Origin of the sequence: Streptomyces sp. M2CJ-2 (assembly GCF_016757295.1) — a bacterium.
Classification (GTDB): Bacteria; Actinomycetota; Actinomycetes; order Streptomycetales; family Streptomycetaceae; genus Streptomyces.
Map to the genome: position 1 here is coordinate 1 of NZ_JAESIF010000036.1, position 52,343 is coordinate 52,343.

The 52,343-nt window shown below is 71.6% G+C and carries 76 protein-coding genes and 1 tRNA gene; 7 read left to right on the forward strand and 70 right to left on the reverse strand.

Annotated features, from left to right (window positions below; all coding sequences use genetic code 11):
• The coding region (locus JL475_RS24170) for a UTRA domain-containing protein (RefSeq protein ID WP_202280021.1) at positions 1–525 on the forward strand (525 nt) is incomplete at its 5' end.
• A gap of 750 nt (positions 526–1,275) precedes the next feature.
• On the opposite strand, the gene JL475_RS41260 is transcribed toward JL475_RS24170, so the two are convergent.
• From JL475_RS41260 to JL475_RS24330, 31 genes are all read right to left on the reverse strand, one after another.
• Entirely contained in the window at positions 1,276–1,410 is a 135-nt protein-coding gene (locus JL475_RS41260; protein WP_272932967.1) for a hypothetical protein, read from the reverse strand.
• A 163-nt stretch (positions 1,411–1,573) separates the two neighbouring features.
• Positions 1,574–1,807, reverse strand: a complete 234-nt coding sequence (locus JL475_RS24185) for a hypothetical protein (RefSeq protein ID WP_202280024.1) — start codon at positions 1,805–1,807, stop codon at positions 1,574–1,576.
• 6 nt (positions 1,808–1,813) lie between these two features.
• Positions 1,814–2,740 carry an N-acetylmuramoyl-L-alanine amidase gene (locus tag JL475_RS24190; RefSeq protein WP_202280025.1) on the reverse strand — a complete coding sequence of 309 codons (927 nt, stop codon included), beginning with the start codon at positions 2,738–2,740 and terminating at the stop codon, positions 1,814–1,816.
• Positions 2,733–2,984, reverse strand: coding sequence for a hypothetical protein (locus JL475_RS24195; protein ID WP_202280026.1), 252 nt, complete (start codon positions 2,982–2,984; stop codon positions 2,733–2,735). Before JL475_RS24195 ends, JL475_RS24190 begins: the two co-directional genes overlap by 8 nt.
• Before the next feature lie 65 nt (positions 2,985–3,049).
• The gene (locus JL475_RS24200; RefSeq protein ID WP_202280027.1) at positions 3,050–3,853 is read right to left on the reverse strand and encodes a hypothetical protein; all 804 of its coding nucleotides are present in this window, start codon (positions 3,851–3,853) and stop codon (positions 3,050–3,052) included.
• A 13-nt stretch (positions 3,854–3,866) separates the two neighbouring features.
• Complete coding sequence (locus JL475_RS24205) at positions 3,867–5,378, reverse strand: glycosyl hydrolase family 28-related protein (RefSeq protein WP_202280028.1); 1,512 nt, start codon at positions 5,376–5,378, stop codon at positions 3,867–3,869.
• Position 5,379: 1 nt separating this feature from the next.
• Positions 5,380–6,315 carry a hypothetical protein gene (locus JL475_RS24210; protein ID WP_202280029.1) on the reverse strand — a complete coding sequence of 312 codons (936 nt, stop codon included), beginning with the start codon at positions 6,313–6,315 and terminating at the stop codon, positions 5,380–5,382.
• 4 nt (positions 6,316–6,319) lie between these two features.
• On the reverse strand, positions 6,320–7,492 hold the full coding sequence (locus JL475_RS24215) for a siphovirus ReqiPepy6 Gp37-like family protein (protein ID WP_202280030.1): 1,173 nt from the start codon (positions 7,490–7,492) through the stop codon (positions 6,320–6,322).
• 11 nt (positions 7,493–7,503) lie between these two features.
• Positions 7,504–8,487 (reverse strand): phage tail protein, encoded by a 984-nt coding sequence (locus JL475_RS24220; protein WP_202280031.1) that lies wholly within the window; start codon positions 8,485–8,487, stop codon positions 7,504–7,506.
• Entirely contained in the window at positions 8,488–12,348 is a 3,861-nt protein-coding gene (locus JL475_RS24225; protein ID WP_202280032.1) for a hypothetical protein, read from the reverse strand.
• A gap of 131 nt (positions 12,349–12,479) precedes the next feature.
• Complete coding sequence (locus tag JL475_RS24230; RefSeq protein WP_202280033.1) at positions 12,480–12,926, reverse strand: hypothetical protein; 447 nt, start codon at positions 12,924–12,926, stop codon at positions 12,480–12,482.
• A gap of 15 nt (positions 12,927–12,941) precedes the next feature.
• A complete protein-coding gene (locus tag JL475_RS24235) occupies positions 12,942–13,469 on the reverse strand; it encodes a hypothetical protein (protein WP_202280034.1) in 528 nt (175 codons plus the stop codon).
• Between the two features lie 3 nt (positions 13,470–13,472).
• Positions 13,473–13,967 carry a hypothetical protein gene (locus JL475_RS24240; protein ID WP_202280035.1) on the reverse strand — a complete coding sequence of 165 codons (495 nt, stop codon included), beginning with the start codon at positions 13,965–13,967 and terminating at the stop codon, positions 13,473–13,475.
• A 1-nt stretch (position 13,968) separates the two neighbouring features.
• The gene (locus JL475_RS24245; RefSeq protein WP_202280036.1) at positions 13,969–14,172 is read right to left on the reverse strand and encodes a hypothetical protein; all 204 of its coding nucleotides are present in this window, start codon (positions 14,170–14,172) and stop codon (positions 13,969–13,971) included.
• A 14-nt stretch (positions 14,173–14,186) separates the two neighbouring features.
• Entirely contained in the window at positions 14,187–14,639 is a 453-nt protein-coding gene (locus JL475_RS24250; RefSeq protein ID WP_202280037.1) for a hypothetical protein, read from the reverse strand.
• Entirely contained in the window at positions 14,640–15,467 is an 828-nt protein-coding gene (locus tag JL475_RS24255) for a hypothetical protein (RefSeq protein WP_202280038.1), read from the reverse strand.
• 10 nt (positions 15,468–15,477) lie between these two features.
• The gene (locus JL475_RS24260; protein ID WP_202280039.1) at positions 15,478–16,143 is read right to left on the reverse strand and encodes a hypothetical protein; all 666 of its coding nucleotides are present in this window, start codon (positions 16,141–16,143) and stop codon (positions 15,478–15,480) included.
• Positions 16,144–16,220: 77 nt separating this feature from the next.
• Entirely contained in the window at positions 16,221–17,468 is a 1,248-nt protein-coding gene (locus JL475_RS24265; protein WP_202280040.1) for a phage major capsid protein, read from the reverse strand.
• Positions 17,469–17,536: 68 nt separating this feature from the next.
• Positions 17,537–18,784, reverse strand: coding sequence for an HK97 family phage prohead protease (locus JL475_RS24270; RefSeq protein ID WP_202280041.1), 1,248 nt, complete (start codon positions 18,782–18,784; stop codon positions 17,537–17,539).
• Positions 18,784–20,100 (reverse strand): phage portal protein, encoded by a 1,317-nt coding sequence (locus JL475_RS24275; protein ID WP_202280042.1) that lies wholly within the window; start codon positions 20,098–20,100, stop codon positions 18,784–18,786. The genes JL475_RS24270 and JL475_RS24275 overlap by 1 nt, the downstream gene beginning before the upstream one ends.
• Positions 20,097–20,321 (reverse strand): hypothetical protein, encoded by a 225-nt coding sequence (locus tag JL475_RS24280; protein WP_202280043.1) that lies wholly within the window; start codon positions 20,319–20,321, stop codon positions 20,097–20,099. The genes JL475_RS24275 and JL475_RS24280 overlap by 4 nt, the downstream gene beginning before the upstream one ends.
• Complete coding sequence (locus tag JL475_RS24285) at positions 20,318–21,904, reverse strand: terminase (RefSeq protein WP_237408117.1); 1,587 nt, start codon at positions 21,902–21,904, stop codon at positions 20,318–20,320. Before JL475_RS24285 ends, JL475_RS24280 begins: the two co-directional genes overlap by 4 nt.
• Positions 21,867–22,157: a hypothetical protein gene (locus JL475_RS24290; protein ID WP_202280044.1), complete on the reverse strand. Its 291-nt coding sequence runs from the start codon at positions 22,155–22,157 to the stop codon at positions 21,867–21,869. Before JL475_RS24290 ends, JL475_RS24285 begins: the two co-directional genes overlap by 38 nt.
• A 283-nt stretch (positions 22,158–22,440) precedes the next feature.
• A complete protein-coding gene (locus tag JL475_RS24295; RefSeq protein WP_202280045.1) occupies positions 22,441–22,893 on the reverse strand; it encodes a hypothetical protein in 453 nt (150 codons plus the stop codon).
• A gap of 6 nt (positions 22,894–22,899) precedes the next feature.
• Positions 22,900–23,247: a hypothetical protein gene (locus tag JL475_RS24300; protein ID WP_202280046.1), complete on the reverse strand. Its 348-nt coding sequence runs from the start codon at positions 23,245–23,247 to the stop codon at positions 22,900–22,902.
• Entirely contained in the window at positions 23,244–23,597 is a 354-nt protein-coding gene (locus JL475_RS24305; protein ID WP_202280047.1) for a hypothetical protein, read from the reverse strand. Before JL475_RS24305 ends, JL475_RS24300 begins: the two co-directional genes overlap by 4 nt.
• A 2-nt stretch (positions 23,598–23,599) precedes the next feature.
• The gene (locus tag JL475_RS24310) at positions 23,600–23,851 is read right to left on the reverse strand and encodes a hypothetical protein (protein WP_202280048.1); all 252 of its coding nucleotides are present in this window, start codon (positions 23,849–23,851) and stop codon (positions 23,600–23,602) included.
• Positions 23,845–24,102, reverse strand: a complete 258-nt coding sequence (locus tag JL475_RS24315; RefSeq protein ID WP_202280049.1) for a hypothetical protein — start codon at positions 24,100–24,102, stop codon at positions 23,845–23,847. Before JL475_RS24315 ends, JL475_RS24310 begins: the two co-directional genes overlap by 7 nt.
• Positions 24,096–24,380: an HNH endonuclease gene (locus JL475_RS24320; RefSeq protein ID WP_202280050.1), complete on the reverse strand. Its 285-nt coding sequence runs from the start codon at positions 24,378–24,380 to the stop codon at positions 24,096–24,098. Before JL475_RS24320 ends, JL475_RS24315 begins: the two co-directional genes overlap by 7 nt.
• 19 nt (positions 24,381–24,399) lie before the next feature.
• Complete coding sequence (locus JL475_RS24325; RefSeq protein WP_202280051.1) at positions 24,400–24,762, reverse strand: hypothetical protein; 363 nt, start codon at positions 24,760–24,762, stop codon at positions 24,400–24,402.
• Between the two features lie 90 nt (positions 24,763–24,852).
• On the reverse strand, positions 24,853–25,113 hold the full coding sequence (locus tag JL475_RS24330) for a MerR family transcriptional regulator (protein WP_202280052.1): 261 nt from the start codon (positions 25,111–25,113) through the stop codon (positions 24,853–24,855).
• Between the two features lie 154 nt (positions 25,114–25,267).
• On the opposite strand from JL475_RS24330, the gene JL475_RS24335 reads away from it, so the two are divergent.
• Positions 25,268–25,897 (forward strand): hypothetical protein, encoded by a 630-nt coding sequence (locus JL475_RS24335; protein WP_202280053.1) that lies wholly within the window; start codon positions 25,268–25,270, stop codon positions 25,895–25,897.
• A gap of 60 nt (positions 25,898–25,957) precedes the next feature.
• Here JL475_RS24335 and JL475_RS24340 read toward each other — a convergent pair whose 3' ends face one another.
• From JL475_RS24340 to JL475_RS24400, 13 genes are all read right to left on the reverse strand, one after another.
• A complete protein-coding gene (locus JL475_RS24340) occupies positions 25,958–26,116 on the reverse strand; it encodes a hypothetical protein (RefSeq protein ID WP_202280054.1) in 159 nt (52 codons plus the stop codon).
• Between the two features lie 88 nt (positions 26,117–26,204).
• On the reverse strand, positions 26,205–27,026 hold the full coding sequence (locus tag JL475_RS24345) for a hypothetical protein (RefSeq protein ID WP_202280055.1): 822 nt from the start codon (positions 27,024–27,026) through the stop codon (positions 26,205–26,207).
• The gene (locus JL475_RS24350) at positions 27,023–27,604 is read right to left on the reverse strand and encodes a hypothetical protein (RefSeq protein WP_202280056.1); all 582 of its coding nucleotides are present in this window, start codon (positions 27,602–27,604) and stop codon (positions 27,023–27,025) included. The genes JL475_RS24345 and JL475_RS24350 overlap by 4 nt, the downstream gene beginning before the upstream one ends.
• The gene (locus tag JL475_RS24355) at positions 27,601–27,993 is read right to left on the reverse strand and encodes a hypothetical protein (protein WP_202280057.1); all 393 of its coding nucleotides are present in this window, start codon (positions 27,991–27,993) and stop codon (positions 27,601–27,603) included. The genes JL475_RS24350 and JL475_RS24355 overlap by 4 nt, the downstream gene beginning before the upstream one ends.
• Before the next feature lie 179 nt (positions 27,994–28,172).
• Positions 28,173–28,610, reverse strand: coding sequence for a hypothetical protein (locus JL475_RS24360; RefSeq protein WP_237408119.1), 438 nt, complete (start codon positions 28,608–28,610; stop codon positions 28,173–28,175).
• Entirely contained in the window at positions 28,607–30,145 is a 1,539-nt protein-coding gene (locus JL475_RS24365; RefSeq protein WP_202280058.1) for a DUF2637 domain-containing protein, read from the reverse strand. The genes JL475_RS24360 and JL475_RS24365 overlap by 4 nt, the downstream gene beginning before the upstream one ends.
• Before the next feature lie 75 nt (positions 30,146–30,220).
• A complete protein-coding gene (locus JL475_RS24370; protein ID WP_202280059.1) occupies positions 30,221–30,358 on the reverse strand; it encodes a hypothetical protein in 138 nt (45 codons plus the stop codon).
• Complete coding sequence (locus tag JL475_RS24375; RefSeq protein WP_202280060.1) at positions 30,355–31,833, reverse strand: glycosyltransferase family 2 protein; 1,479 nt, start codon at positions 31,831–31,833, stop codon at positions 30,355–30,357. Before JL475_RS24375 ends, JL475_RS24370 begins: the two co-directional genes overlap by 4 nt.
• On the reverse strand, positions 31,830–32,000 hold the full coding sequence (locus tag JL475_RS24380) for a peptidase (protein ID WP_202280061.1): 171 nt from the start codon (positions 31,998–32,000) through the stop codon (positions 31,830–31,832). Before JL475_RS24380 ends, JL475_RS24375 begins: the two co-directional genes overlap by 4 nt.
• 82 nt (positions 32,001–32,082) lie before the next feature.
• Positions 32,083–32,265 carry a hypothetical protein gene (locus JL475_RS24385; protein ID WP_202280062.1) on the reverse strand — a complete coding sequence of 61 codons (183 nt, stop codon included), beginning with the start codon at positions 32,263–32,265 and terminating at the stop codon, positions 32,083–32,085.
• 5 nt (positions 32,266–32,270) lie between these two features.
• Positions 32,271–32,441 carry a hypothetical protein gene (locus JL475_RS24390; protein WP_202280063.1) on the reverse strand — a complete coding sequence of 57 codons (171 nt, stop codon included), beginning with the start codon at positions 32,439–32,441 and terminating at the stop codon, positions 32,271–32,273.
• Positions 32,438–32,989 carry a hypothetical protein gene (locus tag JL475_RS24395; protein ID WP_202280064.1) on the reverse strand — a complete coding sequence of 184 codons (552 nt, stop codon included), beginning with the start codon at positions 32,987–32,989 and terminating at the stop codon, positions 32,438–32,440. The genes JL475_RS24390 and JL475_RS24395 overlap by 4 nt, the downstream gene beginning before the upstream one ends.
• The gene (locus JL475_RS24400) at positions 32,989–33,297 is read right to left on the reverse strand and encodes a hypothetical protein (protein ID WP_202280065.1); all 309 of its coding nucleotides are present in this window, start codon (positions 33,295–33,297) and stop codon (positions 32,989–32,991) included. Before JL475_RS24400 ends, JL475_RS24395 begins: the two co-directional genes overlap by 1 nt.
• A gap of 164 nt (positions 33,298–33,461) precedes the next feature.
• On the opposite strand from JL475_RS24400, the gene JL475_RS24405 reads away from it, so the two are divergent.
• Positions 33,462–33,758 (forward strand): helix-turn-helix domain-containing protein, encoded by a 297-nt coding sequence (locus tag JL475_RS24405; protein WP_237408121.1) that lies wholly within the window; start codon positions 33,462–33,464, stop codon positions 33,756–33,758.
• A 249-nt stretch (positions 33,759–34,007) separates the two neighbouring features.
• Here JL475_RS24405 and JL475_RS24410 read toward each other — a convergent pair whose 3' ends face one another.
• From JL475_RS24410 to JL475_RS41740, 24 genes are all read right to left on the reverse strand, one after another.
• Complete coding sequence (locus JL475_RS24410) at positions 34,008–34,727, reverse strand: hypothetical protein (protein ID WP_202280067.1); 720 nt, start codon at positions 34,725–34,727, stop codon at positions 34,008–34,010.
• Positions 34,724–34,960, reverse strand: a complete 237-nt coding sequence (locus tag JL475_RS24415) for a hypothetical protein (protein WP_202280068.1) — start codon at positions 34,958–34,960, stop codon at positions 34,724–34,726. Before JL475_RS24415 ends, JL475_RS24410 begins: the two co-directional genes overlap by 4 nt.
• Positions 34,957–35,187: a hypothetical protein gene (locus JL475_RS24420; protein ID WP_202280069.1), complete on the reverse strand. Its 231-nt coding sequence runs from the start codon at positions 35,185–35,187 to the stop codon at positions 34,957–34,959. The genes JL475_RS24415 and JL475_RS24420 overlap by 4 nt, the downstream gene beginning before the upstream one ends.
• Positions 35,175–35,600 (reverse strand): hypothetical protein, encoded by a 426-nt coding sequence (locus JL475_RS24425; protein ID WP_202280070.1) that lies wholly within the window; start codon positions 35,598–35,600, stop codon positions 35,175–35,177. Before JL475_RS24425 ends, JL475_RS24420 begins: the two co-directional genes overlap by 13 nt.
• Positions 35,597–35,950, reverse strand: coding sequence for a hypothetical protein (locus tag JL475_RS24430; RefSeq protein ID WP_202280071.1), 354 nt, complete (start codon positions 35,948–35,950; stop codon positions 35,597–35,599). Before JL475_RS24430 ends, JL475_RS24425 begins: the two co-directional genes overlap by 4 nt.
• Before the next feature lie 9 nt (positions 35,951–35,959).
• Complete coding sequence (locus JL475_RS24435) at positions 35,960–36,229, reverse strand: hypothetical protein (protein ID WP_202280072.1); 270 nt, start codon at positions 36,227–36,229, stop codon at positions 35,960–35,962.
• A complete protein-coding gene (locus JL475_RS24440; RefSeq protein WP_202280073.1) occupies positions 36,229–36,486 on the reverse strand; it encodes a hypothetical protein in 258 nt (85 codons plus the stop codon). The genes JL475_RS24435 and JL475_RS24440 overlap by 1 nt, the downstream gene beginning before the upstream one ends.
• Positions 36,483–36,695 carry a hypothetical protein gene (locus JL475_RS24445; protein WP_202280074.1) on the reverse strand — a complete coding sequence of 71 codons (213 nt, stop codon included), beginning with the start codon at positions 36,693–36,695 and terminating at the stop codon, positions 36,483–36,485. The genes JL475_RS24440 and JL475_RS24445 overlap by 4 nt, the downstream gene beginning before the upstream one ends.
• On the reverse strand, positions 36,692–37,369 hold the full coding sequence (locus tag JL475_RS24450) for a histone-like nucleoid-structuring protein Lsr2 (protein WP_202280075.1): 678 nt from the start codon (positions 37,367–37,369) through the stop codon (positions 36,692–36,694). The genes JL475_RS24445 and JL475_RS24450 overlap by 4 nt, the downstream gene beginning before the upstream one ends.
• A complete protein-coding gene (locus JL475_RS24455; RefSeq protein ID WP_202280076.1) occupies positions 37,366–37,950 on the reverse strand; it encodes a hypothetical protein in 585 nt (194 codons plus the stop codon). The genes JL475_RS24450 and JL475_RS24455 overlap by 4 nt, the downstream gene beginning before the upstream one ends.
• Positions 37,947–38,264, reverse strand: a complete 318-nt coding sequence (locus tag JL475_RS24460) for a hypothetical protein (RefSeq protein ID WP_202280077.1) — start codon at positions 38,262–38,264, stop codon at positions 37,947–37,949. The genes JL475_RS24455 and JL475_RS24460 overlap by 4 nt, the downstream gene beginning before the upstream one ends.
• Positions 38,254–39,906: a hypothetical protein gene (locus JL475_RS24465; RefSeq protein WP_202280078.1), complete on the reverse strand. Its 1,653-nt coding sequence runs from the start codon at positions 39,904–39,906 to the stop codon at positions 38,254–38,256. Before JL475_RS24465 ends, JL475_RS24460 begins: the two co-directional genes overlap by 11 nt.
• Positions 39,907–39,993: 87 nt before the next feature.
• A complete protein-coding gene (locus JL475_RS24470; protein ID WP_202280079.1) occupies positions 39,994–40,530 on the reverse strand; it encodes a hypothetical protein in 537 nt (178 codons plus the stop codon).
• Positions 40,527–40,769: a hypothetical protein gene (locus JL475_RS24475; RefSeq protein ID WP_237408123.1), complete on the reverse strand. Its 243-nt coding sequence runs from the start codon at positions 40,767–40,769 to the stop codon at positions 40,527–40,529. The genes JL475_RS24470 and JL475_RS24475 overlap by 4 nt, the downstream gene beginning before the upstream one ends.
• Positions 40,766–41,437 carry a hypothetical protein gene (locus tag JL475_RS24480; protein WP_237408125.1) on the reverse strand — a complete coding sequence of 224 codons (672 nt, stop codon included), beginning with the start codon at positions 41,435–41,437 and terminating at the stop codon, positions 40,766–40,768. Before JL475_RS24480 ends, JL475_RS24475 begins: the two co-directional genes overlap by 4 nt.
• Positions 41,434–41,964, reverse strand: coding sequence for a hypothetical protein (locus tag JL475_RS24485; protein ID WP_202280080.1), 531 nt, complete (start codon positions 41,962–41,964; stop codon positions 41,434–41,436). Before JL475_RS24485 ends, JL475_RS24480 begins: the two co-directional genes overlap by 4 nt.
• Entirely contained in the window at positions 41,961–42,284 is a 324-nt protein-coding gene (locus JL475_RS24490) for a hypothetical protein (protein WP_202280081.1), read from the reverse strand. The genes JL475_RS24485 and JL475_RS24490 overlap by 4 nt, the downstream gene beginning before the upstream one ends.
• On the reverse strand, positions 42,284–42,691 hold the full coding sequence (locus JL475_RS24495; RefSeq protein ID WP_202280082.1) for a hypothetical protein: 408 nt from the start codon (positions 42,689–42,691) through the stop codon (positions 42,284–42,286). Before JL475_RS24495 ends, JL475_RS24490 begins: the two co-directional genes overlap by 1 nt.
• Positions 42,691–43,299, reverse strand: coding sequence for a hypothetical protein (locus JL475_RS24500; protein WP_202280083.1), 609 nt, complete (start codon positions 43,297–43,299; stop codon positions 42,691–42,693). The genes JL475_RS24495 and JL475_RS24500 overlap by 1 nt, the downstream gene beginning before the upstream one ends.
• Entirely contained in the window at positions 43,290–43,604 is a 315-nt protein-coding gene (locus JL475_RS24505; protein ID WP_202280084.1) for a hypothetical protein, read from the reverse strand. The genes JL475_RS24500 and JL475_RS24505 overlap by 10 nt, the downstream gene beginning before the upstream one ends.
• Positions 43,601–44,176, reverse strand: coding sequence for a hypothetical protein (locus JL475_RS24510; protein WP_202280085.1), 576 nt, complete (start codon positions 44,174–44,176; stop codon positions 43,601–43,603). Before JL475_RS24510 ends, JL475_RS24505 begins: the two co-directional genes overlap by 4 nt.
• Entirely contained in the window at positions 44,173–44,715 is a 543-nt protein-coding gene (locus JL475_RS24515; RefSeq protein WP_202280086.1) for a hypothetical protein, read from the reverse strand. The genes JL475_RS24510 and JL475_RS24515 overlap by 4 nt, the downstream gene beginning before the upstream one ends.
• A gap of 115 nt (positions 44,716–44,830) precedes the next feature.
• Complete coding sequence (locus JL475_RS24520) at positions 44,831–45,154, reverse strand: hypothetical protein (RefSeq protein WP_307825143.1); 324 nt, start codon at positions 45,152–45,154, stop codon at positions 44,831–44,833.
• A complete protein-coding gene (locus JL475_RS41740) occupies positions 45,051–45,521 on the reverse strand; it encodes a helix-turn-helix domain-containing protein (RefSeq protein ID WP_368860240.1) in 471 nt (156 codons plus the stop codon). The genes JL475_RS24520 and JL475_RS41740 overlap by 104 nt, the downstream gene beginning before the upstream one ends.
• A 161-nt stretch (positions 45,522–45,682) precedes the next feature.
• Here JL475_RS41740 and JL475_RS24530 point away from each other — a divergent pair, with 161 nt between their 5' ends.
• A complete protein-coding gene (locus JL475_RS24530) occupies positions 45,683–46,057 on the forward strand; it encodes a hypothetical protein (RefSeq protein WP_237408128.1) in 375 nt (124 codons plus the stop codon).
• Between the two features lie 457 nt (positions 46,058–46,514).
• Here JL475_RS24530 and JL475_RS24535 read toward each other — a convergent pair whose 3' ends face one another.
• Both JL475_RS24535 and JL475_RS24540 read right to left on the reverse strand, forming a co-directional pair.
• Positions 46,515–47,489: a tyrosine-type recombinase/integrase gene (locus JL475_RS24535; protein WP_237408130.1), complete on the reverse strand. Its 975-nt coding sequence runs from the start codon at positions 47,487–47,489 to the stop codon at positions 46,515–46,517.
• A gap of 113 nt (positions 47,490–47,602) precedes the next feature.
• A tRNA-Arg gene (locus JL475_RS24540) sits at positions 47,603–47,675 on the reverse strand.
• Positions 47,676–47,996: 321 nt separating this feature from the next.
• Between JL475_RS24540 and JL475_RS24545 the strand changes: the two genes are divergently transcribed.
• The 3 genes from JL475_RS24545 to JL475_RS24555 all read left to right on the forward strand — a co-directional run bounded on the left by JL475_RS24545 (position 47,997) and on the right by JL475_RS24555 (position 52,240).
• Positions 47,997–49,601, forward strand: coding sequence for a dynamin family protein (locus JL475_RS24545; RefSeq protein WP_202280088.1), 1,605 nt, complete (start codon positions 47,997–47,999; stop codon positions 49,599–49,601).
• Between the two features lie 3 nt (positions 49,602–49,604).
• A complete protein-coding gene (locus JL475_RS24550) occupies positions 49,605–51,512 on the forward strand; it encodes a YfjP family GTPase (protein WP_202280089.1) in 1,908 nt (635 codons plus the stop codon).
• A 200-nt stretch (positions 51,513–51,712) separates the two neighbouring features.
• Positions 51,713–52,240 (forward strand): single-stranded DNA-binding protein, encoded by a 528-nt coding sequence (locus JL475_RS24555; protein ID WP_202280090.1) that lies wholly within the window; start codon positions 51,713–51,715, stop codon positions 52,238–52,240.
• Positions 52,241–52,343: the final 103 nt, after the last annotated feature.

Genomic DNA, 52,343 nt, shown 5'->3' on the forward strand with positions numbered 1-52,343 from the left:
AAGAGGTCCTGCTCGTCCGGACGGCTTCACCGATTCCGCTCCGCCGCCCTGACGATCAGTTCATGGACAGGCACTGAGTACCGACTCGATAAGCGGTTCGAGCGGGTCCAGGCGGACGCCAAACTTGCCGAACTGTTCGAGGACGAACCGGGCCTGCCGCTCCTTGCCCGACACTTCGTGTTCCACGCCGATGATGAACCCACCCAGATGAGCACGTCCTATGTCCGCTGGTCCGACGTCGCAGGGACACCGGTCGCCGACCCGATCCACGAGCCGTGGCCGGGCGGCACTCGAGCGCAGATGGCGAGCCTGGGTATCCGCGTCACCACCATCACCGAGTCGTTCACTGCGGGCATGCCGAGCGAGCATGAGGCGGCGACGCTCCGCATAGGCTCCGGCGTCCCGGTCCTGCGCTACACCCGCCGGCACATCGCAGATACGGGCCGCGTCGTTGAGGTCGCCCACCCGATCGTGCGCCGTGGCGACACCACCGTCGTCGACTTCCGTATCGAGTTGGACGACTGACCCAGGCACGATGAAGCGGCCCCCTCCCGCCTGAAGGCGGGAGGGGGCCACAGTGCTTCACGGCTCAGGGGTACTGCCGGCGCTGCGGATCGAGCGCCATGACGGCCGGGCTCGCCGGCGCGTTCGGGGTCTGGTCGTCGCTGGGCGGGGCCCCCGCGCGTCGGCAGATGAGGGCGGCCTCGTCCCAGCTCGGCTGCTGCAGGCTGTACCCGCTCGGGCATGACGGTCCGGCTGGCCCCCGCTCACCGGCCGGTCCCCGCGGCCCGGCCGGTCCCGGTTCACCTTGCGTCCCGGGCGGTCCGGGCGGTCCGGGAGGACCGGGTGGTCCGGACAGTCCGGGTGGCCCGGTCACTGTGGCGCCCGGCTCGCCTTGCGGCCCAGGCGGGCCCGGCGACGGCGTCATCGTCGGCGCGTCCTTGCCCGGTTCGCCCCGCGGACCGCGAGGGCCAGCCGGCCCCGGGACTGGCACGGGGATCTCAGCCCGTGCAGGCAGATCCTCCACAGCCGTGGTCGGGTCCGGCGCCACCGGCGTCCCGCCCTCCGCTTCCACCTGCGCCCGCAAAGCGCGCACGTCCCCCGCGAGAGTGGACACTGCCTCCCCTCGCCGATTCGCCTCCGCCTCGAGCTGGCTGGCGAGCCGGTCACGGTCGACCAGCAGCCACCCCACCGTGACGGCGCCACCGACGAACAGCAGCACGGCCATGCCCCACAGCAGGTAGCGCGCCCGGTACAGGGCGGTCTCGGCGCGCTTCACGGCTGCCCCCCGAGGGTCTGGACCAGCTGCCGCAGCCGCGCGCATTCCGCCTTCTCCGCCGCGAGCTCGGCGCGCACCGCCGCCAGCTCGGTCCTCAGCTCCTGCCGCTCTTCTTGGAGCTGGTCCGTCAAGCTGCTGAATCCCGTCACCGCGCTACCCTCCCGGGCTGCCCTGTTTGCGCCACGAGAGCCGTACATAGCGGCCGCCGCGGCCACCGGTCCCGCGATCAGTGCTGCGAGAGCCGTGACCATGGCGGCGTCCATGCCTTCTCCTCCGCGCACACATGAAGCAGACTCAGACGCCCCGGGCGACGCTCGCCGGGTCGGCGGGCGCCGGAAGCGTCGAGGCAGTGCCCTTCCGGCCCAGGTGCTTGGCCACCCACGACTTCGCTGCCGCTGCTACCAGCGCCACCGGAGCGGCCCACCACACCGGCAGGTCGCTTACTTCGACGACGACCAGGCCGAGCGCGGCCTCGGCGCCGGTCCAGCCCGTGCGTTCGGCCAGGTCCAGGAGGAACTTGCTGTTCATGAGTCGTCAGTCCTTCACGTCGAAGCCGTGCTTGCTGCCGAGGCGGCGCAGGCTGTCCTTGCCGGGGATGCCGTCGGCGGCGCCACCAGGAGCGGTGCTGGCGCCGGGGTACAGCTTCAGCTGCCACCGGGAGTAGGCGGCGACCGTGTCGCTGCCGAAGTGCCCGTCCAGGCGCTGCTTGCTGAGGAAGCCCGCGTCGACGAGGGCGGCCTCCACGATGCGCGTACCGCTGTACGTGACCGGCGTGCCCTTCATCTTCGGGTTGGTGCGGGCTGCCTTCACCAGCTCGGACAGGTCGACGACCGGACGCTTCGGCGCGGGCAGCTGGGGTGCCGGCGCCTTGGAGCCGCGCCGCTTGCCGATCCGGCTGCGCATGCTGGCCATGGTGAAGCCGCGCGGGTCCACCTTCCCGGGCTGCCACTCGAGGTGCCCGATCACCGACCGCTCGTCCCAGTTGTGCGCCCTGGTGATGGCGGCGCCCACCTTCTCGATGGCGAGCAGCTGCGCGGCGGGCCAGGGGTCGTCCCCGTCGCCGAGGTTCTCGCACTCGAAGCCGTAGAAGTGCCGATTCCCGTCGGTGTTGGCCTCGTTGTCCGGCGGCAGGTCGCGCTCGCCGATGACCGCCCGGAGGACGTCGTCGTCGCCCAGGCCCGCGTGGTTGGCGCGGCCGTAGCCGACGAGGTGGACACGGCCGTCCTTGGTGATGACGCCGTGGCAGAGCGGGCCGGGCAAGCCGCTGTAGCCCTTGCGGCAGATGTCCACCGTGCGGGCGGAGCCCTCGGTCACGGTGTGGTGGAACATCACCCCGTGGACCGGCCCCCACGGGCCCTTGTGGTTGCGGTGGTGGTCGCGCCAGTCGCCGACCTCGATGACGTCCAGGCCCTCGGCTTTGAGGGCGGCGAGGAACTGGGTGGCGGAGAGCGGGTCAGCCATGGAGTTTTCTCCCCTCGTCTGCAGCGGTGTCGTCCAGGGCGGCGAGCAGAACGCAACAGTCCTTTGCCTCGCGGACCTTGCGGATTGCTGCGGTCAGTTCGGGGTCGTCGGGGAGGATGCGTAGCATCTCGGCGACCAGGTCGTGGAACGGCTTGGAGACCGTCTGCAAACTGCGCGGGAGATGGTCATAGGCCAGACCACGCACTGCCTGAGCAGTGCTGGGATGGCGTCCTGTGGTGTCCATGGGACCTCCAGGAATGAGAAAGGCCCCGGGCCAGGAGAGGCGCGGGGCGTGCGGGTGGTGCGGGGTCAGTGGCTGTGGGGCACCTGCAGCAGACGCCAGATGGCTTCGTTGGGGACGCCGGTGTAGGCGCCGCCCGGGGAGCCGCACATGGTGTGCCAGGTGCCGAAGTTGTTGAGGTCGGTCTGGCCGATGTCGGCACTCGGGCCGAAGGCGTAGGTGCCGGCGCCGACGGCTGCGAGGCGCTTGCCTGCGGCGAGGACCAGGGGGGAGGTGCGGCCGATCCTGAAGAAGTCGGGGCCGGGGTAGGGGGCGTAGGCGGCGGCCGTCCCGGAGGACGTCTTGATCAGGGATGGGTCATTCACCCAGTTCGGGTCCGCGGTCACCATCGGCGAGCAGTACCGGGGGTAGCCGTAGCCGAAGGTTTTGCTGTCGGCGCGGTCGCGTACCCGCAGGTAGACGCCATCGCCCTCGGCCGATCCGCCGACGTTCGTGTTGCCCTCGATGGTCCAGATCCGGGTGGCGTCGTACCGGTAGACCAGGCCGGTGTGCTCGTGCCCGTTGGCGCCGAGCATCACCTGCGCGCCGATGGCCGGGTACCAGGACCACCGGCCCCAGCTCTGGTACGTGGTGATGGCCGTGGCGCAGGCCGGGGTCTGCGGCATGATGCTGACGTCCCCGGCCCGGTGCGCGAGCCAGAGCAGGAAGATCACACACCACGACTGCCCGTCGTAGGGCGCCATCCCCGGAGTCTCCTTGGCGTACCGGTTCAGGTTGGTCCAGGTGCTTCCGCTGCGGTCCTCCTGGTACTTGATGGCAGCCTCCTGCTGCCCGAGCTCGATCAGGGTCTGGGGCGCGATGGCTGCTGGCACGAGAGTCCTTTCGTCAGGACGGGTCGAGGATGCGCCAGCCGACCGTGCTGGTGTCACTGGCCGACGTGGACTTGATGACGAAGCTGGTGCTGGCCGTGCGGGCGTTGACGTAGGGAGTGCCGACCGTGCCGCCCGGGGTCTGGACCGTCAGCTGCACCACGCTGTTGGCGGCGATCGCCGTGGTGTTCACGGTGACGGTCCCGGCGGCCAGGACCGCGGTACCCATGCGGGCGGCGCCACCGCCACTGGGAACCACCGTCTTCCCGGCCAGGACCGTGGAGCCGTCGCCCGAGTCGACCCGGTTCACGGTTCCCGTCAGGGTGTTCGGCTTGGCCGCGGTCAGTCCGATCACCGTGGCGGTGGTGCCGGCGTCGGCGCGCAGGCACGTGGTCGCCGCGGTGGCGGGTGCCGTCTCGGTCACGCCGGTCAGGACGACGCCCTTGGCCGAGCCGGTGAGCCAGACGGACGTGCCGTCGGACTCCTGCGTGGTGAACCCGCTGGCCGTGGTGCCGGTGCCGCCGTACACGGTCAGGCCGGTGGTGCACTGCTCGGCTCCACACCCGGTCAGGGTGACGGCCGTGCAGCCGTCCAGCCGGTAGCCGACCGGGGACTGCTGCACGCCACAGCCGGCCAGGCTGGTGTAGGCCATGCCGTCCAGCCAGAATCCGCCGGTCACGCATCCCTCGGCCGTGCAGCCGACCAGCGAGGTGGAGGCGCCGCCGAGGACGGTGTCGGTCGGGGCCTGCAGGTGGAAGCCGGTGCCGCTGCAGGTGCGGACCCGCACGCGGTGCAGGACGCTGCCCGCCAGCTGGTGGCAGAACACCCCGTCCCCACCGAAGCTTTGGATGAGCAGGTCGCGCAGGGTGATGCCCGCGGTCGCCGGCGCGCTGAAGCGGGTGAACCGCACACCGGAGCCGAAGCCCCGGCCGGGTCCGGACAGTTGCAGGCCCTGCAGCGTGACGTCGCTGAGGTCGGTGCCGGTGATGCAGTCCAGGTTGGGGTTCGTCGACTGCAGGATCGACGCCCGCGCACCCGCGCCGATCGCGCTGACCCCGCTGGCCCAGGTGAGGGACCCGTTCAGGATGTAGCGGCCCGCCGGGACGTACAGCGTCCCGCCTCCGGCGGTGCTGGCGGCACCGATCGCGGCCTGCGCGGCGGCCGTGTCGTCGGTGACCCCGTCGCCCTGCGCCCCGAAGTCCTTGATGTTCAGCCAGTCCAGCACGGGCTTGGCCGTGCTGGTGGTGGGGACCTGGTGCGCTTCCATCCATACACGGGAGGATCCGCCGGCGTCCGCCCACATCCCGGTCACGCCGTCCGGGCCGAGGACGCGCGGCAGGCCACCGTACTCGGAGGCGTGCACCTCGGAGATGGCCGACCCGCCCGCATCCTGCAGGTCGGTGTACTGGACGCCGTCCACGGCTGCGTCCCAGAAGGTGACCACGGCCCCCGTAGCGACGGTCCACAGGCCATCGCTGGGCCGGACCACGAAATCGGCAATGCCCGCGCCGTACTGGTACCGGGCCATGTCACACCACCCAACTGACGCCGGACATCGGCATCACGTATTGGCCCGTTCGGACGCTCTCGTAGTTCTCCAGCCACACCTGTCCGGGCCTGTCAGTGTTGGCCGAGTACACGATCACCCGAGCCAGGGACGCGCCGGAGATGTACGCGAGGATGTGCAGGTCACGGGTGGGGTGCCGGTAGGCAGACGGGATCAGGACCGGCAGACGGGACATGGCGCTCCCGGCCAAGTTGCCCGATTTACGTTCGAACGAGCCGAGCCTCATATGTACGGTGCCGTTGCGTTTCTCCAGCACAGAGGCAGAGGCGTTGGTCCACGCCGATAGCTGCGAGTCGATCAGGACGGTCCCCGAATCCTCGTACACCACCAGCCAGGTCCTGCCGTCCCACAGGACCAGGCGGCCCGTGTCGGTCTCCCACGCCATCTCGCCGCGCTCAGGGTGCAAATTCTTGTGGTGTGACAGGCAAGGCCGGACCCTGGCGCCCACGTACAGCTCGCCACGGGTCACCGTCACTGCACCTGCCCCGCTGAGCACCGTCACCCCGGCCAGGAGAACCTCGTACATGCCGGTGTCCCCGGTGGTCCGTGCCAGGCTGGGGGGCCCCGCGCCGGGGGTGCCCTGCCTGACCACGGCCCGCACCGTCCAGTCGGACCGGTCCAGCCGCAGCACGATCCGGTCGACGCGGGTCTGCCCGCTGCTGTTCGGGGCGATGTCGAGGGTGACGCCGGTGCTGCCGGACGTCCAGCCATGCCCTCGCACGCTGGCGTGCACGTCGGCACGGACGTCCACGGTCAGGCCGATACCGGCCGTCACTACCTGAGTGTCAGTCGGGTCGCCGTACACGCCGTCATCGGAGAAGCGTGCCGCCAACAGCTCGTGCTGGACATCGGTCACCACCCGGTCATCGGCCGGGCTGGGCCATGAACTCTGCGCCATCCTGCTACCTCGCTTCCAGTCGTCCGAGCCGACGTGCCAGGTCTCGCACCGTGCGCACTGTCGCCGTCGTGGTGGTCTTGTCGCTGTTGCCGATCACGCTGGTGACCAGCTCGCCCTCGTCGGGGGTGGCCTCGAGCCGGATCGTCTGCACGATGTCGGCGATCTCCACCCCGGTCGGCAGCACCACCGTCACCCGGTCACCGAGGAAGAAGTCCCGGCCCGCGCGCAGGTCCTCGGTGTCCACCGTCACCGTCGACAGGGACGCCTGCGGGTTGTCCTCGCCGAGGGCGAGCGTCCCGGCCTGGGTCAGCTCCCCGTCGATGTCGCTCTCGGTGCCGGTCTTGTCGATGAGCTTCTCGACCCGGTACCAGTCCGCGGCCGCCCCCGAGGTGACCTCGCGGTAGACGCGGATGTTGGGCGGTGTCGCGGCGTCGTCCGGGTCGCCGCCGCCCTGCACCAGCTCGGACGTGGCGGTCGGTGCGCCCATCGTGTACCGGAGGGAGCGCAGGTTGCCGAGGCCTGCGGAGAACCGCGCGGTGCTGGTCAGGTCCCGCGGGGCGTACACCCCGAACCGGATCTCGTTGCCGATCTGCCGGGTGCGGAAGCCGAGCCCGTCGGTGGCGGCGACCTCGCGGCAGGCGTCCAGCAGCGGATCGAACCGCGTGGACAGGGACCGGTTGCTGCCGACGCCGGCGACGTCGTCGAGGACCAGGCGCTGAATGCGGCGGGCCGCCAGCGCGCCGGGCCCGCAGTTCTCCGACACCAACGTGCGGATGATCGTCTCGGCGTTCTGCGAGGTGAAGACCCGGTGCCGGTCGGTGACCGTGTCCTGAGCGGCGAACGCCTTGGTCGGCTCGGGGTAGGTGAGGTAGCCGGCCACCCGCGCCAGGTCGTCGCTGAAGCGGACCGTGACCGTGCCGCCGGCGTTCGACTCGAGGTCCCACACGTAGTCCTGCGGTTCCTCCATCGGGCCCGCGCACCACACGCCCTTGTCCCGCACGACGACCAGGCGGTGCCCGGGCTGCAGCAGCTCCATCACCTCGGGCCGAGCAGGCAGCGTCACCTGCCCGGACGCCGGACGGTTGTGATTCAGGTCGCAGGCGAGCCGGGTCCACCCGTCGAGCGGGTCACCGACCACAGTCAGATTCCGGTCGGTGACCAGCAGCTGCAGCGCCATGCTCACCTCCTTCACGCGGTGTCATACCGCGGGTGATAGGTGAGGTCGACGGCGCTGCCGGCGTCGGCGCCGTCGAGCTGGAACGTCACCGGCGTCTCGCCTGGAGGGATGCTCCACAGCACGGCGGCGGGCCAGTTGAGGCCGCTGACGAGGTTCTCGCCGGTGCCGGAGCGGACGCGGGGCGGGTCGGTGGAGATGGTGACGGTCTCCCCCTCGAGCAGCGGGCCGTGACCGGTGGCCGTCACGTCGAGGGTGAAGGCGTCGCCGGTGTCCTCCCGGGTGAACGTGATCGCGGTGGCGGGACCGGTGACCGTCCACGCCGGCCACACGTCGACATCGCCCGGGTTGACCACGCTGGTGGCACCCAGCACCTGCGACGAGGACACCGACGGGTACGGCGCGAGGTAGTCGACCTGCGCCCCGGTCTCCCGGTGCACGCTCTGCGGTACGACGTCCACCCAGTACGGGTCCTCGCACACCAGCGTGAGAACCGCGCTGTCCCAGGTGATCCCAGTCGCCGCCTGCCCACGCCCGTCCCACCCACTGTCGTAGACCACCTCGATACGGCGGGCCGTGCCGTCCGGCCGCGCCACCTCGAGCACGCCCGGAGAGACAGGCCGGCCATCCGGCCCGGGCCGCAGCGTCCGCAGGAACGCGCCGCCCACGTCCCGCCAGTTCCGGGTGAAGGCCATATGGTCGGTGCCCTTGACCAGCACCGGCCACACGATGGTGCGGGCCTGCGGCTGAACGTGCCGCACCCGCGTGCCGCCGCGCGGGTGCGGGTCCGAAGCCAGCAGGTACCGGGTCGCACCCAGCCCGGACACGCCCTCGGCGAGGGTGTACCAGTCGCCGTCCAGGTCGGTCATCGGCCACCGCTGTCCCGTGGGGTCGATGTACGTAATGCTGGCGTAGCCGATCTCCGGTATCTCGATCGGCGGCGGGACCTCACCCGGCGGCTGCTCCGGGGTGACGACCGGTGCTGTGATCAGGGGCATTTACCCAGGCCTCCCCACGCGCTGCCGTGCCTCTTCCTGCCGCTGCAGCAGCCGCAGATCCTCCACATCGATCACCGACTTACGCGGGTACACCTGGTACGTCACCGACGGCCGGTCGCCGCCCGCCACCGGCACCGCCTGCGCCGGCGCCGCCGGCAGTCCCGGCCGCGCCGGACGGCCTATCCGCAATTTGCCGTCGTTCAGGGCGTCCATGAACTTCGTGCCGTACTTGGCGACGGCCGCGGCCTTCACCATGTACTCGCCGTGCGAGCCCCAGAGCGGGATGCTGTCCGACATTGACGTGCCCGGCCCGACCAGCAGACCGCCCTGCGCCAGCGTAATCCCGCGCTCCTTCATCCCCTTCACGAAACTGGGGCCACCGGCGAGGCCCTTGATCTGCTTGGCGTAGCGGGGCGCCAGACTCACGAGCATCGGCCAGTTCACACCGGCCTTCACCACGTCCTCGACGGTCGCGCCCTTCCGGGACAGCGCGCCGAGCATCAGCATGGCCGCGTCGAGTTCCTCCGGGGTCAGCACCTTGCTGCTGGCCTTGACGGCGGCGCTGGCCTTCTTCGCCGCCGAGGGAGACTTGACCGCCGCGGCGGCGAGCGCCATCGCGTCGGCATCGCCCTGCCCCGCCAGCTGCATGGCCAGGTCTCCGTGCCCGCTGGCTGCGAGCCGCAGCAGGTTGTCCTGGAACTTCTTGCTTCCGGCGGTGGTGGCGTTGAGCTGCCGGGTGAAGTCGCCCAGAGTGGCGGCCGCCGTCGGTGCCAGCTTGCGCAGGTTCTTGACGATCTCCCCAAACTGCTTGTTGCTGGCCTTGGCCAGGCTCGCGACGAGGGCACGGCCCGACTCGCCCATGCCCCGCAGCGTCTCCTCGATGTCCGCCCCGGCCCGCTTCCCGATCTTGCTCAGGTTGCGCTCCCACGCCGCGGACTTCTTGACCGCCTCGTCCAAGTTCTTCGCGTAGCCGGTCAGGCTGAACCCGGAGGCCTTGGTCCCGGCCTTCAGACCGAGCGCCCGGTCCGCCTCGGCGACGTCCTTCCGGGCCTCGGCCACCGCCCGCCTGGTCGCCGCCGTGGACTTCTTGGCCTGGTCGCGCAGCGCCTCGTTGAGCTTGGCCCACGCGTCCTTCAGCCGCTGCACGTCCTTGTCGTACCAGGACGACACCGTCGACAAAGAGATCCGCGCCGTCGACGACTCCGTCGGCGCATACGTGAACCCGCCGCCGGCCGCGCCGCCGCCGGCGAACCGCTCGGCGTTGAGCGCGTCGAACAGCTCGAGCCCGTACCGGTCGACCGCAGATGCCCGGATGACGTACTCGCCGTTGGACAGCCACGCCGGGACACTGTCCGACATCGACGTGCCCGGGCCCCAGACCGGGCCGCCGAACGGAATGAGCTGTACCACGTCGCCGCCGTCGGCGTAGCGGCCGATCGGCCCGCCCTGCGCGCTTCTCAGCTGAGAGCCGTGCGAGCCGCTTCGCCGTGCGGCGCTGCCGTCACCCACCACCACATGCCGAGTGGTGACCGTGACCGTCTTGTCCTGGAGCCGGGACAGCTCGTACTCGGCCTGCTTGATCTTCCGCTGCAGATCGGAGATCTCCGCCCGGACCTTGGACTTGCGGGAGTCCGGCACGGACTTGAGTCGCTGCTTGGCATCCGCGAGCTTGGCCTGCAGGTCCTCCATGTTGCCCTTGAGCTTGGCCGTCTTGTCCGGTGTCTTGAGGATCTGGTCCGCCAGAGCCTTGGCCTCCGCTTTCGTGAGGCCCATCTGCATGGCGTTCTGGATGAGCTGCTGCCGGCCCCGCTCGTAGATCCCGTTGACCTCTTCCCACGACGCCCCCGACTCGCGGGCCGACGCCGTGGCCTCGTCCGTTTTCGATGCGAGGTCGTTCAGGGCCGTGGCCGCGGCGCGCTGCTTCTCCGAGTTGAGGACCAGCTGCCCGCCCTGCATGTCCAGGACGCCCGCGTTCTCAGCAGCCGCTTTGCTGGCCGCGTCGATCGCCGCCTCGAACCCAATCATCCCGGACAGGCCCTGGCGGTTGACGTCGTTCAGGGCCTGAATGCTCTGCCTCAGCCCGTCGGCCGAGGACTTCTGTGCGTCCAGCTTCCCTTGCACCTGCTGGGCCTGCTCACCAAACAGGCCCATCGACTGAGCGGCGAGCTCCTGCTCGAGTGCCTGTCCGGCCAACGCGTCGTTGTAGGCGGTGAGCTTGTCGCGCAACCCGTCGGTGCTGTAGCCCTGCTCCTCGAGCTTGGCGATGGTGTTGTCCAGCGCGGCCGCCGCCAGGTCCGCGTTCCCGGCAGAGACCAAGCTGGCCAGTGCCTCGTCGAACGCCGAGACGTCCTCCTTCGCCTGCTGCACTGGGGTGCTGTCCATGCCGAAGAACGACACGATGGACTGCTGGACCTGGTCGATGCCCTCCGGGTCGATGACCCGCTGGAACGCCAGCCCCAGGTCGGACAGGTCCGACCCGTACACGCGCAGCGCCTCACCGGACACCTTGCCCGAGCGGCCCAACTCAGTGAGCGAAGTGGTCAGGCTATCGACGTCGGGCTGAGGCTTGCGGCTGCTGGACGACAGCTGGTCCAGGGTGATGAGCAGCAGTCCGATCCCCGTGCCAGCCATCGCGACCTTGGCGGTGCGGGACAGCGTGCCGATCGCTGCGGTGGTGCCGGCGAGCGCACCAGGCGCACCGGCGGCCGCCGCGCGCATGGCGCCGATCTGCACGCCGAGGGCGGCAAGCGCCGCCTGGCCTGCGGCTGCCCCGGCCGCCGCGAGCTTGACGGCCTTGATGGCGATGGCCAGCTGCAGGATCGTGGCGATCGCGTCGGGCGGCACGGCCGACACGATCCCGGACAGGACGTTGACGACCTCGAGCATGCCGACGCCCACACCGGAGCCTGCCTCGAGCACGTTGAGCAGCGCGTCGGCGATGTTCTCCAGCGTGTCCCACACGACGGGGCCGGCCTGCTGGGCGTAGTCCCACCACTCGCTCAGGGCGCCGCCGTCGTACTGGCCCGATTCCAGCTTGGCCAGGAAGATCGTCAGGCGGTCGATGCCGTTGCGGAGGGTGTCGTTCGTGAACTTGGTGAACCTGCTGTTGAGCGCGTCGAACCCGGGCGTCGAGATGGCGCCGCCCACCAGCGTGATGAGCCGGTCGAACTGGCTGCTGGCGCCCTTGACCAGGCCCGTGGTCTGAGGCAGCAGAGCGTTGGCGACGGCGACGCCCTTGGTGAACGGCGCCATCACGTCACCAGCGAGGGAGTCGCTCCACTCTTGGTAGTTGTCCTTGAGGATGCCGACGGCGACCGCGGCCTCACGCGTCGGCTGCGGAAGCTTCTCCAGCTGACGCTGGTACGCCAGCTGCGCCTTGATGGCTTCCTGCGAGGTGGCGCCCGACTCGGCGACCGCCTCGTCCCACTTCTCCTGTGCCTCGAGGACCTCACCGATCGCGGAAACCTGCGGGCCCAGCGCGAGCGCGTAGGCGCCGGCCGCCACGCCGACCGCACCGAGCTGCCCGGCCAGCGCGGCCGCCGAGCTCGTCAGCCCCGCAGCCGCTGGGATCGCCGCCGGCAGGAGGCTGATCAGGTTGGCCTTGAGGGCGTCGCCGAGCTTGCCCGCCTCGTCCGACAGCGACGTCATACTCCGCTGGACGGTCCCCGTACGGTCGGCGACCAGGCGCTCCGCGTCAGCCACCGACAGGAAACGTCCCTGCAGGTCCCGCAGTTGGCCGTCGGAGTCCGCCGTGATACCGGCCAGCCGCAGCCGCAGCCGGTCCGCGCTGTCGGCGGTGCCGTTCAACACCCTCGACAATTCATCCCGGCCGGCCAGTGTGAAGGTCAGGCGCTCAGCCACGACTCACCCCCTCGATGCGACGTGTTGGTCGAGCCATGCGACCAGGCGCAGGAACCGCTCGACGGACAGCCGGTCGTACTCCGACGGCTGCATGTGCAGGTAGTGGAAGAACAGCGGCTCGTAACTCTGGATCAGGCCGCGGATTCCTTCGCGTGGCGCGTCAAGTGGCCTTTTCCCAGCTCGTCGAGGGCGGCGTCGACCTCGGCGGGATCGTCGGCGAGCTTCCGCAGGTGCGGAGTCACAGCGTCGATCATGCTGTCCTCGCTCTTGGAGAGCGCCTCAGTCATGATGTTGGTCAGGGCATCGGCGATCTCGTCACGCGTGAGGCGTGCCTTGAGGCGCCGGCGCCAGCCGGGCACGTCGACGTCGGCGAACTTCAGCCCGGACTGCTCACGCCGGCGGAACGCCCACACGATCGCGCGCAGCGCGGTGGGGTCCTGCGCCTGCAGCCGCGCCTCGATGGCCCGCCACGGGACATCGTCCATGGCCTCCTCGATGGCGGCGGCCTCGAGCGCCGACAGGTCGTCGGTGTCCATCCGCTCGGCCGTGCCGTCGTCCTGCGTGTACGTGACGATCATGTCTGTTCCTTGTCTTCATTCGAGGTCCCGGCGGACGTCGCCGAGGACGCGTTCGACTTCGGCACGCATCCGCGGCACACCGGCGGCGGTGGTCCGCGCCCACCACCCCGACGGCCGCGCCCACTGGGTGGCCCATCTCCTCCTGTTGCCGAACACGGGGTGACGGACCCTGCCGCTGTTGATGACCCATGGCATGTTCCGGACGTCCCGCGGCAGGCGGCTGCGGTCCATCCAGACGCGGGCGCCGGGGCTGGCGCCCTGGCGGACGCTGATCCGCACCCCGCCGGCGAGGGTGGCGCGCAGCGGTCGGGTGGTGGGCGAGGGGCCGCCGCGTCCCATGCGGCCGTCCCTGTTCCGCTTGCGGCCCTCGGAGGTGATGGGCTGGGTGCGGATGGCCTGCTGCAGATCGCGCTGCAGCGGCTCGGCGGCCCGCCGGATGCGGCGGGCCATGTTCTGGCGGAGTCGTGGGCCGCCCGCCGCACGCATGCGGCGGGACAGCGTCACGAGCTGCCCGGTGCCGAGGATCTGTACCGAGCTGGGCATGGGTCAGCCGCCAGCCGCAACGGGGATGGTGACGTTCTCCGCAGGCTCGGACGTGATGGAGAACTGGGCCATGATCTGCGCTGCGGCGTCCATTTCCCTGACCTTGGCCTGCGTGGTGACCTGCACCGGGTAGACGTCCATCGTCTGCTCGGGCTCGTCGCCTTCGTCCATCCACACGATGAAGCCGCGCGCCTCGCGTACCAGCAGGCTGCGGACGTCGTCGCCGTCCTTGCTCGCCCAGAAGGTGAGAGAGCTGTCCGCGGCCGTGATTTCACCCGGCACGGTCGGCGTGTAGCGGCTGCCGAGGGCAGCCGTCGGCACGGTGGCGGACGTGGTCTGCCAGCCGGACATCGCGCCGGTCTCGCCTTCCAGCGCCGTGCCCGCGTCCAGCTCCGCCCGCGTCGGGGCCTTCTTGTTCGCGATCGTCGGCACCCACAGCACCGTCGTGGTACCGCGCCGGTAGTACCGCACCGACGGGTTGATCGGAGTTGCCACCATCTCAGTTCTCTCCTTCAGCCTCAGTCCGCCGGCGGCCCTTCGCCGCGGCCGTCGTCTCGACCGGGGCGGCCAGGGCGTCCACGGCCGGGGCTCCCACGACCTGGCCGTCCACGCGCTTCCACCCCGACCGCTCGTAGTGCCGGACCGAGATCTCCGGGACCTCGATCTCCTGCTCAACCTGGGAGTGCCTCATCCGCACGCTCACCGCGCGGCTCCTCTCTATGTGAAGGCGCGGCCGGCCACCGTCAGCAGCAGCACGGCCGACGCGCCTTGATCGGTCTGATCCGGCAGCCACCGCATGGTCTGGACGGCCGCCTCGAGCTCGCGCAGGCCCATGCTTGGATCGGCCTGCAGCCACGCCTCGACGCGGGCGCCGATCTCGGAAGCGCGCGCACGGGCGGCCGCGATGTCGGTGTCGCCCCGGTTGGCGATCGCGGCCACGGTGACCGCGAACTGTTCCTCGCGGCGAGTGCCGAAGCCCGAGGGCTCGCTGGTGGACTGGGCGGACTCCGATTCGCCGGACGGGTCGCCGTCGAATCCGATGACCAGCCAGTTTGGCGCCGTGGACTCGGTGACCTCGGGTCCGTCCGCTACCGCGACGTCCTTGAGGCCGGGGTCCGCCTTGCCCAACTGCACGAGGGTGTTGATCACTTCGGGGACTCTGGAACCCATCTATGCCAGTCCTGGTCCTTGGTCGTCCGGGTTGAGCATCTGCTTGGCCCGGTGGGGGATCGCGTAGCCGAGGCCGGGGATCGGCTCGGTCACGCTGTAGTCGTCGCGGGCGCCAGGCAACCCGCCGCTGCGGGACCGCCGTTGGGTCGTCCATAGGTGCTGCAGGATGATCCGCGCGGCGCCGCTGATGTTCTCGGCGACGATCGGGCGGCCTGCGCGGTAGGTGACGCGCAGCGGGCCGTGCAGCAGCCCGCCGCCCTTGCGGGTGGCGATGCCGGCCGGACTGTTCACGTTCAGGCCGTCCGGGTCGTAGGAGGTGCCGCCGTCGCGCAGTGGCTCGACCGCGGTCACCTCGAGCACGGGCGCCCGGCGCAGGGCGAGCGCCTCGACCATGCCGACGGCGTGGTCCTCGGTCACCGTGCGGACGACGACCGGGCCCGTGAAGTACTCGACCGCGGTCGTCGTCGCGTTGTTCCAGAACCTGAGCTCGTCGTCCTCGCGGGTGTCGGTGAGGCTGAGGTTCAGGTGTTCCTTGGCGTCCCGCAGGGACAGGATCGCCGGCGTCTGCTCGGGCCGTACGTCGAGGACGTCGGTGTAGGCGTGCGCCGGGCCGGTGAACTGCCAGCGCACCGTGTGCCGTCCGGGCACGGTGGTCACGTAGTCGGCGTGGTAGGTGCCCACCGGGGTGGCCTCCGACGCGGGCGGGGTGGCCGTGGTCCCGTCCGGGAGCGTGACCGTCACGGTCACGGCGTCCGCGGTGACGGCGGCTCCGCCCGCGTCGCGGCACTGTGCGATCAGGCGCGCGGTCGCGCCGAGGTCGTACGTCACCGCCTCGTCCTCACCAGCTGCGGGTCTCGGGCGTCTCGGCCCGGCCGCCGCCGCGTGAGGCGTCGGCGGCCTTCTCCGCTCCGCCGTGCCCGGTCCCGGCCGCCGTGTCCCGTGCCCGGGCAGTCTCGAGGACCTGGTCGCGGTTCTTGGCGATGCCGGAGCGGTTCTGGCCGGCGGCCTCGGCGTCCAGCACGCGCAGTGCCTCCTGTTCTCCCACGCCGCTCAGGTAGGCGAGGACCTCGCGGTTGCTGTGCTCGTTGGGGTCGAACAGCACCTCGGCGTCCTCCTGGTCGTCGGCCGGGCCCTGGTTCTCGAGGTCCGTCACGTCCGCCGGCTCCGGGTCCGGTGCCTCCGTTGCCGGAGCCGCGGGGAGCCGTACGGTGACCGTCCAGCGGGACCAGGTCAGGCTGTTGTCTTCGCCGTCCGGCGGGCTGGTCTCCTCGACGACGGCGTCGAGGACCTCGAGCTCCTGGCCGTCCTTGTCCACGATCCGCGGCACGCGGTCGCCGCCGCCGACCGGCGCCGGGCCGCTGCCGGCGGCGGCGTCGTCGGCGAGGACGGCGCGCTGCCCGTCCGCCCACGCGGCCGCCGCTTCCTCGCTCACTTCGACGACGTCGCCGGGCGCCCACGAGAAGTCGGCCCCGGCGATCGCCTCAAGCACTTTGATCCGCGCCATCGCGACGCGCTCCTTTCTACGAAGCCCCTACGGGCCCGGGCACACCGTGGTGGCCCGGACCCATACGAGCCAGCGGGTCAGGCCCCGGGGTGCTGGTACAGGCGGATCGCGGCCGAGTCCTGGATCCCGCCGTCCATGCGCGCGAAGCCGAGGAACGCAACCTGCAGGAACTCGGCGTACCGCTCGACCAGGCGCAGCGTCTGCACGGCCTGGACCTGGCGGATGACGTAGCCGGCCTTGAAGTCGCCGAACGCGATCGTCTTGTTCCCGGCGCCGGGCTGCGGCATCGAGTTGTCGAGGTGGTACGGGAAGCCGTTGATCGTGGCCGGGAAACCGGGCGCGGGGATCGGGACCCAGATCGGGCGCTGCTGGCCGTCCTTCAGCTTCCTGATCACCTTCAGCGACTGGTCGTGCAGCAGGTACCGGCCATTGGCCCGGTAGGCGCTGTCGACGCTGTGCTCGAGGTCGATCATGTCGTCGTAGACGATCGACGTGGTCTGGCCGGCCGCGCCGGTCTTGCCGACCACCGCGCCGGTGGTCAGGCCCTGGGGCTCATCCGCACCAGTGCCGGTGGTGAACGCGCGCGCGGCACGCCGACCGATGCGCTCGCCGAGCTTCTTCGGCACCCACTGATCGAGGTTGAATGCCGAGTCCTGCAGGAGCGCCATCGACAGCTTGACCTGCTTGGAGCTGAAGATGTGCGACTTCAGCGTCTTTCCGCCCAGCTCCAGGTCCTGCTCGCCAGCGGGCTGGTTCTCACCGAGGAGCTCGCCCTCGTTGGCCGTGTCGTCGTTGGTCGGCCACTTCAGGTCCGCGCCCGTCGACGTGGTGATGACCTCAGCCAGACCGAGCAGGCCGCCGAAGGCCTTCATCGTCTCGGTCATCAGGTTGCGGAACTCATCCGGAACGGTAAACCCACCGGCCGTGTCGATGCCCGCACCCATCGCCCGCAGGTCGACCTGGTGGTCCATCATCAGGTTCCGCTGGTCCGGGCTGAGCCGGTCCATGCCGCCACGCAGGTAGATCCCGAACGCCTCGTTGTAGCGGCGGGTCTGCTCCTCGGCGTCGCCGCCGCGGCGGTCGCCTTCGGGCTCACCGGTGGTGGACACGATCTGGCTGCGGTCGACCTGCGACAGCTGCGCCATGCGGTTGAGGCGCTCGATGTCCCCGGAGACGACGGTGAGCCGCTCCTCGGCCTGGTCCCAGTTGGTCCGCTCCTCGGCGGTCAGGTCCCGGTTCTCGGTCTCGGCTGCGGCCTGGATGTCCTGCATCCGCTTCCACAGCGTGTTCTGCTCGTCGATGAGCCGCCTGAGCTGCACGCTCATGCTCTCAGTCCTTTCAGGCATGGCAGAGACCCCACACGGTGGGTGCGGGGCCTCCGGGTGAGTACGGGTTACGCGCGGGGCGAGGCCAGTCCGTAGCGGGCGGCCAGGCCCTTCAAGCGGAGTCGGCGGACGTCGAGGTCGCTCCGAGTGGTCTCTGCCGGCTCGGGGGCGTCCGGGGCCGTCGCGGGCTCCGGTGTGCTGGACTCGCGAGTGGACTCACCCGGCTCGCTGCCAACTGCCTTCAGTTCTGGTGCCTTGATCCCGGCGTCCTTCAGATGCCGAGCCAGGTGCTTGTAGACCGCCTGGCGGTCGTCGTCGGGGATCGTGGTCCCGCCGCGGCCACCGTTGAGGACACCGATCGCGGTGGTGCAGGCGACGGTCGAGGCGGCGCCGACGTTGCCGTCCGTGTCCACGAAGTGGTGGATGAACCGGTACGACGACTTGGTGTCGGCGTCGCCGTCGGGGTCCACCCAGGCGTGCGCCTGCCGCAGCGCCGACTCCTCGCTAGGAAGGTCGGAAGAGTTGGCCGGGCCGTCCCAGGACGCGTCGGAGGTGTCGGTGGAGTGCACGGCCAGCGCACCGCGCTGCTCGCACGCCTGCCCGCCCTGCGCCCGCTGCCCGGCCGGACCGTGGGCGCCGTCACCGGAGGCGCCGGCGCCGACCAGCTGCAGCAGGTCCCGCAGCTCCGGCCGGAACTGGGCGCGCTGCTCGATCGCCGCCTGGTCACCGCGCTGCACGAGCGCAGAGGCCACGCTGGCGAGCTCGGCCTCCGTGTCCTCGTAGGCGGGAAAGGTGACGGCGCTGACCTCGATGAGGCGGACCTCGAGGATCCGCCGCACCTCCACCTCGGCGGTCTGCCCGTCGGACGTCTCGATGGTCTCCGTCGACCACTGGTCCTTCAGGACGTAGAACCCGAAGGACATCCCGGTGATGTTGCCGTTCTTGACGTTCGCCTTCAGGTCGTTGACGTACGACAGGGCCGGGTCCAGCGCCGAGTCGACCGGCAGCCCCATGGCGTCCTCTGCCAGGGACAGCGTGCCGGCCGACACTCGGGAGACCACGTAGTACGAATCGTGGTCGACCAGGAACCGGGCGTCGCCCTCCTGCAGGGTCTTGGTGAACGCGCCCGGCGCGATCTCCTCGTAGAACCCCCAGCGCAGCGGGTTGCCGATTGCCGTGCGGCTGTTGAACTTCGCGGCGTACCCACGGAACCGCTCATCACCGGTGTCGCCCTCGATGGCCCGGATCACCACGTCTGCCGACGTGAGAGGCAGACGGCGGCGCTCCTCGGTCGTCGTCCTCGTCAGAGTCCTCATCAGGTGCTCTCCTCGATCTCGTCGGGGGTCTGCATCAGCCGCTGCGCCTCCGCTATCAGCGCAGCAGCCCGCGCCCGGTTCGAGCCCGCCGCCGGCTGTTCCCCGTCCGGTGCGAGCGGGTTGGAGCCGAGCGGGGCCATGTACATCGGCTGCAGGTAGACGTCGCCGCCCTTGCCCTCCGGCAGAGGCGGCAGCTCCTCCAGCGCGCGAATGTCGTCTGCCGAGAAACCCCCGACGTCGCGCATCGCCCGGTAGAACGTGGCCCGGGCCGCCGAGTCGCCGCGCAGCAGCCCGCCCATCTGGTAGTTCGCGTACTCCGTCGGCGGCAGCAGCTCCTTGGTCACCCGCTGCTCGGTCGGTGTCAGCCAGGTCGGGTTCAGATCGAACGTGACCCAGCCCTGGGCCTGCTGCTCCAACCCGGTGCCCCACGACGTGGACTTCTCGGTGGACATCAGCAGGAACGGCGGCACCCCGAACATGCGGGCGATCTCCAGCACCTGGAACTGCCGGGACTCGAGGAACTGAGCATCGGTGTTCGGCATCGCCACGGGCTTGTACGAGGCCCCCGAGTCCAGGACGGCGATCTCGTGGCTGTTGTGGACGCCGGACATCTTGGCCTTCCACCGCTCCTTCAACCGGGCAGCCTGGTCCGGGTCCAGGCGCTGCTCGGTCTGCAGCACACCGCCGATCATGTTGCCGGAGCCGAACAGCCGGGCCGCCGACTTCTCCGCAGCCTGCGCCAGCCCGATGCCCTGCATCGCCAGCCGCACCGGCGAGCACCCCGTCAGCCCGTCATACCCCAGCCCGGGGATGTGCAGGATCTCGTACGGCGTCAGCACGTGCCGCACGCCCCAGTCGTCCGTGACGTCGAACAACTTGCCCGACGGGTTGGCCTCGCTGGGCTTGACCCGGTCGACGTGCACACGGTCCGCGGACAGCGGCCACAGCTCCCGGACCTGCTTCGCGCCGTCGCGCACCTTCTGGATGTAGGTGTTCCCCCACAGCACCCGGTACGTGTACGCGAACCGCCACAACTCCACCGGCGTCAGGTCCGGGTGCGGGTTCTTCAACAGCTCGGACCGGACCTTCTCCCTCGTCCCGTCCTTGTACGCCGGCAGCGGCAGCGCCGCCGACACCCCCGCGATCAGCGACACCGCCCGGTAGACCGGCGACGCCCGCAGCGCCGTCGTCTCCGACACCGCCACCCCCGCGTCCGACTGCGCCCCGCCGAGGAACTCGGCCAGCGCCTGGGAGGTGAGCGGCTGCGCCGGACTCTCCAGCCCCCGCTTGTCGAACAGCCCGAACAGCCCCCTCACGAGCCCTCACCTCCCGCCGTGTCCGCCGCCCGCCGGCCACCACGCCGGTCCGCCAGCGCCCGCTCACACGCCACCACGCCCAGCACACCGGCCACGACCAGAGCACCCCGCACGCTCCACAGCGCCAGCCCAGCAAGCGCGACCAGCACGAACAGCACTTCCAGCACCACCAGCACCACCAGCACACGGCCGCCACCGGCGTCGCCCGGTTCCTTCTTCACCACAGGTTCGGTGCCCCTTCCGGCTCGTCGTCGTGGTGCTGCTCCCAGCCCCACAGCGCGTAGGTCGACGAGACCAGGGGGCTCACGTCCACCCCGTCACTGCGGCGCGTCCACGCCCACGCGTCACCCAGGTCGCGCTTCTTCGCCCCGCTCAGGGACGTCGCCAGCGGCGCCTGGTCCAGGTGCTGCAGGCTCTGGTCCTGCACACGGTCGTAGAAGGCGCCGCAGGCCTGCGCGATCTCCCGCACCTTGGGCGCCACCACCAGGTGGTCACGGCCCCGCTCGGCGAGCCGCTTGCGCAGCGGAGCCGCCAGCGAGCCGGCCGGGCCGCCCTCGTCGATCACCCACACGCACGGCTCCCACCGCTCGTCCAGCTCTACGGCCCGCTCCACGACCCAGTCCGTACCGGGTCGGTGGTCCACGACCTCAACGTGCCGACGCTCACCCGCGGCCCCGGCCGCGCTGATCGCCGACCACGTCCGCTCCGGGTTGGTGTCGATGGCGAACGCCACCGGGTCCGACGGCTGCGACCCAGGCACCTTCAGCGCCCGCCACGCCGCCTCCGCGATGACCTGCCACGTCTCCTCTGCCTGCGCCGGGTACTCACCCACGCCGAGCCGCTCACGGTCGAACAAGTCCGGCCGCATGGTGGCCAGCTCGCGCCGTACGGCCTGCTCACGGATGCGGATGCCCAGCGCCGGGTTGACCCGCTGCCAGGTCCTGACGTCCTCACGGTCGTCGTGCTCCTCGCACACCATCCGCCCGTCCTCGTCCCGCGGGCACTCCCGCGTGTGCAGTACGGCTGACCACTCGAGGTAGGCCAGGGACTCGTCCGGCTCCGGCGTGTCCGCCAGCGCCCGGGCCCGCAGCAGCGCCAGCTGCTCGCTCTCCTGGCCGATGCCGGCGCTGCAGGTGTAGAGGATCTGCGGGTTGAACCGTGCGGACATCACCGGCAGCAGCGCGCCGATCGGTGCCGCGCGCAGCGACATGGCCTCGTCCATGACCAGCAGGTCGCTGGAGAACCCACGCCCTGAGCTGCCGGAGCGCGCGAGGAACCTGATCCTCGCGCCGTTGAGGAACTCGAAGCCCTCTTCACCGTGGGAGCGGATGACGCGCTTCACGCGGCGGCTGAGCGCGTAGGAGCCCTCGATCAGCTGGTCCAGCCGGCGGAAGCTCTCCTGGGCCGTCTTGAACTCGTGGGCGGTGTGGATGACCAGCTTGTCGCCGAACAGCATGACGCCGGCGATCTGCCGGGCCTCGAGGAATCCGCCCTTGCCGTTCTGCCGGGTGACGTTCTGTACGACCTCGAACGAGGTCCACCGGCCGTCCTCGTCCTCGGCGAGGCTGTGGTGCAGGCCGAGTTGCTGCCACGGGTCCAGCATCAGGCCGGAGTCAGCGGCGAGTTCGACGGCCATCTGCCCGGCAGGGGAGCGGAACTCGAGCGCGGCCTGGTCCTCGACGCCGGACCAGCGCCCTGTGTCGATGCGCCGGTAGTGCGGGGTGGAGATGATCCGCGGTGTCTGGCAGCCGATCCGCACGCTTCCGCTACGCGGTGTGGCGGGGACGGCGAGCAGCGAGTTCATCGATCTTGTCCCCCCTGTCCTTCAGGGGCGCCAGTCCTCGCACTGTGTGCATGGCCTGACGCAGCTCACGCGCAGCGGAGGCCGCTTCCTTGGGGTCGGTGGCCGAGTCGAGTTCCTTGGCGAGCCGGATGGCGGCGGCGGCCGCGGCGTTCGATTCGGGGGAGACGCCAAGGTCAGCGAGTTCGGACTTCGTGGCTTTAGTGACCGCTCCGGCGCGAAGGGTCCGGCGCTTCGGGGCGTCGTCCATGATCACCCCCGAACGATCGGAATCACGCAGAGTGACACAAGTGGATCATGACGGAGAGTGACGGCCAAGTGAAGATGATCATGGTCGCTAATGGGGTCGAACTCGGTTCGCGGTGATTAGCGATCGGCTCGGGGAGAGAGACGGGCGACAAGGGCTTTTGGGTCGCCCGCTCCTTCGCTGAACTCTTGATCCACTCTCCCCCGCCGGCCTGTCGAGCCGCCATGATCACCAGCGCTGCCGAGCCGTCGGACCGGCGCTGAGCGTCGCGCTCCGTGACGGTCGCCGACCCTCACCAGTCCCGGGACGCCTGGGCGTGCCCCTCGCCCGCCCTCTGCCCGGGGGCGCTCCGTCGGTAGCTCCGATACCAGCGGGTCACGACGCGCTCCATCGCGGGCGAACGCATCGCTCGAACGCGGTCGCGCACGAGTTGCTCGCCTGGGTCGACGGTGATGATCTGGGCCTGCAGGCGTCGGTAGCGGGCCAGCCAGGTGGCGCTGGGCATGGTGTGGATGAGGTAGACGTCGACCTCATCCAGGTGCTTCACGGCCTCGTCGATCGCGGCGTAGCGGGCGCGGAGCGCGACCTTGGATGCGATCGGGTCGTGGTTCCACTGTGGGGCGCCGGGGGCGGTGAGGGCCTGGGTGATGCGGTCCAGGTCGATGACGATGTCGCGGGCTGTGGCGCGTGCGGCGATCCAGGAGCTCTTGCCTCCGGCCGGCGGGCCGGTGACGACGTACAGCACGCTGTGTCACCTCCGGGCGAGCTGGGCCACCTCGCTCATGGGGACCTCGACGTACTCGGGCGTGAGCGTGGGTTCCGGCGCCCTGCCGAACCACACCTCGGTCACGTCCTGGCCGTCGACCGTCTCGATGCGGACGGGGTTGTGGCTGGTCTCGATCTCCACCACGGTGACGTCCTGCTCGATCTTCGGCAGCAGGTAGGTGCGGACCAGCGCGACGAGGGGGAAGTCGACGGCGTTGTAGTCGATGCCGTTGGCCTCGCAGTAGTCCAGCCAGTCGTCCGGGTCGGCGCCGTCGTTGAAGCCCCACTTCGAGAGCAGACAGCTGCTGAACAGCGTGAGGCGGGGTTCGCTCACGGTCGCTGCTCCTCGGGTCGGTAGACGTCGATGCCGTCGATGCCGGCGAGCACGAGGACCTCGACGTCGGGGATGCGGCTGCGGAGGCGATCGGCCACGGCGAGCTGCTGGGCGCGCGGGGCGTCGTGGCGCAGGCGGATGAGGACGGTGTCGCCAGGACGGATGACGGCGCTGGTGCCGGGCAGCGTGGCGGCGGCCTGTGCGGGCGTGCACTCGGCGACATGGGAGGCGATGTTCCGTGCGGCGTACCGTCGGCCTTCCTCGGCGCCGCCGACGCTGCCGTACGAGCCGCAGCCGTCGCACTGCCAGGAGCGGCCGTCGTCTGCGAAGTAGGCGATGGGCTGTTCCACGATCACCATCTCCGTGGGTGTGGTGCGGGCCGGCCAATGCAGGTCCAGTTGTGCCGTCGCAGGAAGCGGCAGGCGAGCCGGCCGGGGACGCGGGCGGCGGTGCTGCGGGGATCGTCGAGGACGTCGCGGATCCAGCGTTCGATGCCGGTGGCGCCGGGACGGTACCAGCGCATGATGTGGGGCTGCCGCGTGCGCAGTGCGGTGATGATGCGGGCCTGCAGCGTGGCAAGGTCCTGGTCGTGCTTGCTCAGCATCGCCGTCTCCTCGGGTGGTCTCGTCGTCCCCGGCAGGTGACGTTGTGCCAGCGGAAGAGCCGGCAGGCGATGCGGCGCGGTACGACGTAGACGAACTCGCGGGGCTCGCCGATGAGGAAGCGCAGCCAGTACTCGGCGCCGGTGGCCGTGTAGCTGTACTCGTACCAGCGGGGCGGCGGCGGCTGACGAGACTGCAGCCGGGCGCGGGGATCGTCGCTATACAGGGGGCCGAGATCGACCACGGTCACCATCTCCTCGATGCTCGGGCCTGGGGCTGGGTGGTGCGGTTGCCTCGGGCTGAGTTGCAGCGGCGGTGTGCACTGCGGGCGTTGGCGGGGTCGAGGAGGTCGCCGCCGCGCGACAATGGGGTGGCGTGGTCGAGGGTGAAGGCCCAGGAGCTGCGTTGTGCGGCGTAGCCGGTGAGGCTGTAGTCGATCTCGCGGCCACAGATCCAGCAGGGCATGAGGAGTGCGCGCTGCTGGATGGTGAGGCGGCGGTAGGGGCGCCCGTTGCGGGGGTTGCCGGCCACGGGCGCCACCTCCCGGGGGTCAGGGCTGGGCGGTCTCGGCCTCGTCGATGAGGTCCTGCAGGGCGTCGCGGCCGGCCTGGTTGGACTGCTCGAGGCCTTCCATGTAGCGGTCGGTCCATTCGTCCTCGGGCAGGCCTTCGCACTCTGCGGGCTCGGTGTCGCTGTCGGCCTCGGGGTCGAAGTCGGCGGGCCTGTCGCTGATGGTGTCTGCCCAGGCGTCGACGCATGCCTGCCGGGCCTCGGCAGGGTCGATGGTCGCCGCCGGCGGCTGCGGGGCCGTCGTGGCGGCCGCGGGCTTGTCGTCGCTGCTGTCGTTGCTGCAGCCGGCGGTGAGGGCCGCGAGAGCGAGCAGGGCGGCGGCGAGTGCTGTACGGGTGCGCATGGTCCCCCCAAGGACGGTCTGATGCTGACGGGGGCATCATCCGTCGCGTATGGGGACGGTGGGGCGGTGTGGCCGTGTTGTGACCTCGGGTCAGGCGGCGATGCGCTGGGCGGCGGCCGCGTTCTGCCGGGCGCGGCGTTCGGCGGCGGCGATCTGGGCCTGGCTGTAGATGCGCCGGCCGTGCTCGTCGGTGGCGGCCGCGGTGCGGTCGAGGTGGCCGCGGCGTTCCCAGGAGTAGATGGTCTGGGGGTTGCGGCGGGTGAAGGCGGCGGCCTGGGCGATGGTGAACCAGATGGTGCCGTCGGCGTCTTCGCGGCCGTGCGCGGCTTCGCGGTCGTCGGGGTGGGGCATGGTCACCCCCTCTGGAACGCGAAACCCCCGCACGGGGCGGGGGTTGGTGTGGCGTGTGGGCACAAGTGTGCTGCTGGCACCGGATTATGCAGTGCTGATCGACTACGTGTCCAGCGAGCAGCGCCGTGCGCCGGGTGGTCCGTAGGCTGCGGACATGAGCGTGATCGACTGGGGAGACATACCGACGTGGGTGGGAGCCGTGTTCGCGGCGGGGGCGGCCGGGGCCGCTGTGTGGACGCTGGCGAGTCAGCGGGCGCAGATCAGGGAGCAGCGCCAGTTCATCGCTGAGCAGACGTCGTTCATGGCGGAGCAGCGGCAGAACCTCGAGCTGGAGCGCGCCGAGCTGCGCGCGGCCGCGGAGGAGCGAAGAGAGGCGCAGGCCCGCCAGGTCCGTATGTACCAGCGCATGCTCGGCGGGCAGGACGATGGCTTGGGAGGCCTTACCGGCGGGCCTGATCACTGGGCTGTGACTGTGCAGAACCCCAGCGACGCCCCCATACATCAGCTCGAAGTACGGTTCGGCACCGCCTACATGGCGTCCGATGCGTGGGAGTGGCCGGCGTTTGAGCCGTCACGGCGAGGGGCTACCGTCGGCGATCGCCTGGCCATGCCGGTGTACCTGCTTGGGCCTGGTAGAGCAGTGCGGTTCGCTTCCCAGAGCTGGCCCGCTGCGACTGTCCACAACAACAGGCCGGTGCTGTTCTTCACCGACGACAACGGGCTGCGCTGGCAGCTCGACTCGTACGGGAAGCTCGAGGAGGCGCCTGCCGAGCCCGGGGCGTAGCGGGGCCCCGCCGCGACAGGGGATTGCACGGCGGGGCCCGGTCTCAGTGTGGCAGGGGGTCTACTTGTCCGCCCGCTCCACGGTGATCTCGACCTTCTCCTGCTCGCGCTGCTGCTGCGTCGGCTTGAAGTAGCCGCCGCGGCTCGCCTGGTAGGTCGTCTCGTGGCCCTGCAGCCGTTCATCGTCGGCCTTGAGGGGCTTGGGGAATCCGAGTGCCATGATGGCGCTCTCCTGTCTCGTGTTCGGGATGGGTGGACCGGGGCGAGCCGCGCTCTACTTGGCGGTTGGGAGCGGCTCGCCCCGGGGCTTAGGACTGGTCCACGCGGTGGTGCCGGTGGGCGTCAGCAAGGTCGAAGATCCTGTAACCGCCGGTCTGGGTGCGCTCGACGCGCACCCCCTTCTCCGTGGTGGGCTCCTCGGCGTTGTTGTTGTCGTTGTTGGTGGCCTGACCTGCGGCAACAACGGCAGCGTCCTCGGGGCGCGGGGCGAGAGCGGGGTGGACCGCCGAGCCGCCCTTCACGCCGGTCGACGTGCCGCGACCCTTCATCCGCACCGGCTCGACGGGGACCTGCCACTTCTCCAGCGCCTCCCGGACACGCTCCGGGGTGGTGCCGATGTCGGCGGCCAGGGCGGCGATGTGGGCGTGCGGGGTGCCGACCCGGGCGAGGGAGGTCCTCAGGTTCGGGAGGATGGGCAGTGGCGGCTCGGCGGCAGGCTCCGGCTGCTCTTCGGCGGCCTCGGCCGGGTGGCCGTCGGCGGGCTGCGGGGCGTCCGTGGCGGGCTTCTTCGGCTCCCAGTCGTCCTGGCCGCACCGGTACGCGGCGACCACCCAGACGCCGGCCGCGCCCCACATCAGCCACGGGGCGGCGCCGGAGTCGATGCGGACGTACACGCCGATGGCCACGGCCGTAACGATCTTCCGGAGGATTGCGGCGGCGGCCAGGAGGACGGCCAGGCGCAGCAGCCAGGAGATGCCCGAGGCCTCCCCCAGCCAGCCGGTGGCCCGGCGCCAGATGCGGCGGCCGCGGTCGATCGCCTGCGCCGCGAGGTGGACGGCGAGCCGGCCGGATCCGGTGGAGATGCGCTGCCCGGCCTGCCGGATCCACTGCATCGTCGTCGGGGCGCTCATGCGATCTCGCCCTTGGCGATGCCGTTGATCGCCCACGCGCCGAGTCCGTTGGCGCCCTCGACGATCTGCTGAGCGACGAGGGCGGCGGTTCCGGTGGACACGCACAGGAGGACGCCGATGAGGACGCCCTTCCACCACTTGCCCTTGACGGCCTTGGCGATGGACTTGCGCAGCAGGAACAGGGAGACCGCGAGGGCAGCGACGACGATGGCGCCGTAGCCGTCGATACGGGGGGTGGCCGCGGTGCCGAGGGTCTGGCTCGGGGCGCCGGTGAGCCACTCCATGGCGACGTCCCCGACGCTGTTGCCGCCCCAGCGCAGGAAGCCGGCGAGGGTGCCCAGCAGTCCGGCGGGGCAGGCGATCATCAGGATCCCGCAGACGATGCCGAAGCCGAGCGGGAGCAGGGCCTTCGGGTCTCGGGCGGCACCCCTGCCGTCGTCGCCCTTGCCCTTCCCTCCGCCCTTCCCGCCCTTGTGCCAGCGCCACAGCTCGACACCGAGCAGGGCCAGGCCGAGGGCGAACCCCGCGGTGCTGATGGTGGTGGTCGTGTACTGGCCGGCGGCCAGGGTGACGTTCATGCGGGCTTCACTCCGGTCAGTGCGTAGACGAGCGTGGTGATCGGGAGGGCGAGGACGGTGCCGATGACCGCGGCCCACAGCAGGAGGCGGACGATCGCGGCGCGCCACTTCGGTGCCCACAGGTCGGGGTCGGCGCCGGCGGCCTCGGCGCGGCGGGCGTTGTCGAGGAAGCCGAGGACGGTCAGGGGGATGAGGGCCATGACCCAGGCCCCGGCCAGGGACTCCTCGTCGCGGACGGAGGCGAGGACGGCCGCCCACGGCCCGGCCAGGGTGAGCGACAGGGCGGCGAGCGCTGCGTTGTAGCCGATCCGGATCCGCTGCCACCAGCGCGGACCGGGCTCCGGAGCCGCAGGGATCAGCGATCCGCCCTGGTCAACGGTGACGGTCACGTAGACATCGACCGGGACCGGTGGCGGCGGTCCGGACGGTCCGGGCCCGGACCGCCACCAGTCCGGGCCCGGGTGCGGCACGGCCGGGGGCGGGGGCGGCGAAGGGGGCGGTGCAGCCGGTGCGGGCAGCGTCTCTCCTGCGGGGATCACCCGGGTTGGGGTGATCGGGCGGCGCTCGCTCACAGAGCCACCCCCGCACAGCCCAGCGCGACGACAGCGGCAGATGCCCACGCGGTGCCGATCAGGACCCGGCCGTCGTCGTACGCCCGGAGCGCGGCGGCGAGCGCGGCCAGCGCGACGGCGATACCGAGCGGCGGGAAGGCGACCATCGCGACCAGGAGGAGGCCGGGCAGGCTGACGGTGACGCCGAGCCCGGCCAGCAAGGCGAGGATCCAGCCGCGGCGGTGCAGGAGCCAGGCGGTGGCGATGCCGGGGACGAGGCCGACGAGGGCCAGGGCGAACAGCATGAGGGGTTCCTCGGGTGAGATGGCGGGCGGCGGGGAGGTCTCCGGCACCAACGGCGGTGGCTCCTGGTGGCCGAAGGGGCGGGCGCCGAGGCGGTGGAGGTAATGGCGGGCGCGCAGTTCGTCCGCTGCTATGCCGGCGGGCGCCGTCATCGGTCGGCCCTCTCCGTGTTCTTGGCGCGGGCGTACAGGTCCCGGGCGGTGACGAGGCGGTCGTACGCTGCGGCCTGCTTCAAGCCGAACTCGGCCTGGACGTCCGCGAGGGAAACGCACTTCGGGTCGTCGGCTTCGACCATGCGCAGCAGCAACTGCTGTACTTCGGCTGCCTTCTTCTTCGTGCGGGCGTTGGGGGCGGGCGAGGCCGAACCCGAAGTCGGGGCCGAAGCCGTTGCGGCCTTCGAGTCCGGGCCCGAAGCCGAAGCGGCCGTGCCCTCCGAACCCGAAGCCGGAGCCGAAGCCGAACCCGAAGTGGTGACCTCGGCGACGAGGCGCTGGGCCCGTGCCCGTGCCTCCTCCTCGCGCTGCAGGCGGTCCTCCTCGGCCTGCTGCTCGCGGGCCCGGCGGTCGGCTTCGGCCTGCAGGAGGGCCTCCTCGGCAGCTCGGCGCTGCCGGTTCAGCTTCGCTTCGGCTTCGGCTTCCTGCTGCTCGAGGGCGACCGCGGCCAGCTTCGCTTCGGTTTCGGCTACCAGCAGCCGGACCGCTTCGGCTTCGGCCAGCCGCTTCGCTTCGACTTCGATCCGGGCCACCTCGGCCGCCGCTTCGGCTTCGGCTCGGGCGCGGGCTTCGGCTGCTTCGGCTTCGGCAGCCTTGATACGCCGGTTCGCTTCGGCTTCGGCTGCTTCGGCTTCAGTGCGGCGCTTCGCTTCGGCTTCGGCTTCGGCCCGGGTGCGGGCTTCGGTTTCGCGTTGCTCCTTCTCCTCGGCAAGCCGGCGGGCCTCCTCCTCGGGGAGCTTGATGGCCTCGCTGATGCTGAGCCCGTCCTTGGTTGCCAGCCGGATCACGAGGAGCTGGTCCGCGGGCGCCTTCCGCCGCCAGGCGCGGCCATACCTACGGCGCAGCTGCGCGACGTAGACGCGGCGCTCGCGTTCCAGCTTCAGCACGGCGTCCCAGGTGCGGATCTCCCACAGCCGCTGCCGGCGCCACAGCACGAACGTCCCGACGGGGTTGAGGAACCAGCGGGCCGCCTTCGGGCCTTCCAGGTACTTGTCGGCCGTGATGTCGGCGATCCGGCCGATCGCGTGCCGGGCCGCCTCGACAGCGATGACGAACAGGACGGGGATGACAGCGTGCATGCTGACGCCGATGGGGTCGGGCCAGGCGGTGGCCGCGTTGAACGCGATGGTGGCGGCGGTGAGTAGCCACGCGCCCTGCCGCAGGAGCGGGTAGGGCATCCGCAGCCAGGTCAGCAGCAGGTCCAGGGCGAGGAAGACGCCGATACCGACGTCGACGCCGATGGTGAAGACGTGGGCGAACTTCCCGAAGCCCTTCTGGGCGGCCAGGGCGGTGACGGCGTGGTAGGAGCCGGCGAAGCCGATACCGGCGATGGCGATGGCGCCGACGGCGACGACGCCGATGAGGATCTTGTGGGAGCGGGTCAGGGTGATGGCGGGCTGCCCCGACGCGGTGGGCGCGAGGGGGCCGCCCGTAGTGGGGCGGTGCGGCTCGATGCCGGCGGTCGGGGTGCTCATCGGGATGGTGGTCCTTCCACTGAGGAGAGAGGGGTCGGTCCCCCACGTGCTGGGGGCATCGAGGGGGACCGGCGGTCAGCGGCGGCAGCGCCACGCGTACGCGGCGAGCACCGTGGTGACGAGGAACGGGCCGGGCTGCGCGGTGGCCAGGGCGGCCACGGCACAGACGGTGAAGCCCCAACGGGCCAGCGGAGTGCGGAAGACGCGGTTCATCGGACGGGCACCGCAATCTGCAAGGTGGTCTCGGTCTCGGGATCCAGCAGCTTCACCAGCGGGATCTGCAGGGTGTCGTCGTCAGACAGCACCACCCGGCTCCCGGCCGGGGCCTCGGCAGCGGCCAGGGACACCTCGGCGCCGTTCTGCCGCGTGCCCCAGCCGGTACGGGCGCAGGTCGCCGCGCCGTACCAGCGCATCACCCGCAGTACGGTCCAGGAGCCGATGACGGCGAGCGGCATCAGCAGCCAGGTCACCGCGCGGTGCCGCATGCGCTCGTCGGAGCGGATGACGCCGAGGTAGCGCAGGCCCTGCGCCCAGCCGATGAGGAACGGCACGACCAGGAACGAGGCGGGCGGGGTGCGGCCGTAGACGAAGGGCTCGACGGCCAGGAGCCAGCCGAGGACCGCGGCGGACAGGGCGACCTGGAACCAGCGCAGGAGGTGGGCCCAGTAGGCCCAGCCGGTCAGGGGCAGGTAGCGCATGCGCCAGATGGAGCGGATGGTGGAGCCGCGCATCCACCGCATGTACATGCGGCCGAAGTGGGAGGGCTTCTCGGGCAGGGCGGTGAACACCATGGCGGACGGCTGCTGGACGGTGCGGCCGCGCAGCAGCGCGTACAGGGTGAGGAGGCTGTCGTCGCTGAAGCGGACCGGCCGGCCGAGGAAGGTCTCGTTGAGGTAGGAGTCGAGGTTGTCCCGCACCACGCCGGCCCGGTACGCGGCGAGCGGCCCGCTGTTGACGAGGACGGCGCCCATCGCGGACAGGGCGGAGCGGTCGGTGAGCTGGCCGGTGGTGAACCACAGGTCGGTGACCCGGGTGAGGAGGTTGGCGCGGTGGTTGGTGGCCAGGACGATCCCGGCGACGGACTGCACCCGGGCCCGGGCGAACGGCAGGAGGATCTCCTCGATCGCGTTCGGGGCCAGGCACGAGTCGGAGTCGACGGTGATGAAGACGTCCGCGGTCGGGCTGGCGTGCACGCCGGCGGCCTGGGCGTGGCGCTTGCCCTGGTTGGGGGTGCGCTGCCACGTGGTGGCGATGCCGGCCTCGGCGGCGGCGCGCTCCCACCAGGCGCGGACCTGGGCGTAGTCGCCGCTGGTGGAGCCGTCGTCGACGACGTGGACGCTGTCGGGCTTGCGGGTCTGGGCGAGGAACGAGGCCAGGCCGAGGCGCAGGTAGCCGTCGTCCTCGTTGTAGACGGGCAGCAGCACGGCGACGTGCAGGGTGTCGAGCTGGCGGCGGGAGCGGGGTGAGACCCGGCGGGCCCGCTCGCAGTGGTACATGATCGTTTGGCTGAGCAGGATCAGGAACGTGATGGCCCAGACGGCGGCCAGGCGGGTGCCGGTCTCGTCGCCGTAGCTCGCGGCCTGGACGCCGTGGTGGGCGGCCCAGACGGCGGCGGCGACCAGGGTGATCGCGGCGGCGAGGACGGTGCCGGAGCGGTGGACGCGCGCGGCGAGCGGCGGGGTGGTCACTGCTGCCCCGCGTTCTTGCCGCGGCGGTAGCCGAAGCGGATCGCGAGGGCGCCGATGACGACGATGCCGGCGGCGATGGCGAGGAGCCACCAGCCGGTGACGACCGCGCCGCCGATCGCGAGGGCGCCGGCGGTTCCGGTACGGGCGAGGTGTGCGTTGTCGGACACGTGGGTTCCTGTTCTGCGGTTGGTGGTGGGTGGCCGCCCGCGCCGGGGAATGTCGGCGCGGGGCGGCCGGTGTGGTGTGGGGTCAGTGGGCCCGCTGCAGGGCGGACGACGGGACGGTGTGCACGGCGCCCTGGCGGAGCAGCACGCCGCAACCCTCGACCTGGACCTCGGCCTGGTGGCCGTCGTCGGCCAGGACACGGACCGGGACGATGGCCCCGTGGGCGCCGACCTCCGGCCGGGCGGCCCGCTCCTCGATGGCGTGCATGGGCATCAGTGGCCGCCCGTGGTGCGGGGGATGCCGTCCTGCGCGGCGGCGTAGACGGTGCCGTGCTGGGTGGCGGCCTGCCCGGTCTGGTCCCGGGCCGCGTAGTCCGCGGCGCAGGCCTCGACGGTGGCGGGCTCGGTGATGAGCGGGGGCAGCTGGGGCTTGGGCTCGCTCATGCCGGCGCCTCCGTCTTCCGCAGCTGGGCGGCGTACTCGCCGACGCTGCCGGCCACCGGCGGCAGCACGGCCCGCACGGCGGCCCGGACCGCGTTCTGCGTCGCGTACTGGCGGACCGTGGTGAGCACGGTGTCCAGCGCGCGGCCGATGACGATGTCGCGGAGTCCGTCGGTCATGCAGACCGGCGTCGTGTGCCCGGGGACCCAGCCGGGGCTGGTCTCGTACGGGCGGAGGTTGTCGGCGGCGAGGGTGAGGACGCGGGTGGTGAGGGCCTGCACGGGGGTGGGCGCTCCGGTCTCGCTCGCGCTCTGCCGCAGCTGGGCGGCGTACGCGCGGCGGACCAGCTCACCGTCGATCTCCGGCGCGCGCTCCCGCAGGGTGCTCAGCAGCGGCGGGTCCATGGTGGTCGCCTGCAGCAGGGCGTGCCGGCCGATGGTGGTGATCGGCTCGTCGGGCCGGACCCGCTCGAGCTTGTCGGCCATCTCGAGCAGCATCGTGTGCACCTGCCGGTTGGTCAGGGCCTGGCCGCGGCCGTAGCGGGCGGCCATCAGCCGAGCTCCTTGGCGGCGGCGCGCAGGCGCAGCGCGTACTCGCCGCGGGTGATCTGCGCCAGCGGCGGGAGCGCGCGGTAGGCGCGGGACATGCTGTCGCTGCAGACGACGTCGGGCAGGTTCCGCAGGATCGTGTCGGCGGCGATGTCGAGGGCGTGCTCGCTGGAGAGCCGGGTGAGGGGCTCGGTGGAGTCGAGCTCGAGCATGCGGGCGGTGACGATCAGGACCTGCGCGCCGTAGCTCGGCTCGGTGAGCAGCACGCGGAGTGCTACGTCGATGTCGGGGGGCTGGGTAAGGTCAGCCACGGACCTGCTCCTTCGATCGCTTCAGGGTGGGTCCGGCCCCCGCCCCGGAGCGCCAACTCAGCGGGCCGGGGGCCTTTGTGCGTCAGCAGCGGACTGCTTGCTCCTGACTGTAGGGGTCCCCTACAGTTCATTGCAAGCGGCCCACCGGAATGAAGGGCCCGGGAATGAGTGACGAGGAGGTGCGCCGAGTGTCGGACGCCCTGGACGCTGTCGATCGGATCCCCGATCGAGTGGAGCGGGTGCGCGCCCGTAGCCGGATCATGGCCGACCAGGTCAAGCGCAACCGGGAGTGGTCCAGGGAGCGCAGTGAGTTGATCCGCGAGCTGTGGAACGACGGCGCCGGCATGTCATACCGGGAGATCGCAGCTCACCTGGATATCAAGCTCAGCACCGTTCAGGACGTGTTCCGCGACTACAAGGGCTCAGGCACGACGCGACCGAAGAGGGAGAGCGAGACATGACCAGCCTGTACGCGGATCAAGATGCGGAGCGGGTCGCCCTGCCCTACGCGGACCGGCGACCGTAGCCCCGGGCATGAGGAAGCCCCCGTCTCGATCATGTTGAGACGGGGGCTTCCTCATGCCCGGGCCTGCGGCGTACGGTCGTGAGCGCACCGGGAGGGGGCACCATCCCAGTGGCGGCCCGCCGCACCCTGAGGGGGACGGCGGGCCGTGTGCTGTCCGTGGTGGCAAACGGGGTTCTCCTCAGGTTCAGACGCTGGCCTCGGCAAGGGTGGCGGCGGTGATGCGGGCGGCGAGGGCGAGCTCGTCACGGGTGAACATGGACTCGCAGGTGGTGCAGTCGACGTACAACTGGTGGTCGGTCTCGACGAGGGTGAGGCTGTCGCAGCGCGGGCACGGCTGTGGAACCGGCCGGCGCTGGGGGCGGAGCCGGGTGACGGCGCGGATGGTGCGTATCAGCTCGGCGAGTTCGTCGCGCAGGACTCCGGCCCACGGGCGGCGGGAGGCGTAGTCGAGCACCGCGGTGCAGGCGAGCCAGTCGGCGAGGGCCTGCGGAGTGAGGACGGCGGGCGGGTTCCAGCGGCGCTCATCGCAGACGAGGCGGGCCCAGTGGACGAGGACGCCGGCGATGGGCAGGGTGCCGTGCTGGTCGGCTGCGGCCTGGCCGTACGGGTCGCGGATGCCGTCGGACCAGGCGGCGGGGCCGAGCAAGTTGAGGACGTCGTCGCGGCCGGGCAGGGGCGCGGTGCGGTGGACGGTGCGGCCGCCGGCGGACGCGCCGGTGGTCTCCCGCTGGCGGGAGCCCTCGAGCACGATGATCTGCCGGGGGAGCTCGGCGGTCAGCCAGACCCCGATGACGTGCACGCACGGGCTGCAAATGGTCTGGCGGTTGTCGAGCTCGTGGTCGTGGAGGCCGCGGTGGCAAGTGGCCGCGCTGCAGGGCGGGCCGTGGTGGGGCGTGGTGGTCACCGGGGGTCTCCTTGCGGTGCTGGTGGTGCGGGGTGCTGCTGGGTGGGTGGCAGCCATTCGATGCGGCCGCCGCCGTAGCCGCGGACCAGGTCCTCGAGGGTGGGTGCCGAGGCGGTGAGGCCGTACTCCTCGTCCTCGATGGCGACGGCCCGGCCGTCCGGCTCCACCCAGCCGTCCAGCAGCTGGTGGGCGAGGTGGAGACGGAACCGCCGTACGGCCGGCGTCTCGGTCATGCCGGGCCCGGGCGGACAGGGCGGAGGTGGACCTCGCCGCGGTCGACTGTGTCGTCCAGGACGAGCGGCAGCTCGGGCCACCCGGCGCCCAGGGCTCGGGCCGTCGCCGGGGCAGCGGCCGGCTGCTGCCGGTACGGCTGGAGCAGCCGGTGCAGGACGGGCAGGGTGTCCGGGTGCGCGGCGAGCTCCTGCCCGGGCACGGCGCTGCGGATGATCAGACGTGCCATGGGGCAGCCCTCCGGCCGGGAGAGCGGCGGGAGCTTGCGCTGGCGGTTCGCTGCTCCCCTTCGGTCAAGGCCATCCAGTCGGCGGGCGGCGGGAGTTGCAGCAACGCGGTGCGGTTCTCGGTGGCCGCGCGGTCCGGGTCGTTGGGGTCGACGTACCTCCGGCCGTCCTCGTTGATCCGATACGTCTCGTAGCGGATGACCATGCCGAAGGCGCTGTTCTCGATGACCAACTCCGAGTGCACGGGCAGGTCGTCCGGGTTGATGCTGTTGGCGCGCAGCCACGCCTGCACGGCGCGCATGCCGTCCGGCGTTCGGTACACCCGCTGGTACAGGGCATGGCAGTCGATGACGAGGCGCTCGGGTGCGGCCGCTGTCTTCTGCGTGCTGCGCGCGGGGACGGGATGAGAGGTCATGGGGTGCCTCCGTGTTCTGCTTCGATCTGGGCGATGAACGTGGCGAGGCTGTGGTCACTGGTGCACTTGCGGTCGTGGGCCTGGCCGTGGGAGTGGCGGGCGAGGAGGCAACACGGGTTGAGCGGCGCAGGGTTCTCGCCGAGCTCGCGGCGTCTGGCCCACTCGCACTCGAGCTTGGTCCGCCGGATGCGCCGGTGTTCGCGGAGCGCGGCCTCGGTGAGGATGAGCATGCCGATGGCGAACCCGCAGGCCGGGGTGTACTGGCGGTGGAGGATGGCGCCGATCGTGGCGGCCGCGAGGAGGACGGCGCCGGCGGTGGCGGCGTGCTGGTAGCGGCGGGGACTGGACACGGGCGTCTCCTAGTCGTCGATGAAGATCACTGCGGCGACGCCGAGCCAGGTCATGACCGCGACTACGGCGCCGATGAGAGCGGAGAGTTGTCCGTCTGTGGTGAGGCCATAGGTGACGCCTCCGGAGAGGCCACCGAGAGCAAGGCCGAGGAGGAAGAGCGGCATAAGGGATCTCCCGCTGGTGTAGGTGGTTAGGGCGCGCCTTGCCCGGCCGAGGCCGTACAGGGCGGCGGAGATGAACGGGGCGCAGACGATGCCGAGGGCGAGGGCGTGGCCCATCAGGCGGCCTCCCGGTAGTCGTTCGGCTCTGCGGGCTCGCTGGCACGCCGGGTGCGGGTGCGGGCGAGGATGCGGGCACGGAGCCGACTGCGCCGCCAGGACGGGCCGGCGGTGGCCCGCCACAGGGCGCGTGTAGCCCACGCTCCGGCCGCGATGGTGGCGAAGATGACGATGGTGCCGACGGCTGCGAAGACAGCGATCCAGGCAGTGAGGGCCCAGCCGAGGGTCCACATGGTGTCCAGGGCTTCGGCGATCACTGATCGTTCTCCTGCGGGTAGATGGGGAGTTGCCCGTTGGCATCGGACACGGGCGTGTTGAGGGCGGTGCGGACGTTGCTCGGGCTGCGGCGGATCGCTGCGCGCTGGGCGGGGCTGAGCTTGCGCCAGCACCGGGAGCCGATCCGCCGCTTCTTCGCGGCGGCGGACCGGATCGGCTGGTGGCACAGTGCGCACTCGGTCTCGGTCATGAGCCAGCGCCCGTCTGTCCGGTGGCCTCACGCCAGGCGTCGACGACCTTCTTCGGGACCCGGCCGGCGGCCGGGCAGTCGACGCCGTTCTTCTCCGCCCAGGCGCGCACCTCGGTCGCGGAGTACTCGGGCGACTTCCGCTTCGTCTTCGGCTTGGCCGGTGCCAGCTCGGCCTCACGTGCCCGGAGTTCGGCGAGCCGCTTCTCCAGCTGCTCGGCTTCGGTGGTGATGGCGGTCAGCTCCTGGTCGGCGGCGTGCCGACGGCGCAGACCGGTCAGGACGGCACGCGCCCGGGCGGCCTGGTCTCGCACATTGGGGTCGGGGTGCTCGTCGCCCCACTTCAGGAGCTGGCCGATCGGGAGCGGCTGCGGCTCGCCGACCGGGCGAGCATTCGGCACCGGCAGGTCGGGAATGGAATCGAGCCGGGGTACGGACTGGGCCATGGGTTCGGGTCCTTCTTTGGGCGGGGTGATGGCGTTACGCCAGGCGGTCATGACGCGGCCTGGGATCGGGCCGTACGACGGGCAGTCGAGGCCGGCCTGCTGCGCCCAGGCGCGCACCGCGGCTGACTCGGGCGTGGGGTCGGGAAGGCTGAGGGCCCACTGGCGGGCGGCTTCGGGCCCGCCCTGGGTGTCGATCTCGTCGAGGAGGCGGTGCAGCGCGGCAACGGTCACGGGCCGCTCCTCGCGGGGGCGGTGCCGCGCATCACGGCGTCGGCCAGGTGGGCGCCGTCGATGCACGCGGCCTCGGTACAGACGGCGCGCACGTACCCGGTCGGCGAGTGGCCGTGGTGCCGTTCGAACGCCACGTGCCGGGCGTTCAGCCTCCGGCCCTCGGCGTACAGCTGGGGCATGCGGCCGGACATCGTCCCGGTCCACAGTGCGTGCCCGTCCGCAGTGGGCGTGGCGTAGAGGACGAACGCCTCCTCGACGGTGCGGCGCTGCCCGGCCACGAGGTCCCGCTCGGGTACAGGGATACGGTGCTCGCGCCGCAGCCAGGCGAGCTTGTTACGGGTCAACCGGGTGGCAGCACAGGCCTGTTCGACGGTGGCGCCGCTGGTGAGCATGTCGATGGCCTGCTGCTCCACAGCGTCGAGCTCGGAGCGGGAGCGCTTGGCACGCCCGGGCGGCAGGGGGATGCGCCGGTCGTCGCGGACGCGACGGACGGTCCCGTAGCTGACCCGTAGCTGCTGCTGGATCTCCAGGTAGGTGGTGCCAGCCTCGAGCAGGGCGGCGATCTGGTCGTCGCGGTTCACCGGTTCCACCGCCAGGTGCCGTAGCGGACGACGGCGCGCCGGCCGGGCCTGCTCGAGGACCGCGGCGGCCGCGGGCGGCGGTTGGTGCAGGTCGCGGCGTGGGGCATGGCCTGCCACTCGGCGTGCTCGAGCGTCGGCCGCTCGCCGCCAAGGACGCGGACCTTGAGGGTGCCGGTGCCGTCCCGGTGGGCGGCCAGGTTGCCGGTCTCATCGGGGTCGGCGTTGACGGCCTGCCTGCGGCCGTTCACGGTGATCGCCCACCGGATCCGGGCGAAGCAGTCGTCGCACGTCGCGACGTCGTGGTCACTGGGCATGGTGGGTCCTCCGGTCGCTACCGGTCTCGGTGGAGTCGGGCAGGGCGGCCAGGAGTGGCAGCACCCTGTAGTGGCCGTAGATGTGCAGCGCGATCTCCGGGCCGCGCTCGGCGATCGCCGCCCGGATCTCCTCGTCGCTCGCGGCATCGCGCTGCCGGAAGGTCTTCTTCGCGGGCAGGCCGGGTTGCTCCTGGCCGCCGGCGGCCGCGGCGCGTTCGGCGCGCAGCTGCTGCAGGCGGTCCTCGAGCTCGCGGGCTTCCCGCCACTGCGCCCGCTGCACCTGCCGCTGCTGCGCGCAGATCTCGCACGGCTCGCCCGTCGGCCACACATGGCCGTCCTCGCACGACGGGACACCGCACCCGCGGTGGACGATGCCGACCGACAGGAGCCACGCGCCGACGTCGCGGATGTCGGAGCGCATGGTGGTGCGGTAGCGGGCGCGGATGCGGGCGGCCATGCGGTCGGGGCTGATGCCGGTGTCGAGCTGGGCACCGATCTCGCGGGCGATGCGCCGCAGCACGAACCGGCGGACGTCGTTGAGTTCGTGGCGGACCGGGGCCAGCGCGGTGTGGATGCGGGCTGTCCAGCGCAGCTCCGGCCCGGTGTAGCCGCCGGGGCTGTCGCCTGTCGGGGTGGTGTTGGGCGCGGGGATGGGGCGGTTTCCGCGCGCAGCGCGAGACACGCTCGGCCCGAATGTGTCCGGCACCGTGGAGTTATCCACAGGGGCCGCGACCCACTTACGGTCACCTCGCCTACGGCGGGTAACCCCCACCCCCTTCGTCTCGTCCGGTCGGTCAATCAGGTGGTCTTCCTTAGACGCGAGGGATCCGTCACCAAGATCCGGACCCGATCCGTCATGAATGACCGGTGCCTCGTCCCCCCACAGCGCCAGCTGCACGGGGGCCTGGTCCTCGAGGGCTTCGGCGGCCGCCGGCGCCTGGCTGTCGGCCGGGGCCGGGGCCGGGACGGCGTGCAAGGGGTGGCGGTGGGTCTCGTAGGCGTGGCGGCCCTGCTGCCCTTCACGGCGGTGGACGGTCAGCCAGCCGGTGGTCTCGAGGTCGTCGACCAGGCGGCGGGCCTGCCGCTCCCCGAGGCACTCGCCGGCCTTCTTGCCGGTGTGGTGGTGCAGCATGTCGCCGAGCTCGGCCGCGGTCACGGGGATGCGGCGGGTGGTGGCGTAGACGAGGAGCGCGTACAGGCGCAGCAGCCTGGGTGTGAGGGCCTCGGCCGCACGGACCGGGATGCGCACCCACAGCTCGCCCTCGGTGAGGGGGCGGGTGACGCGGTGCGCGGACTCGCCCGTCCCGCCTGACGCGGTACGCCGGACGGTGGGGACCTCGGTCAGGCCGTCGATGGGGTCGGGGTTACGCAGACTCTTCAGCCCGCGCTCGACGGCGGACTTTGACATGCCGAGGTACTCGGCGAGTGTGGTGACGCGGGCGGTGCAGCCTTCCTCGCGGAGGGCCAGGGCTGCGATCTTGACGTAGACGCTCAGGGCCGCATCGGGGTACTGAGCGCCTACGACCAGGCGCAGGGGGACTTTGATGGTGAGTCCGCCGGCGCGCGGGTGCGCACCCGTGGCCGCGGGCTGCGGCTGGGTGTGCGGTGCAGCCGGGAGGGCTGCGAGCGCGGCGGCGGACATCAGGTTCCTTCGGGCAGGGGCGGGTCAGGCGGTGATGTGCTGGGCGGGCGCGGCGTGGTCAGCGCTCGCCCAGCAGTTGACGGGCGGTCAGACGCCGCGGTCGGACGGCTTGCGCTTCAGGTGCGCGCGGACCTTCTCGAGAGCCCAGGCGGGGATGGCCAGTTCGAAGGCGGTCCCACCGCTGCGCGGGCCCTCCGTGACGAGGCGGTCGTAGAGCCAGCCGCGGGTGCGCAGGACCTGCAGGGCAACGTCGACCTGTGCGGTGGTCAGGCCGGTCGCCATCGAGATGGCCTCGACGCTGGGCTGCAATTTCGGGCTGACCCGGCCGGTGGCGTGGACGGCACGCCACATCAGGTCGTGGCCGACGAGCCGGGCGTGCGGGTGCATGCCGCTGAAGCGGAGCCCGAACAGGTAGTGCTTACGGAAGTGCTCGTCGCTCTTCAGCTTGCCCGGGGCGATGGCGTCCGCGGCGCGGGGCCGCGACTCGGCAGTCTGCTCCGGGGCAGCCTTGGCGTGGGGCGCGGACGGGGCCGGCGCGGTACGGGCCGGGGGGCCGGGCTTGGGCGCGGGGCGGCGGGCGAGGTCGCCGGGGGTCGGGATGCGGGGCGTCACCGGTGTGGTCATGACGACGGTTCCTGTTCGTGCTGGGTGCCGGTGGGGTCGGCGGCCTCGGGGTCGGTGCCATGTGGGGGCTGGCGGTGGATGGGCCAGCCCGGGCCCGGCGGGGCCTCGGGCTTCCCGGCCTGCGTGGCTGGGGTGTGGCGGGCACACCACCAGCCGGACGGGTACAGCCGCGCATACGCCAGGGCGTGCGGCGGGGCCATGGCCGTGCACGCGCCCGGGCGTCGGCGGGAGCTGCTCATTCCTGCGCGGCCCATGCGTCGACGGCGGCCTGGACCTGCTCGTGCTCGAGCCACAGCGGGCCGACGGAGGTGGGCGCCGGGCCTCCGGCCAGCAGGGTCCGGGCGACGATGACGACGACGGCCGGGTCCACCCAGCTCGGCAGCGAGTCCAGGAACTCGGGCTCCCGCTTCAGCTCGCCGTGGGGTTTGCGGGGCGCCCACTGCCACTGTTCGGCGGGGTGTTCCCAGACGAGGGTGATGCCGTCCTCGTGCGCCTCGGTGTTGACGGCGGGGTGGTCGCCCTCCCACACGAGGACGGCGTCGAGCTGGGTGGTGCAGCCGGCGTCCGGCCCGGTGGTGTACCGGTTGGTCTCGGCGTCGGACGTCCACCACTGGCTGGGCTCCAGCCCCGCGGCGGTGAGCGCGCCGAGGACAGCGGTGATGTACGGGTCGTGCGGCAGGGCCTGCGGGGACATGGCGCTCCGTTCGGGGGCGGTGCGGGTGGGCAGGACGGTGAGGGCGTCCGCCCACGCCTCGTCCGCGGGGTTGGCGTGGTCGGTGATGGGGCGGGGCCAGGCGTGGCCGTAGGCGTCCTCGTGGCGGGCGGCGATCGCGCGGGCGGCATCGGGTCCGCACCACATCTCGCCCCGCTCGATCTGGCCGAGGACACGGGTGGTGTCGGGGCTCATCGGGCCGGTACCTCCGTGGTGGTGTGGCGCTCCCACAGCCCGACCAGGCCATCGACGGGCTTATCCGGGGTGACGAAGCCGAGGCGGCGGCCGCACTGGCAGGACCCGATGAGCTCGCAGTCCCCGTACTCGACGACCAGGGCGTGACCGCCCGCGCGGGTCTCGCGGAACTCGAGGTCCGGCGGGTCGGTGTGCGGCTCGCGGAACGCCCGGGCCACCAGGTCGGCGGCGGCCGCCGTGTTGTAGCCGGCGCCCTGCAGGACGGCGAGGATCTCGGCGCGAGCAGTGGACCCGCCCGCCCGGGGCTGGTGGCCCCGGCGGGTGTCCTTCTCCTCGCGCCGCTCCGCCTCGAGGAGGGCGGTGTCGATGGCCTCGGCGATCTGCGGCACCGTCGCCGTCCACTCCTTGTCCGTGCCGGCCGGGCCGATCCCCTGCACCAGGTGCTCCCGCAACTCGTGCGCGAGGACCGGGCGCTGCAGACGCGGGCGGCGCAGGACGGCGGCGATGGTGGCGGTACGGGCGGTCACTGCCCGGCCCCCTGGTCTCCGGTCTGGGCCGGGACGATGGTGGCGAGGTCAGCGCGGGCGCGGCCGATGGCGGCGCAGCGACCGGGGCAGTACCAGCGAGCGGGCTCGGCGGAGTCGGGCACGCGGACGCGGAGCATGGCGGCGTTCGGCTGGGGCCGGTCGGCGGTGACACCGCAGCCGTCGACCACGCAGGCCTCGATCACGGGCATGTCGGCGGCCGGGCGGCCCTTGCCGACCAGGCCCTTGTTCCATGCATGCTGGGCACGCTGCTGGCCCTCGCTGACCTCGGGCAGACGAGGGCGCTGAGAACGGGAGCGCATCAGCTACCACCACCGGCATCGGTCTGCCGTGCCTGCCACGCGGCGGCCTCGTCCTCGGACAGGCTCCGCGTGCCGGTGACAACCAGCTGCACCTCGTTGATGCTCGTCGTGAACTCGGCGTGCTCGAACGGATAGGCACTGGCGGTGATACGGGCCTCGACTTCGCCACCCAGGGCCTCGGCCCAGGCGCGTACGCCGGCAATGCTGCCCGCGCCGATCTCCACCCTGGCGGTCGTCGAGGCTTCCTGGTCGTTGTAGCCGGAGACGTAGACGGACGGGTAGATCCGGCGGACGGGCAGGTGCGCGTGCTCGCCCAGGACGCGGCGCAGTACCTGGCCCAGTCGGAACGCGCCCGACTCCAGGGCCTGGACCGCCTCGAGCGGGCTGTGCTCGGTCGTCTCGGTCATCAGACGGCCACCACCATGGAGCGCGGGAGGGAGCCGACGGTGCCGACCACCCACTCGGCCGCTTCCTCAACCGAGTCGAGGGCGTTGGAGGCGTGGCGCCAACACAGGGCGCTGATCTGGTGCGCGCCGTCGGGGTCGGGTGCGGCGCCGGCGATCCAGCGGCGGGTGCCGGTGGCGTCGCGGTAGGCGGTGACGATCCCGTACAGCAGGTCGCGGGTGAGGGCCGCGGCCTGCAGGGTGACGAGGTACTCGTGCGGCTCGCCGCCGGGGATGGCGGGGCGGCCGGGCCACAGCCACACACCGCCGGACTGGGTGGGGGCCTGGCCCCAGCCGGTCAGCTCGGTGCGGGTGTGGACCTCGGTGAGCTGCTCGCCGCTGATGATGCGGACAGTGCCGCAGTCCCGGCACAGCAGCCGCAGCTGCACCCGCCCGAAGCTGTCGGCGTGGCCGCAGCCCTGGTTGAGGCAGGCATGCTCGACGGCGTTGGCCGGCCGAGGCCGGACGCCCTCGGCGCGGCGCAGCTCGGCCACGTCCCAGACGGGGGCCGCGCAGTCGGCGGTGTGGGTGAGCGGATCCCACCCGAAGTAGATCTCGGTGATCAGGTCCATGAGGCAGGCCTCCTGCTGTGGCGTGCGAGGTACGGCTGCACGCGGGAGGGAGAGGTGGAAGCGGTGGCCGGTCCGGCGGCGTGCCTGCCGGCGGACGGCGGGTAGATCGGCCAGGGCGGCGCCGCCGGGGCCGGGCGCTTGGGCCTGGCCTCCGGCGCGGCGGAGGACCGCGGGGCGGGGCTGGGGCCGGTGGCGTCGGCGGCGACCTTGGCCAGGACGGCGATGACCGCCCAGGCGCAGACGCCGATCCCGCCGGCGCGCAGCCAGTCCGCGACGCTCGCGGCGGTGCTCGCCGCGGTGCTCATCGGCCGGCCTCGGCGAGCAGGCCCATGAGGCGGGCCGCTCCCTGGTCGGTGAGGAGCGCCGGGACGCCGTCGCCGCAGAGCTGGACGGCGACGCCGTCCTTCTCGCCGACGGCGTGAGCCGCGTTGCCCTGCGTGGTGACCGCTTCGGCGGCGATGTTCAGGGTGTCGAGCCACCAGCGCCAGGAGTGCAGGGACTGCGGTTGTACGGTCAGCCCCAGAAAGGTCGCGGTGGGGATCTCGGTGGCGACCACGTCCGGCTGCCGCATGCGGAACTCGTTGGCGAGTAACACGGCCGGGGACTCGAGGTCGACGTCCACACTGACCCGTGTGATGCAGCCGGCGTACCGGGTCGTCGCGATGCCGGCCTGCTCGTCGACCTCCTGGCCGACCACGGCGTAGCGGACGGGTGCCGTCTCGGCGTGGGTGTCGGCCTGCTCGGCGAGGAGCGCCGTGACGGCGGGGGTGAGCTCGAGGGCCAGGCGCTCGACGTGGGCCGCGGTCAGCGGCAGGTCCAGCATCTGCGCGGCCAGCTCGAGGCGCGTGTGCAGCTGGTGCTGCAGGAGCCCGCTCACTGGGCGCCGCCCTGCTCGTCCACCGCCGCGGCCGGGGTGACAGCCATGGCGGCGAGCGGGAGGACGGCGGGCACGGCGGTGGACGACGGGGACGTGCCGACCGTGGGGGTCGGCTGCGTCGCGGTCACGTCGGGGGCGGCCGACGCCTGAGCGGGGACGCTCTCGGCCGCGGGCGGAGTGAGGAGCCGCTGCGCTTCGTCAGCCTCGGGCCGGGACAGCAGGGTCCAGGCCCACACGGCGACGCCGTCGACGCGGGTCCGGGTCTCGGCGTAGACGCCGACGCTGGTCTCGCTGGGGGTGAGCGTCCAGGTGGTGTTGGCCCAGGCGGCGAAGGCGGCGAGGGCGGCCGCGTCGTGGCTCCAGAAAATTTGAATGCCGTACTCGCCGTGGAACTCGCGCTTGAGGTCTATGTCGCGGGGCTGGGTGGTCAGCTGGGCGATGATCCGGCCGGCCAGCGCGTGCGCCTGCTGGAGAGACGGGCCCTGGGTCTCGTGCTCGCTGGTCGCGGGCACTGCGGGCTGGTGGGTAGCGTGGGTCACGCGAACCCCATTTCAGGTAGTTGAGGTGAGGGGACATCTCGAGCGGGGCCGTTACGGACGGGCAGGTCCGGGCGGCCCCGCTTGCGTGGTCACAAGAGCGGGTGAGCGCTGTGGGTCAGGCGGCGGTGCCCACGCCGGCCTGGGCCAGCTCGGCCTGCACGCGGCGGGCCTTGTCCTGCTGCGCCTGCTCCCGCTTGATGCGGCGGGCCTGCGCGGACTTCAGCGCCAGGCCCTGGTAGTGGGCCTTCTTCAGGGACTCGGCGACCTTGGCGATCTCCTCGTCGGTCGCGTCGGGGTGCTTCTCCCGCGCCATGTCGAGGAACCGCGTGTGGTGGCTAGCGCGGCGGGCGGCGGCGGTGCGCGCCGACCGGTCCGCCGTGTTCGCCCAGCTCGTGTGAGCCGCGAGCTTCATGCGCATCGATCGCTCGTTCGTGTTCACGTCCATCTCCTTCCTTTCGAGGGCTGCCCACGCCCGCGGGCGTGGGCAGTGGAGTGTAGAAAAGAGCGTCGCGTCGCACGTCGAGAACCGCGCATATGCGCTCGGCAACCTGCGGAGTGACCGAAGGTCGCTCACCGCTCAGCAGTGCGTGGATCTTGCTCTTCGAAACGCCGACGGCGCCGGCGAGACTCCGGATGTCGAGGGAGTTGCCGCCCGGTGCCCAGGTCATCAGCCCGCGCAGTAGGTCACTGTCGGTCAGCTGAAGCCGGGCACGGGTCATGGCGCTCCTCCGTTTTGCTGCCCACGATCGTGGACAACCCCAGTAGAGCACATCGTACGAGCGGTGTCCACGGTCGTGGGCAGGCATGGGTTAGGTCAAGAATCGGACGCTTCTCCTCCCGCCCTCCCGTCGCCGCCCGCGATCGTGGACAATGTCCGTCAGGCAAAGAAGGTTGCACGTTCTGACCTGCAACTTCACACGCATATCCGAATGTGGGTGTGGACTACAGCACCGGGAGAGGCGGAGGGATGCCGCAGCAGCGAGACGCGCTGACGGAACTCGTGAAGGCACATGTGGGGCGTGGGCGCCGCATGTCCACGAGAGAGTTCGCCGTCGCGGCTGTGGACCCTCAATCCGGATGGGCGCCGAGTAAGAGCCTCGTTGCAAAGATCATCGCGGGGCAGGGGTACGACGTCACCCCGCACCTCGTGTCCGCCGTCGCCGCCGGCCTCGGCCTCGACCGCGAGATCGTTGCAGCAGCCGCACACCTCCAGGTGATCGGATACACCGACGCCGAGCTCTCCGGTGGGGCACCGGCGCAACTGATCCGCGTCATCGGTGCCGAGGAGGCGCCGGCCGACAAGGCGCTCGAGATCGCTGAACGCTGGCAGCATGAAGCCTAGATGTCACTCGAACGGGTGACATCTAACTGACGGCGTGTTTAGCCTGAGCGTTCTTGGTCATGCGCTAACCCGCTGTTGCTAGTGATACGCCCTGTGTTTGTGGCTCTTTGCGCCATATGGTGATCAGGCCTCGCGCGTATCAAACGCACGTTCTGTTTCCGCTGCCCGGAATTGGCGTGCGGGAATAGGGGATCAGGTGACAGTAGTGAGACTCGAGCGGGCCGAGCTCGACTGCGGTGTTCCCATGCTGTACCGCGATCTAGGGGCCGTCGTTCGGCTCGCTCATGATCCCCAGCAGATAGAGGAGGCCGCGGCCCTCGCGCTCCTGTGCACGCGGTTGCCGCGGCTCGTGGGGAACATGAATGTACGGCGAGTCTGATAACCGCCACCAGCCGCCGCACAGCTGAGCCCCGGACACCGGTGCGCCGACACGTACCGGAGCCGGGGCGAAGTGTGTTCAGCCGAGCCGGTCAGCCGGCGACAGCCGGGCATGAGCCGACCGCGCCCGCTCGGCGCCGGCCGACGCCGCATACCGCGACAGCATCTGACGCGATCTCCATCCGGTGATCCTCATCAAATCGTCTTCGTTGCCCCCGTTCACCTTCCACAGGTGCGCGAAGGTGTGCCGGAACTGGTGCGGGTGCAACTCGTCGATGCCGGCCTCGGCACACCGCCGCTTGAGCATCTGCCCGACACCCCAGACGGTGAGCCGGTGCCCCCGCTGCCCGCGGTCACCCCACCACAGCCACATGTCCTCCTCGAGTGGCTTCCCCTTGTGCTTCGCTGCGGCCCGCAGATACCGGTCGAGGACAGCCGCGCACGTCCGCCCGAACGGCACGCTGCGCCACTTGTCGCCCTTGCCGAGGACGCGCAGCACCATCATGTCGAGGTCGAGGTCGCCGACCCGGCGTTCGGTCAACTCGCTCAGTCGCACCCCGGTGTCGAGGAACAGCATCAAGATCGCGGTGTCGCGCCGGTCCGCGTACGTCCTCCCCTTGCATGCTTTGAAGAGCTTCGCTAGGTCTTCGTCGGGGATGACGGGCACTTCCTTCTCCGGGACGGCCGGAGGCTTCATCGTCCGCATGGGGGAGCGGTCGAGTTCCTCCTCGTCGATCAGCCAGTTGAAGAACGTCTTCAACGCGCGGAAGTGCTGGTGCGCGTTCGCCGGCGACGTCCTCGTGATGGTGGCGGCGATGTACGCCTCGACGTGCTCGCGGTGTATCTCGTCGAGGTCGGTCGGCGCCTGGCGGCCGGTGGTGCCGTCGTCGTCGACGGCGGGGCGGTAGCCGCTCTCTTCGTTCAGCAGAAACCTGCCGAATGAATTGACGGCATTTCCATAAATTCGGATGGTGTTGTCGCTCTTGTTCTGCGACTTGAGGGCGCGCAGCCATGAGGCAGCCATCGGCCCGATGTTGTAGCGCTCATCTGCCATCGCCACACCATGACGCCCACGATCGTGGACGGTCAAGGCGCTTGGTCCGGTAGCGATGTGCATCGCGCCAGAATGAAAGAAGACCAGCGTTTCCGCTGGTCGTTGGGTGTTTGCGCCCCCGGCAGGACTCGAACCTGCGGCCAAGCGCTTAGAAGGCGCCTGCTCTATCCACTGAGCTACGGGGGCCCGGGTGTGGTGGCCACTGTCGTGGTGCCCGGGTGTGGCCGGTTCCTGACGTTGCCGGGGACAAGGATAGGGCTCCCGCGCCCCTGCCCCTGTCGCTTCGCCTCCGTGGCTCGATGTGGAGGTCCGGTGAAGCGGTCCCGATAATCGCAGGCGGGTACGAATCGTGCACCGCTTTCGGCCCCTCGCGCATCGGGTGTTGTGCACTCGTTATGCCTCGACCGCACCCGCGCCCCAGTCGTCCCTTCTGCCCCTTGTGTCCGATCGGCGCGCAGACATGCTCATATGCTTCAGAATTCCCCTGAAATTGGGCATTCTTCGCATGTGGTGACCTTGGACGTACGGCCTCAGCTGCTCGACGCACTCTCCGCCCTGCGCGACCGTGTCGCCGCCGCACGCTTCCCGCTGCCCCTGGCGGGGGCCGCACGCGCGCGTGCCAACCGCGACGAACTGCTCGCGCAGCTCGACGACTACCTGGTGCCCCGCCTGAGAGAGCCCAAAGCGCCGTTGCTGGCCGTCGTCGGGGGATCCACCGGGGCCGGAAAGTCCACCCTGGTGAACTCTCTCGTGGGGCGGCGGGTCAGCGAGGCGGGGGTGCTGCGGCCGACGACACGCACACCGGTGCTTGTCTGCCACCCGGAGGACCACCACTGGTTCAGCGGGATGCGGGTGCTGCCCGACCTCACCCGCGTGTGGGTGCCCCAGCAGGAGACCGAGGAGCACCTGCTCCCCGGCGAGAACCCCGCGCGCGTGCTGCGCATCGAGACCGCGGACAGCCTCCCGCCCGGCCTCGCCCTGCTCGACGCCCCCGACATCGACTCCCTCGTCTCCGACAACCGCGTCCTCGCCGCCGAACTCATCTGCGCGGCGGACATCTGGGTCATGGTCACCACCGCCGCCCGCTACGCCGACGCCGTCCCCTGGCACATGCTGCGCGCCGCCAAGGAGTACGACGTCAGCCTCGTGACCGTCCTGGACCGGGTGCCCCACCAGGTCGTGGCCGAGGTGTCGCGGCAGTACGGCGCCCTGCTCACCAAGGCCGGACTCGGCCACGTACCGCGCTTCACCGTGCCGGAGCTGCCCGAGTCGGCCTGGGGCGGCGGGCTGCTGCCGGCCTCCGCCGTGGCGGCGCTGCGGACCTGGCTCATCCACCAGACGCAGGACCCCGTCGCCCGCGAACACGTCATGGCGCGGACCGCCCAGGGCATCCTCGACTCCCTCAACTCCCGCATGCCGGAACTCGCCGGTGCCGCCGCCGCGCAGCACGCCGCCGCGCTGCGGCTCACCTCCGCCGTCGACGGGGCGTACGACAGCGAGCACTCGCGGCTGCGCGGCCGGCTGCAGGCCGGGGCCGTGCTCGCCGGCGACGCGCTCAAGCGGTGGCGCGCCTTCCCGCTCGACTGCACTCCCGTCGAACTCCTCGACACCCTCGTGGAGAGCCTGGGCGCCCTGCTGCTGTGCGCCGTCACCGCCGCCGACGAGCGGGTCGACACCGCCTGGCGGCGCGAACCGGCCGCGAACGCCCCGGAGTTCACCGACCGCGCCGGGGCGGTGGAGGGGGTCGAGCACCGGATCGGGCTGGCCGTACGGCGATGGCGGCGCGAACTGGAGGAGTACGCCGAGGAAGAGGTGCGCGAACTCGACCGTGCCGCGGCGCCGGACCCCGAGACGGTCGCCGCCCTGGCCGCCACCGCGTTGCTGAGCGGGCGCCGGGAGTGGACCGCGGGGGAGAAGCTCGCCGAACGGATCGGCGCGCACGGGGCGTTGCGGCTGCGCGACCGGGGCGGGCGACTGCTTCTCCAGCACGTGAACCGGATCATGCACACCGAACGCGAGCGTCGGCTCGCGCCGCTCGACGTGCTCGAGGTGCATCCCGAGCCCCAGGCCGAACTCATCGCCGCGTTGTCCGTACTGCAGAAGGAGAGGTGAGCGGTGACCGCCGTCACTGACCAGGACCACACCGGGCACCCTGAGCGTTCCGACCGCCCGGACGCAGGGGCCGGGTCCCCCGAGGCCCAGGACGCGAAGGACGAGCACGGGGTCGAAGGGGACGACAAGCGCGAGGACGACGGGTACGGGGAGGGCGGTGACGGGGAGCCCTCGGAGGGGCCGGCCGCGCAGGTTCCCTGGGACGACGGGCTGATCGCGCGGCGGGGGACCGGGATCGCTGGGACCGAGAGCGCCGGGAGAGAGCGGTCCACCGTGCTGGAGGCCCGGAAGCCCGCGCCGCAGACCGTGACCCCCCTGGTGTACGACCCGCCGCTGCTCTCGCGGCTGGACGCGTTGCACGAGCTGGTGGGGCTGTCCCGGGCCCGGCTCGACGGCCGGACGCTGGCCGGGGCGAGCCGGGTGCTCGACGAGGCCGCCGCGCGGCGCCGGCTCTCCGGGCAGCACACCGTGGTCGCCATCGCGGGCGCGACGGGCAGTGGCAAGTCGCAGCTGTTCAACACGCTGGCCGGGGTCGCCATCTCGGAGACCGGCGTACGGCGGCCGACCACCGCAGCGCCCATCGCGTGCAGTTGGAGCGACGGCGCCGCGAGCCTCATCGAACGGCTCGGCATCCCGCCCCGGTTGCGCCGCCGCCCGCTGCAGGCGATGGCGGACGCGGACGACCGGCTGCGCGGACTGGTCCTCGTCGATCTGCCGGACCACGACTCGGCGGCCGTGCAGCACCGCGAACAGGTGGACCGGGTCCTGGCCATGGTCGACGCGGTCATCTGGGTCGTCGACCCCGAGAAGTACGCCGACGCGATGCTGCACGAGCGCTACCTGCGGCCCATGTCCGCCCACGCGGAGGTCATGTTCGTCGTCCTCAACCAGATCGACCGGCTCCCCGGGGAGGCCGCCGAGCAGGTCCTGGACGATCTGCGGCGACTGCTCGACGAGGACGGCATCGCCCTGGGCGAGTACGGAGAACCCGGCACGACGGTGCTCGCGCTGTCCGCGCTCACCGGCGACGGGGTCGACGAGCTGCGTGAGGCGCTCGGCCGGTTCGTGGCCGAACGCGGCGCCGCGGGCCGCCGTATCGGCGCGGACGTCGACGTCGCCGCCGCCCGGTTGTGGCCCGTCTACGCCAACCGCCGGTGGGCCGGGCTGAGCGAGGAGGCGCGGGAGGAGTTCTCGGACCGGCTCGCGGACGCCGTGGGCGCCGGAGCGGCGGGCGAGGCGGCCGAACGCGCGTGGCTGCGCAACGCCAACCGTGCGTGCGGCACCCCGTGGCTGCGGCTGTGGCGCTGGTGCCAGGACCAGGGAGGGCCGCCCACCGGGAAGCTCCCGCAGCGGGCGCAGCCCGACCAGGAGGTCACGGCCCGGCAGCGGGTGGAGCAGGCGGTGCGCACGGTGTCCGACCGTGCCTCGGAGGGCCTGCCCGCGCCCTGGGCGCAGGCGGTGCGCGAGGCCGCCGTACGGGGCTCCCAGGGGCTGCCCGAGACGCTGGACGCCCTCGCCGTGCGCGCGGGCCTGCCCCCGGGGCGGCCGCCGCGGCCCGGTTGGTGGCCGGTGGCCGTGCTCGCCCAGGCGTCCATGACGATCCTCCAGTTCGTCGGCGGACTGTGGCTGCTGGGCCAGATCATCGGATTCATGTCGCCGAACCTGGGGGTGCCGGTGCTGCTGATGGTGATCGGCATCATCGGCGGGCCGCTCATCGAGTGGAGCTGCCGGATGGCCGCCCGCGGTCCGGCTCGGCGGCACGGGCAGGAGGCGGAGAGACGGTTGCGGGAGGCGGCCGCGGGGTGCGGACGGGCCCGCGTCCTGGACCCGGTGGCGGCGGAGCTGCTGCGGTACCGGGAGGTACGGGAGCAGTACGGACGGGTGGTGGAGGTGGGTGCCGGGGTGAACTGAGGAGCCGGCACCGGCACCGGCGACGGCGTCGGCGCCGCGACTCGTTCGGGTGGCGGAGTTCTCCACAGTGCGGTGGTGGTCCACAGGCTTCAACGGGCCCGGCCCGGAGGAGGCAGTCTGACTCGCATCCGTACGGGGCGGGCCCGTACGCGTATCCGCCCGGCGCCGGTGCCGGCGTCCGGACGGGGGAGGCAGGCACGATGAACGAGACGACGATCTGCGCGGTGGGCAACGTGGCGACGCGGCCGGTGTACCGGGAGACGACGTCCGGACCGGTGGCGAGGTTCCGGCTGGCGGTCACCTCGCGGTACTGGAACCGGGAGAAGGGCACGTGGGCGGACGGCCACACCAACTTCTTCACGGTGTGGGCCAACCGGCAGCTCGCCACCAACACCATGGCCTCGCTGTCGGTGGGCGAACCCGTGCTGGTGCGGGGGCGGCTGAAGGTGCGCACGGAGACCCGCGAGGGGCAGCAGGGCCGGACCTCGGCGGACATCGAGGCGGTGGCGATCGGCCACGACCTGGCCCGGGGCACGTCGGCGTTCCGGCGCTCGGGCCGGCCGGAGCAGCAGACCTCCCCGGACCGGCCGGAGCCCGCCTGGGAGACGGGAGCGGGCGGCGCGGCCGCCTCCGGCGAGGGAGCCGAGGCGGTCGAAGCAGCGGGTGCGAGCGGCGGGTCCGGGACCGTCGTCACCCAACGAGCTCCGGAACCGGCCATGGTGACGTGATGTCACCGGTCGGGCCCCGGAGACGCGGCTGACCGAAGTGCGGCTTATCGGCGATTGGATGGGGAACGGTCCCGGGCGCATTTGTCGACAAGCCCTGTTCGCG

Bases quoted from the DNA above. Each gene is read 5' to 3' on its own strand.
- JL475_RS24195 (WP_202280026.1), bottom strand. From the start codon at position 2,984: ATGGACACCACAGGACGCCATCCCAGCACTGCTCAGGCAGTGCGTGGT.
- JL475_RS24435 (WP_202280072.1), bottom strand. From the start codon at position 36,229: ATGGGCCACGCCCTCGCCCTCGGCATCGTCTGCGCCCCGTTCATCTCC.
- JL475_RS24325 (WP_202280051.1), bottom strand. From the start codon at position 24,762: ATGCGCACCCGTACAGCACTCGCCGCCGCCCTGCTCGCTCTCGCGGCC.
- JL475_RS24395 (WP_202280064.1), bottom strand. From the start codon at position 32,989: ATGGCCGCCCGCTACGGCCGCGGCCAGGCCCTGACCAACCGGCAGGTG.
- JL475_RS24530 (WP_237408128.1), top strand. From the start codon at position 45,683: ATGCCGCAGCAGCGAGACGCGCTGACGGAACTCGTGAAGGCACATGTG.
- JL475_RS24215 (WP_202280030.1), bottom strand. From the start codon at position 7,492: ATGGCGCTGCAGCTGCTGGTCACCGACCGGAATCTGACTGTGGTCGGT.
- JL475_RS24235 (WP_202280034.1), bottom strand. From the start codon at position 13,469: ATGCCCAGCTCGGTACAGATCCTCGGCACCGGGCAGCTCGTGACGCTG.
- JL475_RS24345 (WP_202280055.1), bottom strand. From the start codon at position 27,026: ATGAGCGCCCCGACGACGATGCAGTGGATCCGGCAGGCCGGGCAGCGC.
- JL475_RS24335 (WP_202280053.1), top strand. From the start codon at position 25,268: ATGAGCGTGATCGACTGGGGAGACATACCGACGTGGGTGGGAGCCGTG.
- JL475_RS24405 (WP_237408121.1), top strand. From the start codon at position 33,462: ATGAGTGACGAGGAGGTGCGCCGAGTGTCGGACGCCCTGGACGCTGTC.
- JL475_RS24420 (WP_202280069.1), bottom strand. From the start codon at position 35,187: ATGGCACGTCTGATCATCCGCAGCGCCGTGCCCGGGCAGGAGCTCGCC.
- JL475_RS24285 (WP_237408117.1), bottom strand. From the start codon at position 21,904: ATGAACTCGCTGCTCGCCGTCCCCGCCACACCGCGTAGCGGAAGCGTG.
- JL475_RS24490 (WP_202280081.1), bottom strand. From the start codon at position 42,284: ATGCGCTCCCGTTCTCAGCGCCCTCGTCTGCCCGAGGTCAGCGAGGGC.
- JL475_RS24340 (WP_202280054.1), bottom strand. From the start codon at position 26,116: ATGGCACTCGGATTCCCCAAGCCCCTCAAGGCCGACGATGAACGGCTG.
- JL475_RS24465 (WP_202280078.1), bottom strand. From the start codon at position 39,906: ATGTCCGCCGCCGCGCTCGCAGCCCTCCCGGCTGCACCGCACACCCAG.
- JL475_RS24350 (WP_202280056.1), bottom strand. From the start codon at position 27,604: ATGAACGTCACCCTGGCCGCCGGCCAGTACACGACCACCACCATCAGC.
- JL475_RS24495 (WP_202280082.1), bottom strand. From the start codon at position 42,691: ATGACCGAGACGACCGAGCACAGCCCGCTCGAGGCGGTCCAGGCCCTG.
- JL475_RS41740 (WP_368860240.1), bottom strand. From the start codon at position 45,521: ATGCCTGCCCACGACCGTGGACACCGCTCGTACGATGTGCTCTACTGG.
- JL475_RS24310 (WP_202280048.1), bottom strand. From the start codon at position 23,851: ATGCTGAGCAAGCACGACCAGGACCTTGCCACGCTGCAGGCCCGCATC.
- JL475_RS24365 (WP_202280058.1), bottom strand. From the start codon at position 30,145: ATGAGCACCCCGACCGCCGGCATCGAGCCGCACCGCCCCACTACGGGC.
- JL475_RS24315 (WP_202280049.1), bottom strand. From the start codon at position 24,102: ATGGTGACCGTGGTCGATCTCGGCCCCCTGTATAGCGACGATCCCCGC.
- JL475_RS24210 (WP_202280029.1), bottom strand. From the start codon at position 6,315: ATGGCGCAGAGTTCATGGCCCAGCCCGGCCGATGACCGGGTGGTGACC.
- JL475_RS24220 (WP_202280031.1), bottom strand. From the start codon at position 8,487: ATGCCCCTGATCACAGCACCGGTCGTCACCCCGGAGCAGCCGCCGGGT.
- JL475_RS24415 (WP_202280068.1), bottom strand. From the start codon at position 34,960: ATGACCGAGACGCCGGCCGTACGGCGGTTCCGTCTCCACCTCGCCCAC.
- JL475_RS24240 (WP_202280035.1), bottom strand. From the start codon at position 13,967: ATGGTGGCAACTCCGATCAACCCGTCGGTGCGGTACTACCGGCGCGGT.
- JL475_RS24185 (WP_202280024.1), bottom strand. From the start codon at position 1,807: ATGAACAGCAAGTTCCTCCTGGACCTGGCCGAACGCACGGGCTGGACC.
- JL475_RS24425 (WP_202280070.1), bottom strand. From the start codon at position 35,600: ATGACCTCTCATCCCGTCCCCGCGCGCAGCACGCAGAAGACAGCGGCC.
- JL475_RS24230 (WP_202280033.1), bottom strand. From the start codon at position 12,926: ATGATCGTCACGTACACGCAGGACGACGGCACGGCCGAGCGGATGGAC.
- JL475_RS24505 (WP_202280084.1), bottom strand. From the start codon at position 43,604: ATGAGCACCGCGGCGAGCACCGCCGCGAGCGTCGCGGACTGGCTGCGC.
- JL475_RS24445 (WP_202280074.1), bottom strand. From the start codon at position 36,695: ATGACCGAGACCGAGTGCGCACTGTGCCACCAGCCGATCCGGTCCGCC.
- JL475_RS24535 (WP_237408130.1), bottom strand. From the start codon at position 47,489: ATGGCAGATGAGCGCTACAACATCGGGCCGATGGCTGCCTCATGGCTG.
- JL475_RS24460 (WP_202280077.1), bottom strand. From the start codon at position 38,264: ATGCCCAGTGACCACGACGTCGCGACGTGCGACGACTGCTTCGCCCGG.
- JL475_RS24470 (WP_202280079.1), bottom strand. From the start codon at position 40,530: ATGACCACACCGGTGACGCCCCGCATCCCGACCCCCGGCGACCTCGCC.
- JL475_RS24205 (WP_202280028.1), bottom strand. From the start codon at position 5,378: ATGGCCCGGTACCAGTACGGCGCGGGCATTGCCGATTTCGTGGTCCGG.
- JL475_RS24190 (WP_202280025.1), bottom strand. From the start codon at position 2,740: ATGGCTGACCCGCTCTCCGCCACCCAGTTCCTCGCCGCCCTCAAAGCC.
- JL475_RS24270 (WP_202280041.1), bottom strand. From the start codon at position 18,784: ATGAGGACTCTGACGAGGACGACGACCGAGGAGCGCCGCCGTCTGCCT.
- JL475_RS24265 (WP_202280040.1), bottom strand. From the start codon at position 17,468: ATGAGCGTGCAGCTCAGGCGGCTCATCGACGAGCAGAACACGCTGTGG.
- JL475_RS24480 (WP_237408125.1), bottom strand. From the start codon at position 41,437: ATGAGCCCCGACACCACCCGTGTCCTCGGCCAGATCGAGCGGGGCGAG.
- JL475_RS24475 (WP_237408123.1), bottom strand. From the start codon at position 40,769: ATGAGCAGCTCCCGCCGACGCCCGGGCGCGTGCACGGCCATGGCCCCG.
- JL475_RS24330 (WP_202280052.1), bottom strand. From the start codon at position 25,113: ATGCCCCACCCCGACGACCGCGAAGCCGCGCACGGCCGCGAAGACGCC.
- JL475_RS24500 (WP_202280083.1), bottom strand. From the start codon at position 43,299: ATGGACCTGATCACCGAGATCTACTTCGGGTGGGATCCGCTCACCCAC.
- JL475_RS24250 (WP_202280037.1), bottom strand. From the start codon at position 14,639: ATGGGTTCCAGAGTCCCCGAAGTGATCAACACCCTCGTGCAGTTGGGC.
- JL475_RS24555 (WP_202280090.1), top strand. From the start codon at position 51,713: ATGAACGAGACGACGATCTGCGCGGTGGGCAACGTGGCGACGCGGCCG.
- JL475_RS24390 (WP_202280063.1), bottom strand. From the start codon at position 32,441: ATGAGCGAGCCCAAGCCCCAGCTGCCCCCGCTCATCACCGAGCCCGCC.
- JL475_RS24360 (WP_237408119.1), bottom strand. From the start codon at position 28,610: ATGACGGCGCCCGCCGGCATAGCAGCGGACGAACTGCGCGCCCGCCAT.
- JL475_RS24260 (WP_202280039.1), bottom strand. From the start codon at position 16,143: ATGGCGCGGATCAAAGTGCTTGAGGCGATCGCCGGGGCCGACTTCTCG.
- JL475_RS24385 (WP_202280062.1), bottom strand. From the start codon at position 32,265: ATGCACGCCATCGAGGAGCGGGCCGCCCGGCCGGAGGTCGGCGCCCAC.
- JL475_RS24370 (WP_202280059.1), bottom strand. From the start codon at position 30,358: ATGAACCGCGTCTTCCGCACTCCGCTGGCCCGTTGGGGCTTCACCGTC.